Origin of the sequence: Rhodoferax sp. (genome assembly GCF_025354435.1) — a bacterium.
In the GTDB taxonomy this organism is placed as follows: Bacteria; Pseudomonadota; Gammaproteobacteria; order Burkholderiales; family Burkholderiaceae_C; genus Rhodoferax_B.
Window position 1 is genome coordinate 1 of record NZ_JANXMU010000042.1, and the last position, 43,713, is coordinate 43,713.

At 62.5% G+C, this 43,713-nt stretch carries 42 protein-coding genes; 24 read left to right on the top strand and 18 right to left on the bottom strand.

Annotation, left to right across the window (positions count from 1 at the left end; translation table 11 throughout):
* Positions 1–1,525, bottom strand: a 1,525-nt coding sequence (locus Q0T48_RS10965) for a tetratricopeptide repeat protein (RefSeq protein ID WP_295956212.1), incomplete at its 3' end; no start/stop codon positions are given.
* 192 nt (positions 1,526–1,717) lie between these two features.
* Between Q0T48_RS10965 and motA the strand changes: the two genes are divergently transcribed.
* From motA to Q0T48_RS11010, 9 genes are all read left to right on the top strand, one after another.
* Positions 1,718–2,578, top strand: coding sequence for a flagellar motor stator protein MotA (gene motA / locus Q0T48_RS10970; protein ID WP_295956214.1), 861 nt, complete (start codon positions 1,718–1,720; stop codon positions 2,576–2,578).
* Positions 2,579–2,595: 17 nt separating this feature from the next.
* Positions 2,596–3,558 carry a flagellar motor protein MotB gene (gene motB / locus Q0T48_RS10975; protein WP_295956217.1) on the top strand — a complete coding sequence of 321 codons (963 nt, stop codon included), beginning with the start codon at positions 2,596–2,598 and terminating at the stop codon, positions 3,556–3,558.
* A gap of 60 nt (positions 3,559–3,618) precedes the next feature.
* Positions 3,619–4,017, top strand: a complete 399-nt coding sequence (locus Q0T48_RS10980; RefSeq protein WP_295956220.1) for a response regulator — start codon at positions 3,619–3,621, stop codon at positions 4,015–4,017.
* Complete coding sequence (locus Q0T48_RS10985; protein ID WP_295956222.1) at positions 4,014–4,634, top strand: protein phosphatase CheZ; 621 nt, start codon at positions 4,014–4,016, stop codon at positions 4,632–4,634. Before Q0T48_RS10980 ends, Q0T48_RS10985 begins: the two co-directional genes overlap by 4 nt.
* Positions 4,635–4,715: 81 nt before the next feature.
* Complete coding sequence (locus Q0T48_RS10990) at positions 4,716–5,873, top strand: EscU/YscU/HrcU family type III secretion system export apparatus switch protein (protein WP_295956224.1); 1,158 nt, start codon at positions 4,716–4,718, stop codon at positions 5,871–5,873.
* Positions 5,870–7,951, top strand: coding sequence for a flagellar biosynthesis protein FlhA (flhA, locus tag Q0T48_RS10995; protein WP_295956226.1), 2,082 nt, complete (start codon positions 5,870–5,872; stop codon positions 7,949–7,951). Before Q0T48_RS10990 ends, flhA begins: the two co-directional genes overlap by 4 nt.
* Positions 7,948–9,378 carry a flagellar biosynthesis protein FlhF gene (flhF, locus tag Q0T48_RS11000; protein ID WP_295956228.1) on the top strand — a complete coding sequence of 477 codons (1,431 nt, stop codon included), beginning with the start codon at positions 7,948–7,950 and terminating at the stop codon, positions 9,376–9,378. The genes flhA and flhF overlap by 4 nt, the downstream gene beginning before the upstream one ends.
* Entirely contained in the window at positions 9,371–10,144 is a 774-nt protein-coding gene (locus Q0T48_RS11005) for a hypothetical protein (RefSeq protein ID WP_295956230.1), read from the top strand. Before flhF ends, Q0T48_RS11005 begins: the two co-directional genes overlap by 8 nt.
* Complete coding sequence (locus Q0T48_RS11010) at positions 10,144–10,860, top strand: RNA polymerase sigma factor FliA (protein WP_295956232.1); 717 nt, start codon at positions 10,144–10,146, stop codon at positions 10,858–10,860. The genes Q0T48_RS11005 and Q0T48_RS11010 overlap by 1 nt, the downstream gene beginning before the upstream one ends.
* Before the next feature lie 187 nt (positions 10,861–11,047).
* Here Q0T48_RS11010 and Q0T48_RS11015 read toward each other — a convergent pair whose 3' ends face one another.
* From Q0T48_RS11015 to flgA, 3 genes are all read right to left on the bottom strand, one after another.
* Positions 11,048–11,440 (bottom strand): hypothetical protein, encoded by a 393-nt coding sequence (locus tag Q0T48_RS11015; protein WP_295956233.1) that lies wholly within the window; start codon positions 11,438–11,440, stop codon positions 11,048–11,050.
* Positions 11,441–11,489: 49 nt separating this feature from the next.
* Entirely contained in the window at positions 11,490–11,813 is a 324-nt protein-coding gene (gene flgM, locus Q0T48_RS11020; protein ID WP_295956235.1) for a flagellar biosynthesis anti-sigma factor FlgM, read from the bottom strand.
* 106 nt (positions 11,814–11,919) lie between these two features.
* Positions 11,920–12,576 (bottom strand): flagellar basal body P-ring formation chaperone FlgA, encoded by a 657-nt coding sequence (gene flgA, locus Q0T48_RS11025; RefSeq protein ID WP_295956237.1) that lies wholly within the window; start codon positions 12,574–12,576, stop codon positions 11,920–11,922.
* Positions 12,577–12,845: 269 nt separating this feature from the next.
* On the opposite strand from flgA, the gene flgB reads away from it, so the two are divergent.
* The 12 genes from flgB to Q0T48_RS11085 all read left to right on the top strand — a co-directional run bounded on the left by flgB (position 12,846) and on the right by Q0T48_RS11085 (position 24,652).
* Positions 12,846–13,259: a flagellar basal body rod protein FlgB gene (gene flgB / locus Q0T48_RS11030; RefSeq protein WP_295956239.1), complete on the top strand. Its 414-nt coding sequence runs from the start codon at positions 12,846–12,848 to the stop codon at positions 13,257–13,259.
* 11 nt (positions 13,260–13,270) lie between these two features.
* Complete coding sequence (flgC, locus tag Q0T48_RS11035) at positions 13,271–13,675, top strand: flagellar basal body rod protein FlgC (RefSeq protein WP_295956241.1); 405 nt, start codon at positions 13,271–13,273, stop codon at positions 13,673–13,675.
* A gap of 18 nt (positions 13,676–13,693) precedes the next feature.
* The gene (locus Q0T48_RS11040; RefSeq protein WP_295956242.1) at positions 13,694–14,344 is read left to right on the top strand and encodes a flagellar hook capping FlgD N-terminal domain-containing protein; all 651 of its coding nucleotides are present in this window, start codon (positions 13,694–13,696) and stop codon (positions 14,342–14,344) included.
* A 49-nt stretch (positions 14,345–14,393) separates the two neighbouring features.
* Positions 14,394–15,617 (top strand): flagellar hook protein FlgE, encoded by a 1,224-nt coding sequence (gene flgE / locus Q0T48_RS11045; RefSeq protein WP_295956244.1) that lies wholly within the window; start codon positions 14,394–14,396, stop codon positions 15,615–15,617.
* A gap of 17 nt (positions 15,618–15,634) precedes the next feature.
* Positions 15,635–16,375: a flagellar basal-body rod protein FlgF gene (gene flgF / locus Q0T48_RS11050; protein ID WP_295956245.1), complete on the top strand. Its 741-nt coding sequence runs from the start codon at positions 15,635–15,637 to the stop codon at positions 16,373–16,375.
* Between the two features lie 14 nt (positions 16,376–16,389).
* Positions 16,390–17,172: a flagellar basal-body rod protein FlgG gene (gene flgG / locus Q0T48_RS11055; RefSeq protein WP_295956247.1), complete on the top strand. Its 783-nt coding sequence runs from the start codon at positions 16,390–16,392 to the stop codon at positions 17,170–17,172.
* Positions 17,173–17,182: 10 nt separating this feature from the next.
* On the top strand, positions 17,183–17,878 hold the full coding sequence (locus Q0T48_RS11060; protein WP_295956248.1) for a flagellar basal body L-ring protein FlgH: 696 nt from the start codon (positions 17,183–17,185) through the stop codon (positions 17,876–17,878).
* Between the two features lie 326 nt (positions 17,879–18,204).
* Positions 18,205–19,341, top strand: a complete 1,137-nt coding sequence (locus Q0T48_RS11065) for a flagellar basal body P-ring protein FlgI (protein WP_295956250.1) — start codon at positions 18,205–18,207, stop codon at positions 19,339–19,341.
* Positions 19,341–20,198, top strand: coding sequence for a glucosaminidase domain-containing protein (locus tag Q0T48_RS11070; RefSeq protein WP_295956252.1), 858 nt, complete (start codon positions 19,341–19,343; stop codon positions 20,196–20,198). Before Q0T48_RS11065 ends, Q0T48_RS11070 begins: the two co-directional genes overlap by 1 nt.
* Positions 20,199–20,207: 9 nt before the next feature.
* Positions 20,208–22,109: a flagellar hook-associated protein FlgK gene (flgK, locus tag Q0T48_RS11075; protein WP_295956254.1), complete on the top strand. Its 1,902-nt coding sequence runs from the start codon at positions 20,208–20,210 to the stop codon at positions 22,107–22,109.
* 14 nt (positions 22,110–22,123) lie between these two features.
* Positions 22,124–23,395 (top strand): flagellar hook-associated protein FlgL, encoded by a 1,272-nt coding sequence (flgL, locus tag Q0T48_RS11080; protein WP_295956256.1) that lies wholly within the window; start codon positions 22,124–22,126, stop codon positions 23,393–23,395.
* Between the two features lie 33 nt (positions 23,396–23,428).
* Positions 23,429–24,652, top strand: coding sequence for an HDOD domain-containing protein (locus Q0T48_RS11085; RefSeq protein ID WP_295956258.1), 1,224 nt, complete (start codon positions 23,429–23,431; stop codon positions 24,650–24,652).
* Between the two features lie 56 nt (positions 24,653–24,708).
* On the opposite strand, the gene Q0T48_RS11090 is transcribed toward Q0T48_RS11085, so the two are convergent.
* The 14 genes from Q0T48_RS11090 to Q0T48_RS11155 all read right to left on the bottom strand — a co-directional run bounded on the left by Q0T48_RS11090 (position 24,709) and on the right by Q0T48_RS11155 (position 41,375).
* Complete coding sequence (locus tag Q0T48_RS11090; RefSeq protein ID WP_295956260.1) at positions 24,709–25,563, bottom strand: TIM barrel protein; 855 nt, start codon at positions 25,561–25,563, stop codon at positions 24,709–24,711.
* A 23-nt stretch (positions 25,564–25,586) separates the two neighbouring features.
* Positions 25,587–26,735, bottom strand: coding sequence for a Gfo/Idh/MocA family oxidoreductase (locus Q0T48_RS11095; RefSeq protein WP_295956261.1), 1,149 nt, complete (start codon positions 26,733–26,735; stop codon positions 25,587–25,589).
* 11 nt (positions 26,736–26,746) lie between these two features.
* Complete coding sequence (locus tag Q0T48_RS11100) at positions 26,747–27,814, bottom strand: sugar phosphate isomerase/epimerase (protein ID WP_295956264.1); 1,068 nt, start codon at positions 27,812–27,814, stop codon at positions 26,747–26,749.
* Between the two features lie 23 nt (positions 27,815–27,837).
* Complete coding sequence (locus Q0T48_RS11105) at positions 27,838–28,824, bottom strand: LacI family DNA-binding transcriptional regulator (protein WP_295956266.1); 987 nt, start codon at positions 28,822–28,824, stop codon at positions 27,838–27,840.
* A gap of 61 nt (positions 28,825–28,885) precedes the next feature.
* Positions 28,886–29,209 carry a putative quinol monooxygenase gene (locus Q0T48_RS11110; RefSeq protein WP_295956269.1) on the bottom strand — a complete coding sequence of 108 codons (324 nt, stop codon included), beginning with the start codon at positions 29,207–29,209 and terminating at the stop codon, positions 28,886–28,888.
* A gap of 25 nt (positions 29,210–29,234) precedes the next feature.
* Positions 29,235–30,203 (bottom strand): ABC transporter permease, encoded by a 969-nt coding sequence (locus Q0T48_RS11115; protein WP_295956270.1) that lies wholly within the window; start codon positions 30,201–30,203, stop codon positions 29,235–29,237.
* Entirely contained in the window at positions 30,200–32,791 is a 2,592-nt protein-coding gene (locus tag Q0T48_RS11120; RefSeq protein ID WP_295956272.1) for an ATP-binding cassette domain-containing protein, read from the bottom strand. The genes Q0T48_RS11115 and Q0T48_RS11120 overlap by 4 nt, the downstream gene beginning before the upstream one ends.
* Entirely contained in the window at positions 32,788–33,957 is a 1,170-nt protein-coding gene (locus Q0T48_RS11125; RefSeq protein WP_295956274.1) for a Gfo/Idh/MocA family oxidoreductase, read from the bottom strand. Before Q0T48_RS11125 ends, Q0T48_RS11120 begins: the two co-directional genes overlap by 4 nt.
* A gap of 72 nt (positions 33,958–34,029) precedes the next feature.
* Positions 34,030–35,169, bottom strand: coding sequence for a substrate-binding domain-containing protein (locus Q0T48_RS11130; RefSeq protein WP_295956277.1), 1,140 nt, complete (start codon positions 35,167–35,169; stop codon positions 34,030–34,032).
* 75 nt (positions 35,170–35,244) lie between these two features.
* Entirely contained in the window at positions 35,245–36,267 is a 1,023-nt protein-coding gene (locus Q0T48_RS11135; protein WP_295956278.1) for an alcohol dehydrogenase catalytic domain-containing protein, read from the bottom strand.
* A gap of 37 nt (positions 36,268–36,304) precedes the next feature.
* Positions 36,305–37,426 (bottom strand): substrate-binding domain-containing protein, encoded by a 1,122-nt coding sequence (locus tag Q0T48_RS11140; RefSeq protein WP_295956280.1) that lies wholly within the window; start codon positions 37,424–37,426, stop codon positions 36,305–36,307.
* Between the two features lie 45 nt (positions 37,427–37,471).
* Positions 37,472–38,302: a sugar phosphate isomerase/epimerase family protein gene (locus Q0T48_RS11145; protein ID WP_295956282.1), complete on the bottom strand. Its 831-nt coding sequence runs from the start codon at positions 38,300–38,302 to the stop codon at positions 37,472–37,474.
* Between the two features lie 319 nt (positions 38,303–38,621).
* Complete coding sequence (locus tag Q0T48_RS11150; RefSeq protein WP_295956284.1) at positions 38,622–39,698, bottom strand: SGNH/GDSL hydrolase family protein; 1,077 nt, start codon at positions 39,696–39,698, stop codon at positions 38,622–38,624.
* Between the two features lie 267 nt (positions 39,699–39,965).
* On the bottom strand, positions 39,966–41,375 hold the full coding sequence (locus tag Q0T48_RS11155) for a PLP-dependent aminotransferase family protein (RefSeq protein ID WP_295956287.1): 1,410 nt from the start codon (positions 41,373–41,375) through the stop codon (positions 39,966–39,968).
* 123 nt (positions 41,376–41,498) lie between these two features.
* On the opposite strand from Q0T48_RS11155, the gene Q0T48_RS11160 reads away from it, so the two are divergent.
* The 3 genes from Q0T48_RS11160 to Q0T48_RS11170 form a co-directional block, all read left to right on the top strand.
* On the top strand, positions 41,499–42,428 hold the full coding sequence (locus Q0T48_RS11160) for a DMT family transporter (protein ID WP_295956289.1): 930 nt from the start codon (positions 41,499–41,501) through the stop codon (positions 42,426–42,428).
* A 15-nt stretch (positions 42,429–42,443) separates the two neighbouring features.
* Complete coding sequence (locus Q0T48_RS11165; RefSeq protein WP_295956291.1) at positions 42,444–43,034, top strand: LysE family translocator; 591 nt, start codon at positions 42,444–42,446, stop codon at positions 43,032–43,034.
* Positions 43,035–43,073: 39 nt separating this feature from the next.
* A partial coding sequence (locus Q0T48_RS11170) for a PLP-dependent aminotransferase family protein (protein ID WP_295956293.1) occupies positions 43,074–43,713 on the top strand: 640 nt, incomplete at its 3' end.

Below are 43,713 nucleotides of genomic sequence, written 5' to 3' on the forward strand. Positions count from 1 at the left end.
GTTCTGAAAACAGGTGCTCGCTGCCCGCAGGAACGCTGGCAGCGTCGGTCAGGTAGTAGTCGATGGCCTGCAGGCCGGTGGTGTAGCCATAGCCCATCCAGCTCATCGACACTGGGGCCGGTTTGAGTGCAAACACTCCCAGGCGGTTGCCTGCGGTGTGGCCTGCCAGCTCCACCAAAATGTCGATACCGTCGGCCCGGATGCGCTGGGCCAGGGCTGCATCGCTCATGCCCCGAGTCGGCACCCAGTGCTCTACATAGCGTTTGTAGCGCTGGGTGGTGCTGTCTTCCTGGGTGAACTCTGCATAGGCGTACACGTCCACCACGCTGACATCGTGGTGTGACAGCAGCGGCTCCATAAAGTAGCTGCAGGCATGCAGCCTGAAATCGGGCGATACATAGCCAATCTTCAGGCGGCGACCGGCACGCGCAGCATGGGTGTGCTGAGCCCAGCCGGCCCGGTGTGGCTGGCCGAAGCGGCGGTCGTATTCGCGGTAAATTTCAAAAATCTCTTCTGCCGTCTTGTCAGGGTGGTAGTTGGTGACAAACAGCAGGTTGCCAAAGGCCACGCGGTGGCCAGGCTCGACCGCAATCGCATGCTGCAAGGCATCAATGGCCTCGTCCAGTTGCCCACGGGCATTGAATATGCCGCTCAGGTTGTTATAGGCTTCTGCAAAATCGGGCTTCAAGGCAATCGCACGCTGAAAGCACTCATGGGCCTCCTGGATCTGGCCATGGGCATTTAACGACAGCCCAAGGTTGTTCTGGGCCTCGGCGTAGTCGGGCTTGACCACCAGCGTGGCACGGAAAACAGCGATGGACTCCGCAATTTGGCCCAGCTCGAAATGCGCTCGCCCCAGGTTACACAGACCCTCAATGTCGTCTGGCAGCAATTGCACGGCGTGCTTCTTGGCCTCCAGCGCCTCTTCTTTTTTGCCCTGCGGCTGCAGCATGGTACCCAGTGCCTTCCAGGCGAAGCCGCTGCTGGGGTAGCGCTGCACCATGGCCCGGGCATGCGCCTCGCCATGTTCGTAATTTTTTTGCTGAAAGAAGTCCACCAGAGCCTGCTTTTCCGCCTGGGAGGGCTCTGGCACAGGCGCGGTAATGGCGATGGGCGCGGGTTCGTCCGCCAGGCGGGGCATGCGCTCGGTCAGCGCATTCACCATCGCCATCGACAGCCCCTGGGCCAGGGGCAGCACCTGCCGGGCCAACTCGAAATGCTGGCACCGCACCAATCCATCGATGTAGCTAAACCAAAACTGGCTGCGTTCTGCGTCGGCATTCAGCGCCGCTTCAAAGTGGGGCAACGCCTCCAGAGGCCGCAGCAGTTGCACCGCCAGCAGCACGCCCAGGTTGTGGTGCGCATCGGCTTGTTCAGGCTCATCCTGCAATACGGCACGGTAAGCTGCTTCGGCCTCCCCAAAATCCAGCGCCCGGTGGGCCGCAATGGCCTGCACCAGCAGGCCATCCACCGTAGTGGCATCGGCAGATGGCGGGCGGGTGGTGTCGGGGGTCACGTCGATCATGGTGGTGCGGCGCTGGGCGCTGGGCGTATCTGGTTAACAAGGATAACCACCGCCCAGCAGCCGCAAAGCCCGATTTGGCGTTGTTTTGGGGCTCATCTTCTGCTGCAAGCGCTTGCAAATCCGATACATTTACATACAGGGTAAAACCGTAATTTACGTTCTTCCCGCCACAACGACTGCCACCATCCAGACATGATTGTTCTCATCGGCTATGCCGTTTCCATGGGTTGCATCTTCGGTGTTTACATCTTTCACGGTGGCAACATTTCGGTGATCCTGCACGCCCTGCCGTTTGAGCTGATCACCATCTTTGGCGGTGCGCTGGGCGCATTTGCGGTGAACAACCAGCCCAAAGTGCTCAAAGCCACCATGGCCCTGCTGCCGCAGGCGCTCAAGGGCTCCAAGTACACCAAGACGCGCTACATGGAGCTGCTGTCTTTGATGTACGACATTTTGCAAAAAGCCCGCAAAGAAGGGCTGATGGCGATTGAAGGCGACGTGGAATCACCCGAAAACTCCGAAATCTTCAAGAAATACCCCACCGTGGGCAGCGACCACCATGTAGTGGAGTTCATGACCGACTACCTGCGCATGATGGTGTCGGGCAATTTGAACGCCCACGAGATCGAATCGCTGATGGACAGCGAGATCGACACCCACCACGCCGAAGCCCACGCCCCGATTGCCGCCATCGCCCGCCTCGCGGGTGCCCTGCCTGCCTTCGGGATTGTGGCGGCGGTGCTGGGGGTGGTGAACACCATGGGCTCGGTGGGCCAACCACCGTCGGTGCTGGGCGGCATGATCGCCTCGGCGCTGGTGGGAACCTTTTTGGGAATTTTGTTGGCCTACGGCGTAGTGGAGCCCCTGGGCGGCCTGCTGGAGCAAAAAACCGAAGACAGTGCCAAGGAACTGCAGTGCATGAAAACCACGTTACTGGCCAGCATGCAAGGCTACAACCCGGCGACTGCCATCGAATTTGGCCGCAAAGTGCTGTTCTCGGGCGACCGGCCCAGTTTTGCCGAGCTGGAAGGCCATGTACGTGGCAAAAAGTAATTTTCTAGCTGACTGATATGGCGACGGAAGGCAAGAAGCTCCAACCGATCATCGTCAAGAAGATCAAAAAAGGCGGCCACGCCGTGCATGGCGGTGCCTGGAAGATCGCCTACGCCGACTTTGTGACGGCCATGATGGCTTTCTTTCTGCTGATGTGGCTGCTGGGTTCGACCTCGGAGGGCGACAAAAAAGGCCTGTCCGACTTCTTCAACACCCCGCTCAAGGTGGCCATGCAAGGCGGCAGCGGGGCCGGGGCCAGCAACAGCATCTTGTCGGGCGGCGGCTCGGACCTGACCAAGACCGCGGGCCAGGGCACGCGCGGCACCGGCGATGACCCGGTCAAAAAGAAAATGGACGAAGCCGCAGCCAAGGCCGAAATCGCCAAACAAGATGCCTCTCGCATCAAAAATCTACGCGACAAAATCGATGCATTGATTACCAACAACCCCAAGTTGGCCGAATATCGCTCACAAATCCGCATGGAAACCACGCCCGATGGCCTGCAAATCCAGATCGTGGACGAACAAAACCGCCCGATGTTCGACAGTGGCAGTGCACTGGTCAAACCCTATATGCGCGACATACTGCGAGAAATTGGCAGCGCCCTCAACGGTGTCGAAAACCGAATCAGTCTGGCCGGGCACACCGATAGAACACCCTACGGCAATGGCGAACGGGGCTATAGCAACTGGGAACTGTCAGCCGACCGGGCCAATGCCTCGCGCCGCGAACTGGTCGCCGCAGGCATGCCCGATGAAAAAATGGCCCGTGTCGTGGGTCTGGCTGCCAGCAGCCTGATCGACACCAAAAACCCACTGGCCCCGGTAAATCGGCGCATCAGCATTACGATCATGACGCGTGAAGCCGAGGCACGGCTGATGGGCAATGCCACAATAGAGCCTTCTGTAACAAATGAAACAGCGGCTGATACCGGGCAGTCCGCCGCCCAATCGCCCGCACGGGGCGTACCCAAACCCTGAGACCGCCGAGAACCTCCAAAATGCGCCTTATTCCAGCAACCTTCATCGAAAGGGTCACCCGTGGCAAATGACCTGCGTTTTCTAATCGTGGACGACTTCTCCACCATGCGCCGTATCATTCGTAATCTGCTCAAAGAGATTGGTTACCCCGACGCGGATGAAGCCGAAGACGGCCTCGCAGCGCTGCAAAAGCTCCGTAGCGGCCTGCATTTTGATTTCGTGGTGAGCGATATCAATATGCCCAACATGAACGGGTTCCAGTTACTGGCCGAAGTCAAGGGCGATGAAAAGCTGAAGCACCTGCCGGTGCTGATGGTGACCGCCGAAGCCCGCAAGGAAGACATCGTAGCCGCCGCCCAGGGCGGAGCGGCTGGGTACATCGTCAAGCCATTTACCAAAGCCACGCTCGAAGAAAAGCTGACGCACATCCTCAAGAAGAACGGGCTGATCCCAGCATGACCGCCGCAGCCCTTCCAGCCGATGGAGACCTCCAGCCAGCGGTGCACCAAAAGCTGGGCATGCTGACCCGTCAACTGCACGACTCGTTGAACGAGTTGGGCTACACCGACAAACTCAAAGACAGCGCGGAAGAGCTACCCGATGCGCAAAGCCGCCTGACCTACATCGCCCGCCTGACCGGCGAGGCGGCTGAAAAGGTGCTCAGCCGGGTTGATCTGGCCAAGATCCAGCACGATTTCATCGCCGCTGAAACCAGCAAACTGGCCGCATTCATCGTCAAAGACCCGGTGGCGGCCGTAGCCACGGGTGCGGTGTACAACTTTGTGGCCGATGTCGAGCGTGCCAGCAAAGAAATCGACATGCACCTGACCGAAATCATGATGGCGCAGGATTTCCACGACCTCACGGGCCAGGTGATTGCGCGGGTGGTCAACCTGACCTCGACCATCGAAAAGCAACTGATAGAACTGTTGATCCAGACCGCGCCAAGCGCCCCGCCCGCGCAACCCAAAGCACCGGAAGGCCTGGCTGGGCCGGTGGTCGATCCCACGTCGCGCACCGACATCGTGACGGACCAATCCCAAGTTGACGATTTACTCGCCAGCCTAGGCTTTTAATAAGCCACGCTAAAGCCTGTTTATCAGGCTTTAGCCCAGCGGCCCGGTGCCGACAATGGGGTCACCAAAAACCCCATTGCCATGGAATCATCCAGCCAAGACAAAGACCTCCCCGCCACCCAACGCAAGCTAGACCAAGCACGCAAGGATGGGCAGGCCTCACGCTCCAAGGACTTGTCCCATTTGGCGGTATTGGGCACGGGTTCTGCAGCGGTGCTGGTGCTGGCACCCTCTTTTTTAGAACACTTCAAGCTGGTTTTGGGCCAACAGCTGTCCTTCGATGCGGCCACCCTGGCGCAAAACGGCAGCATGTTGGACCGGCTACAGGACGTGGTGCTGGTCGGCATGGTAGCCAGTACCGTGTTCGCGGCGATTGTGCTGGCCGCAGCAATTGGCAGTGCCGTGGCATCGGGCGGCTGGGTCGCCAGCCTGAAACCCATCATGCCGGACTTCAGCCGCATCAACCCCATCTCGGGTTTTGGCCGCTTGTTATCCAAAGAACAGGCCACCGATATCCTCAAATTGCTGGTTATCACCACCGTGTTGATCTCGGTCGCCTGGACGTATTTATCCAACAGCCTGGGTTCGGTCGCGCAACTGGTGCTGCAGCCGTCCGCAGCCTCCATCCAGCACGTGGCGAACTGGATCACCTCGGGCATGAGCCTGCTGCTGCTGGTGGTGTTTGCCGTGGCGGCCATCGACGTGCCGCTTCAAACCTTTCTGATGAAGTCGCGCCTGAAAATGTCGCACCAGGAGGTGAAACAGGAGCACAAAGAGTCCGACGGTAACCCGCAGATGAAGGGCAAGATGCGCGCCCGTGCCCGCGAGATTGCCCAGCGCACCAGCGTCAGCGCCGTTCCCAAGGCCGACTTTGTGCTGATGAACCCAACCCACTTTGCCGTGGCGCTTAAATACGACGAAAAAACCATGCGCGCCCCGCAGGTCATCGCCAAAGGTGCCGACCTGGTAGCTATGAAAATCCGCGACGTGGCCAAGAGCCATGAAATCCCCGTGTTCCAGTCGCCCATGCTGGCCCGTGCCCTGTACGCGCACGCCGAGATCAATGGCGAAATCCCTTCCGCCCTGTACACCGCGGTGGCCCAGGTGCTGGCCTATGTGTACCGCGTGAAAGCCGCCATGCGCGGCGAGGGCCAGATGCCCGACAGCTTCCCGCAGCCCGATGTTCCGCCCGAGCTGGACCCACTGAGCAACACCATTCTGGCTGAGGCGACCCCATGAACCCCCAGCTCAAATCAGTACAGCAGTGGTTCAACACCAACCGCAAGCTGCTGCAAGGCGTATCGGCCCCGGTGATGGTGGTAATCATCCTGGCCATGATGGTCTTGCCCATACCCGCGTGGCTGCTGGACACGTTTTTTACCATCAATATCGCCGTGGCGCTGATGGTGATGATGGTGGCGGCCTACATGGTGCGGCCTTTGGACTTTGCCGCGTTTCCATCGGTTTTGCTGCTTACCACGCTGATGCGCCTGTCGCTCAACGTGGCCTCTACCCGCGTAGTGCTGCTAGAGGGCCACACCGGCGCAGGTGCTGCGGGTGCGGTGATCGAGGCCTTTGGCCATTTTCTGATCGGCGGCAACTTCGCGGTCGGGTTGATCGTTTTCGCGATTCTGGTGGTCATCAACTTCGTAGTGGTGACCAAGGGTTCCGAGCGGATTGCCGAGGTGTCGGCCCGCTTCACCCTGGATGCCATGCCTGGCAAGCAAATGGCGGTGGATGCCGACCTGAATGCCGGTTTGATCAACGAAAAAGAAGCCAAACGCCGCCGCGCCGAAGTGGGCGAAGAGGCGGACTTTTTTGGATCCATGGACGGTGCCTCCAAGTTTGTGCGCGGCGATGCGATTGCGGGCATTTTGATCTTGCTGATCAATATCGTGGGCGGCTTCACCATCGGCGTGCTGCAGCACGACCTGACCGCATCCAAAGCCGCAGACACCTACATTTTGCTGGCGGTGGGCGATGCGCTGGTGGCACAAATCCCCGGCCTGCTGATCTCCATCGCCGCTGCCATGGTGGTGTCGCGGGTGGGCAAGGACGACGACATCGGCAAGCAAATCATTGGCCAGCTGTTCGACTCTCCCAAGGTGCTGGGTATTACGGCGGGCATCATGGGCGTCATGGGCATCATCCCCAATATGCCGCACTTGGTGTTCTTGTCGATGGCCGCCGTGCTGGGCTACATGGCCTGGGCCATTGCCCACCGGCCCGTGCCGCAAGACTCGGCCCTGATCGTCGGCCCGCCACCCACCGACGGCGAAGCCACCTGGGACGACCTGCAACCAGTCGACCTGCTGGGGCTGGAACTGGGCTACCGCCTCATCACCCTGGTGGACAAAACCCGCCCTGGCGACCTGCTGACCCGTATCAAAGGTGTACGCCGCAAATTTGCCCAGGAAGTGGGCTTTTTGCCCCCACCGGTACACGTGCGCGACAACCTGGACCTCAAGCCCAGCGGCTACCGCATCACCCTGCGTGGCGTGGTAGTGGGCGAAGGCGAGGCTTTCCCCGGCATGTACCTGGCCATCAATCCCGGCGGCATCACCACCCCGCTGATTGGCACGGCCACCACCGACCCGGCTTTTGGCCTGCCCGCCCACTGGATCGACGAGCGGCAGAAGGAAGCGGCACAAATGGCAGGTTTTACCGTGGTTGATTCGGAAACCGTGATGGCCACACATTTGTCACACTTGATGCAAGTGCAGGCGGCCCGTTTATTGAGCCGCACCGAGACACAGCAACTGGTGGAGCATGTCAGCAAACTGGCCCCCAAACTAATCGAAGAAGTGGTTCCCAAAATGGTGTCTATCGCCACGTTCCAGAAAGTCTTGCAGCTCTTGCTGGAAGAGTCTGTGCACATCCGCGACATCCGCACCATCGTCGAATGCCTGGCCGAACACGCCGTGACCACCACCGACCCCGCCGACCTGGCCCGGCGCGTGCGCATTGCACTGGCCCCGGCCATCGTGCAGCAAATTTACGGCCCCACCCGCGAACTCAACGTGATTGCTATCGAGCCCAGCCTGGAGCGCATGCTGGTGCAAGCCCTGGGCAATGCGGCGGGCCCGGCGCTGGACCCCGGCGTGGCCGACCTGCTGACCCGCAATGTGGCCGACGTGGCCCTGCAGCAAGAAGAGCTGGGCGTGCCCGCCTGCCTGCTGGTGCCCGACCAGATCCGCAACGCCATTTCCCGGCTGGTGCGCCGCGTAGCCCCCCGGCTGCAGGTACTGGCGCACAGCGAAATACCTGAAACCCACACTATCCGCATTGGCCCCATCCTCAAAGGTGCACTGACATGAACATCCAACGCTTTCACGCCGCCACGTCCCGCGAAGCTTTGGCCAAGGCCCGTGCGGTCTTTGGTGAGGGGACGCTGATTTTGTCCAACCGCCCCACGCCCAATGGCGTGGAAGTGGTGGCTACCGCAGAAGACTCGCTGTCGTCGCTCGACCGGCCCAGCGTGGCACCGGCACCCGCATCGGCGGCCACTATCGCTATGGCGCAAATCCCGGTGGAAGAAGACACCGAACAACTGGCCATGAGCACGCTGTCGTTCCAGGACTACGTACGCGAACGCATGCTGCGCCGCCGCCACGAAAGCAGCCCCGACCTGCGCGACGAGATTTTTCCGCATAAAACATCGGTACCGGCCTCGGTGCAGGCCGCACCTGCGCCCATGGCTCCGCCCCCCCAGCGCGCCAAACCCGCAGTGCACGCCGTGCCGTTCGCACCATCCGTCGCCCGCGCCAAGCCCGCCCCGGCAGCCGCCACCATCAACTCCAAGGGCATCGTGGACGAGCTGCAGGCCATGAAGGACATGATTGAAGAGCGCTTCAACACCATGGCCTGGCTGGGCAAGACCAAGCAGGACCCGATCCAATCCAACCTGATGCTCAAGCTGATCCGCGCCGGGTATTCACCCGACCTGGCCCGTGCCGTGATGGAACGCATGCCCGAAGAGGCCTCGCCCGCCGAAGCCATCCGCTGGCTGATGGGCGTGCTGGAGCAAAACCTGCGCACCGATGCCGGTAGCAAGCCCATCTTCGAGCAAGGCGGCGTGTTCGCGCTGGTGGGAGCCACCGGCGTGGGCAAAACCACCACCGCCGCCAAGCTGGCCGCGCACTGCGCCCGGGTGCACGGCCCCAACAGCGTCGGCCTGATCACGCTGGACACCTACCGCGTAGCCGCCCACGAGCAACTGCGCGCCTTTGGCCGCATGCTGGGCGTGGTGGCCCACCTGGCCCATGACCGCGCCGCTTTGCAAGACCTGCTGGGCCTGCTGGGCAACAAGCGCATGGTGCTGATCGATACCACCGGCATCGCCCCGAAAGACCCGCGCAAGCGCGACATGATGGACGTACTGGACCTGCCCGGCGTGAACCGCCTGCTGGTGCTCAACGCTGGCAGCCACGGCGACACCATGGACGAAGTGCTGACCTCGTTCAAGACGCGGGGCGTGCAACAGGCCATCCTGTCCAAAATCGACGAAGCCGCCAAGCTCGGCCCGGCGCTGGATGCCATCATCCGCCACCAGCTGGTGCTGCGCGGCGTGTGCAACGGCCAGCGCGTGCCCGAAGACTGGGAACCCGCCGATGCCAAGAAGCTGGTGCGTGCCTCGATGCGCTCCACCACCAAGTCGGCATTCGACCCCAAGGCCGCCGATCTGAACTTCTTCTTTACCCCGGCACCGATGGATTCCAGTCGCCAGGAACGGGCGCATGCTTGACACCGGTACCGGCCACCACGTCCACCAGGGGGAAAGCCTGCGCCGCATCGCGCCGCAAGCCGCCTGGAGCGTGATCGCCATGGTGACCCGGGGCGACACCGCCACCGAGTTGCCGCTGCTCTGGCAGATCTGCGCGGCACTGCAAAGTTTTAGCCTGCGTATCACCGTGCTGGACGCAACGTCAGCAGAAACGGAAGACAATCCAGGTTTACAGAATCTGTTGGACCACGCACACTGGCTAGAAGATGCAGCACCCGACGCGCCCCCCTGGCACATCGTGCCCGCCCGTTTGGGGCTGAGCCGCCTGGCGCTGCAGACCCGCCAAGATTCCCCCATGTCACCCCCACCGCTTCAAGCCCTCAGCCACCTGTTCCGCAGCTGCGACCTGGTCGTGGTGTACGCCGATGCCCAATTGCTGGCCACCCTGATGCCAGGCAGCCAGGTGCGCCCCCTGCTGGCCGTCACGCCGCGCCGCGCCTCCATCATTGGGGCCTACCAAAATTTCAAGAAACTGCTGCTGCAAGCCCGGCTGGTGCCGCTGATTGCCTCGGTCGTCACCGCCCCCTTCAAGAACGCCGAGCTGCTGGCCAAATCCACCGGGCGGGCGCTGCAAAACTGCGCCCACCTGCACCTGGACTGCCAGACCGATTTCATGACCGTGCGCTCGTTCCCACAGCAGCACGCGCGCTGGGACGATGCGCACCAAATCGCCCTGCGCCTGATGGCCAGCGCCATTCCCATGGTCCATGGGGTCGGGGGCCACTGATGTACACCGCCAAAGGCCATATGGACCGCGAGCACATGCTGCGCCAGTATGTGCCGCTGGTGCGTCGGCTGGCGCACCACATGATTGCCAAGCTGCCGCCAAATATCGAATTGGACGACCTGATCCAGGTCGGCATGATTGGCCTGTCCGAGGCGTTGACCCGCTACGAAGTGGCCCAGGGCGTGCAGTTTGAGACCTTTGCCACCCAGCGCATCCGCGGGGCCATGATCGACGAGCTGCGCGAAGGCGACTGGATGTCGCGCGGCTCGCGCAAGAGCCAGAAAGAGATCGAACGCGCGGTGCAGAGGCTGGAGCAAAAGCTGGGCCGTAGCCCACTGGAGTCCGAAATCGCCATCGAACTGGAGATGACCCTGCCCGACTACCAGGAGCTGCTGGGCAAGGTGCGCGGCACGCAACTGGTGTACCTGGAAGACATGAACGGCGGCGCCGACGATGGTGCAGGCTTTCTGGACCGGCATGTGGCCGACGAGACCGCCGACCCGGTCAACCTGCTGCGCGACCACCGGCTGCGCGCATCGCTGGTGGAGGCCATCAAGACCCTGCCCGACCGCGAGCAGTACATCATGAGCATGTACTACGAAAACGACATGAATCTGAAAGAAATCGCGGCCGTGCTGGAGATTACCGAGTCCCGCGTCTGCCAGTTGCACAGCCAGTCGATTGCCCGGTTACGCGCAAAAATGCGGAGCCACTAGCTGGGAACACCCCCAGGCTGTAGTGCTTCGAATCTTTCGCCAACCCCCTTGCAGGAGGCGACTCCAGTGGCCCGGCAAAGCCGGTTCCTCGGAATCTCTGGAAGGGGTGCCTCCAACCAAAATTTATGTCTTTTAGGCCTCTAGCACATACTCTGCCTGCGCAGCAAGCTACTGATTAGATAGCAAATTAATTTGCAGCTGCGGCGTAGATGCGGGCTGCGCCGCCACGGTAGGTGGCGGCTTTGCCGCCGGAATAGGTGGTGGCGGGTTGGACTTGGGGCAGCACGGTGGCCAGGGCACGGTCAACCACTACGGCGCGGCGGGCCAGGTTGGCGCGTTGTTGGGACAGGGTGAGAGACACTTTTTCTAGCCTACGGCGCATGCTTGCGTCCAGCGACTGCAGGCCGGCCGGGGTGCGTCCCCACACCGCCATATCGGCCATGGCCTGGCGCAGCGCGGTGCTTGCGGCCTCCAAAACAAGGGGTTCCCCCGCAATCAGGGCGGCAGAAACTTCTTCAAGCAATTGCTCTACGCGCAGCAAGCTGGATTCCAGGCCGTGGGGGGTTGGGCGGGCCGTCATGCTTGCTTGTCCTGTACGGGGATGGACGGAAGGATCGAAAAAACGTTGGTTAGCGGGTGACGCTGAGCATCTCTTGTGCGTTGTCGAGCATTTTGTCGGCAATCGCTTCGGGGTTGATCTTGAACGTGCCGTTCTTGATGGCCGCCTTGATGTCGGCAACTTTCTTGCTGTCGAAGTCGGAGCCCACGGCCCGGTCGTTTTGCTCCAGCGTGCGGGCCAGCGTGGATACAGACACCTGCGCACCCGCCGTAGGAATGGCGCGCGCGCCCTTCTCGGCCATGCTTGCAGGCGCGGCTTCCTTGTCCTGATCGGCTTTCTTCAGGAGGGCCGCATTCAGTGCGGCCGGTACATCTATTCCTTGTCCAATTTTCATCACGCTCTCCAGCAGCCTTGACGTTAAGGCATCGTAGCAATGGTTTCGGCCGATTTCTCATTTTCTTAAATCTAATTAGGCTAGATGGGATTAGAAAAACCAGTTGTTACATCTCGACCACAATGGTTCGGGCATCCAGGACCACGCCAGACATCACCCGGCCACTGTCCAGCCGCACTTTGGCGGGCTGGCCCACCACCCCGGAGGTGATGGCCTGCCCATCGGACAGCACCTGGAAACCTACGCCCTGGGCCAGCACCCGGATCTGGGTACCTGCCTGGAAGACCTGGGCCGGTTTGACCATCGCCTGGCGCACGGTTTGCCCGGCCACCCAGGAGCGGGCCGCTACCTGGCCGATCCACTGCTCGGCGTTGGCCACCACAGGCGACGCGTCTTCGGCCCAATCGACTTCGGCCTCCATGGCATCGTCGGCCGTCAGCACGGCACCGGTCATCACATTGGTTTTGGCCACCCAGGCCCGCCCCATGGCCTTGACGGTCACCGGCATGAACACATTCCAGCGGGTGGTACCGGCTAAACAGCGCAGGCCCAACCGGCTTTTGCCCCACAAACGGGTACCCGCCGGCATGTACGGCTCCACCTTGCTACAGGGAGCCAATTGCAAGCGCGGGTCTAGCGCCCCCACCGACACCTCCATGCGCAGCGCCTGGCCCTGCACGGGTGGAGCCTGCACCACGGCAGACTCCAGCCAGCGTTGGCTGCTGGCCTGCATGTCGGCCTCAGCCTGGGCACGCGCTGGCACCGCGCACAGCACGGTAGCCGCGCAGACGAGCCCAGACCAAGTATTTCGTAAAAGTATCTGCATAAAACCTCCGAATCTGAAACGTACCAAGGGCAATGCTTCAGGACACCAGAGACTAAAGCCAGAGCCTGCCGCGCAAAGCCGCGAACTGCGCCGCAATCACCCGCTTCTTCCGGGGCTCAAAAGACTCAAGTTTTTCCATAATTTGCCAAAGCGAGATCCGGGATGGCACCGGAGGTTTCGCCATTGATTACCAAGCGGGGTGTCGCATGTTGGACAAAATGGTCGGTTCGGTGGACTTTCAAAGCAGGGCTCTGGTGCTGCGCGCCGAACGCCAGCGCACCATCGCCAGCAATATTGCCAACGTGGATACCCCCGGCTATGTGGCGCGCGACTTCAACTTCAAGGAAGCCATGAGCGCCGCCACCGCCAGTCAGGGCCTGATTGCCGGCAACAAAACCGACAACCGGCACATGAATTTGCCCGATCTGGACGGCAGCAGCCTAGGCGATGCCCAAAAGCGCGGCTACAGCGTGCAAAGCCAGCCCAACATGGACAACAACACGGTGGATCTAGACCGCGAGCGGGCCAACTTTGTGGACAACGCGGTGCGCTACGAAGCCACCCTGCGCTTCATCAACGGCACAGCCAAAACCATGCTCAGCGCCATCACCGGCCAATAAGAAAGCACACCATGTCCATGTTTTCAATTTTTGGGGTCTCCGGCAGCGCCATCAGTGCCCAGTCGCAGCGCCTGAACGTGGTGGCCAGCAACTTGGCCAACGTGGATGCCGTCGCCGGGCCCGATGGCAATGCCTACAAAGCCCGCCAAGTAGTTTTCCAAACCACGCTGCTGGGGGCCGAGAGCGCCGCCGGGGTGCGGGTGAAAGAAATCACCGAAAGCCAGCAACCGGGCCGCAAAGTGCTCGACCCCAGCAGCCCGTCGGCCGATGCCGATGGCTACGTCACCCATTCCAACGTCAACGCGGTGGACGAAATGGTGAACATGATTTCCGCCTCCCGCTCCTACCAAAACAACGTAGAAGTGATGAACACCGCCAAATCCTTGCTGCTGAAAACGCTGCAAATGGGCCAATAAATTCCCTGAAAGCACGCCATGGACATCAACGCCCTCAACGCCTCCAGCAGCTCGCTGGTGTCATCGACCACCGGTACCAACAGCACGACAGCGGAAGCCTCGCAAGACCGCTTCCTCAAGCTGCTGGTGGCCCAGCTGAACAACCAGGACCCGATGAACCCGATGGACAACGCGCAGATGACCAGCCAGCTCGCGCAGATCAACACCGTGTCGGGCATTCAGACGCTGAACGACACCATGAAAAGCATGGCCACGCAAATTGCCGCCCTACAGTCCCTGCAAGGCAGCTCCACCATCGGCCACGAAGTGTTGACCGAGGGCTCCACCCTCAGCATCACCGACGGCGTGGGCAAGGGCTCATTTGACCTGAGCGGCACCGCCGATGCGGTGAAAGTCGAAGTGCGCACCGCCGGTGGCACCCTGCTGGGCACGGTAGACATGGGCGCACTGAGCACCGGCCGCCAGGCTTTTACCTGGGATGCATCCAAGTACACCAACTCGGGCGACCTGACCTTCAAAGTCACCGCCACCAACAACGGCACCGCCGTGACCACCACCGCGCTGGAGCGCAACAAGGTGGTGTCGGTCAGCAACGAAAACAACGTCCTCAATCTGCAACTGCAAAACGGCGACTCGGTGGCTTACAGCGCCGTCAAGGCCATTCTGTAGTCCCCGCCGCCCACCGCCGTATTTGCCACCGAATTTTTAGGAGCCATCCATGAGCTTTCAACAAGGTCTCTCCGGTCTGAACGCCTCTAGCCAAAACCTGGACGTCATCGGCCACAACATCGCCAACGCCAACACCACCGGCATGAAGGCCTCGCGCGCCGAGTTTGCCGAGCTGTACGCCTCGTCGCTGGGCAGCTCGGGCGGCATCAGCGCGGGTATCGGTGTCGAGGTGCAGACCGTGTCGCAGCAGTTCACCCAGGGCAACATCAGCATCACCGGCAACTCGCTGGACGTGGCCATCAACGGCAACGGCTTCTTCCAGGTCCAACAGCCCAATGGCACCACCGCGTACAGCCGCGACGGTGCCTTCAAGCTGAACAAGGACGGCGAAATCATCACCAACACCGGTGCCCACCTGATGGGCATCACCGCGGCTGCCGATGGCTCTATCCCCACCGGCGGTGCGGTCGGCCCGCTGACCCTGCCTACGGGCGGCGAAATCCCTGCGGTGCAAACCACCAAGCTGGACCTGAGCTTCAACCTGGATGCCCAGGCCGCCGTAGCCACTGGCACCGCCCCATCGGCACTGGTCCCGGTGCTGGCCACCTACGGCACCTCGGTCACGGCCTACGATGCGCAAGGCGTCGGCGTACCCGTCAGCATCTACTTCACCAAAACGGCGGTCAACACCTGGGATGTGTACTCCAGCGTGGACGGTGCCACCCCATCCCTGACCAAAACAGGCCTGACCTTCACCGGCACCGGCAGCACGCCCGCGGCCACCATCGGCAGCCTGACTTTGCCCTCGCCGACCAACCCGTCCAGCACCTTCAGCGTCAACCTCAACGTGGTGGATGCCACCCAGTACGGCTCCAAGTTCTCGATTTCCAAAGCCACCCAAGACGGCCAGGCACCGGGCACCCTGACCGCCATCAGCATTGATGAGTCCGGCATCATCCAGGGCACCTATTCCAACGGTAAATCGCTGGCGGCCGGGCAGATCCAGCTGGCCACCTTCACCAATGTGCAGGGCCTGGCCCCGATTGGCGGCAACGTCTGGCTGTCCACCCCGTCCAGCGGTGACCCGTCGGCCAAAGGCGTGCCGGGCACCGGCAACCTGGGCGGGCTGCGCGCGGGTGCACTGGAAGACTCCAATGTCGACCTGACCAAAGAGCTGGTCAACATGATGACTGCCCAGCGCGCCTACCAAGCCAATGCCCAGACCATCAAAACCCAAGACCAGGTGATGTCCACCCTGGTCAACCTGCGCTAATAAACTAAGCCGCCGCCATGGACCACATCATTTACACCGCGATGACGGGGGCCAACACGGCGGCCAATCGGCAGGCCGTGCTGGCCAACAACCTGGCCAACGTGTCGACCAGTGGCTTTCGGGCCGAGCTGGCCACCTACCGCTCGGTGCCGCTGAACGGCCCGGGCTCCAGCACCCGCGTATTTGCGCTGGAAACCACCTCCGGCCACTCCGAAACCCCCGGTCCGGTGCAGCGTACCGGCCGCAACCTGGATGCCATGGCCCAGGGCAATGCCTGGTTCGCCGTGCAGGGCCTGGACGGTACCGAGGCCTATACCCGCAGCGGCATTTTTGAAATCTCCAGCACCAACACCCTGGTCACGCCCACCGGTCTGCCGGTGCTGTCTGACGGCGGCGCGCCCATCGACGTGCCCCAGGGCTCGGACATCACCCTCGGCACCGACGGCACCATCAGCGCCAAGGTGCCCGGCCAGGCTTCCACCAGCCTGGGGCGGCTGAAGATGGTCACCCCCGATGCCGACAACCCCATCAAGCGCGGCGACGACGGCCTGTTCCGCGGTGCCACCGGCGACCCGCTGCCCAACGATGCCAACGCCAAGCTGCTGGCGGGTGCGGTCGAGGGATCCAACGTCAATGCCGTGGAAACCATGGTCGGCATGATCCAGACTGCCCGCCAGTTCGAGACGCAAATGCGCTTGCTGCAAACCGCCGAAACCAATGACAAAAGCGCCAGCCAGTTGCTCAATGTCCAGGGCTAAATAGAAAGACCGCCATGATTAATTCGCTATGGATCGCCAAGACCGGCATGGAAGCCCAGCAAACCCAGCTGGACGTGATCTCGCACAACCTGGCCAACGTCTCCACCACCGGCTACAAACGCGCCAACGCGGTGTTTGAGGATCTGATTTACCAAAACCTGCGCCAGGTCGGGGCCAATAGCACCGAGCAAAACCAGCTACCCACCGGCCTGCACCTGGGTCTGGGCGTGCGCACCGTGTCCACCACCCGCTCGTTTGCCCAGGGCAGCCTGCAGCAGACCGGCAATACGCTGGACGTAGCCATCAACGGCAATGGCTTCTTCCAGATCAACCAGACCGACGGCTCCATCGGCTACACCCGCGACGGCTCGTTCCAGGTGGATTCACAGGGCCGCCTGGTCACGGCCGAGGGCCTGACCGTGGCCAGCGGCGTGACCATTCCGGTCAACGCCCAAAGCGTCACCATCAGCACCGACGGCACCGTCACAGTGATGCTGCCCGGCAACGCCACGCCGCAACCGGCGGGCAATATCGCCATGGCCAACTTCATCAACCCGGCCGGTCTGGAGCCCAAGGGCGGCAACCTGTACGCCGAAACGGCGGCCTCGGGCCAGCCCACCACCGGCACGCCGGGCGTGAGCGGTATGGGCGTGGTGAAGCAAGGTTTTGTGGAAACCAGCAATGTCAACGTGGTGCAGGAACTGGTGACCATGATCCAGACCCAGCGCGCCTACGAGATGAATTCCAAGGCCGTGCAGACCTCGGACCAAATGCTGCAAAAGCTGGCCCAGCTGTAGGAGAGCCAAGATGCGCATCGCCACCACTGCTGCTGCCGTCGCAGGGCTTTGCCTTCTGGGCCTGCTCAGCGGCTGCGAAACCCTGGCACCCGCGCCCAAGGTGGATTTCGCCGAATCCACCGGGCCCCGCCAATTGCCACCCACCGTGGTGGCCACCAACGCCCGACCCACCGGCAGCCTGTTTGCCTCGGCCGCCTACCGCCCGGTGTTTGAAGACCGCCGCCCGCGTCTGGTGGGCGACAACCTGACCATCCAGATCGTGGAGAACGTCAGCGCCAGCCAAAAATCGACCAGCACCGTGAACCGCACCGCCGCCGAAGCCGCGGGCATCACCGGCATTCCCTTCCTGAAGACCCCGCTGCTCGACAAGTTCGGCATCGGCGCCACCTCCAGCAACGACTTTTCGGGCAAGGGCGGCACCGAAAGCGCCAACACTTTCTCGGGGGCCATCACCGTCACCGTGGTCGAAGTGCTGCCCAACGGCCACCTGGTGGTCACCGGCGAAAAGCAGATCGGCGTGAACCAGAACGTGGATGTGCTGCGCTTCTCTGGCACGGTGGACCCGCGGGCGGTGCAGCCGGGCAGCATCGTCGCCTCCACCCAGGTGGCCAATGCGCGCATCGAGTCCAAGGGCCGCGGCCAACAGGGCGAAGCGCAGGCTATGGGCTGGCTGGGCCGCTTTTTCATGAACGTGATGCCGTTTTAGGTACACCCCCAGGCTACACACTGCGTGTTTTCGCCAACCCCCTTGCAGGGGGCAACAGCAGCGGCCTGGCGGAGCCAGTTCCGCGCTGTTCTGGAAGGGGCTTGGCTGCGCTTGCCTTGGGATAACAGTGGCGGTGATTTCGGCCATTTTTTAAGCCAAATTGGCCTTTAGCATAGGTAGCGTCTACGCTAGTAGCTATTTAAATAATAGCAAATCCAATTGACCGGAAACCACCGCCTTTTCCGCCGTTCTCGCGCACTGACGCACCGCAAAATAATGCTAAAGGTTCCGCCATTTCGGCCGAACCAGACAACGGGTTATTCGCCATGCATGTTCTCCGCCTCCTGTCGACACGCCGTGCCGTGGCATGGGGATGCGGGCTGTGCATGGCTTTGCTGGCGGCTTTGCCCGCGCAGGCGCTGCGCATCAAGGAAGTCGCGTCCATCCAGGGCGTGCGAAGCAACCAGTTGACCGGCTACGGGCTGGTGGTGGGGCTGGACGGCACCGGGGACCAGACCACCCAGATGCCCTACACCTCGCAAAGCCTGTCTAGCTACCTGCAGCAGATGGGCATCACCCTGCCCGCCAGCCTGGCATCGTCGCTGCAGCTGAAGAACGTGGCGGCGGTGATCGTCACCGCACAACTGCCCGCCTTTGCCCAGCCGGGCCAGACGATTGACATCAACGTCGCCAGCATGGGCAACTCCAAGTCGCTCAAGGGCGGCTTGCTGATCGCCACGCCGCTGCGCGGAGCCGACGGCGAAATCTACGCCATGGCCCAGGGCAATATGGTGGTGGCCGGAGCCGGTGCCGCCGCCGGGGGCAGCAAAGTACAGATCAACCACCTCAGCGCCGGCCGCATCCCCAGCGGTGCGCAGGTGGAACGCAGCGTGCCCACACCGCTGCAGGATGGCGACTTCATCACCCTGGACCTGAACGCCAGCGACTTCCAGACCGCCCGCCGCGTGGCCGCCGCCGTCAACAACCGCCTGGGCAGCGGCCTGGCCAACGCCATGGACGGCCGCACCGTGCGGGTCCGCGCACCCAATGACCCGAATGCCCGCGTCAACTTTCTGGCCGACCTGGAAGAGCTGACCATGGAATCCTCGGCCCCCGCGGCCAAGGTGGTGATCAACTCCCGCACCGGCTCCATCGTGTTGAACCAATCGGTCACGCTCGGCCCCTGCGCCATTGCGCACGGCAATTTGTCCATCAGCATCAGCACCACGCCCTCGGTGAGCCAGCCCAACGCCTTGTCGCAAGGGCAGACGGTGGTGACGGAAAAGAGCAACATCCAGATCAAGCAAGAGCCCGGCATCCTGATCCAGGTGCCGCCCGCGCCGCAACTGGCCGACGTGGTGCGCGCCCTGAACGCCCTGGGCGCCACGCCGCAGGATCTGTTGGCCATCCTGCAGGCCATCAAGGCTGCGGGCGCACTGAATGCTGAACTGGAGGTGATCTGATGGCACTGACCCAAACTTCGCAAGTCTCCAGCAATGCGCTGGCCGCCGATGCCCAGTCGCTGAACGCGCTAAAGATGCAGGCGGGCAAAGACGGCGCAGGTGCCATCAAGGAAACCGCCAAACAGCTGGAATCGCTGTTCATGCGCGAGCTGATCAAAAGCATGCGCGAGGCCACCACCAAATCCGGCTTGTTCGACAGCCCCCAGGGCGACCTGGGCAGCGACCTGCTGGACCAGCAGCTGTCGGTCACCATGTCGGGCCAGCCCGGCGGTCTGTCGGCCGCCATTGAGCGCCAGTTGACCCGCCAAACCGTCCCTGCCGACACCAGCGGCACCCTCAAAATGGCCACCCCGCTGGGTGCCCCGACGGCCAAACCGGCCAGCGTCAGCCAGACCGGCTTTGTCGAGCAGCACAACGCCGCCGCCACCGCCGTGGAGCGGGCCACCGGTATCCCTGCCAGCTACATGCTGGGCCAGGCCGGGCACGAAACCGGCTGGGGCCGCAAAGAAATCAAGAACCCCGACGGCAGCACTTCGTTCAACCTGTTCGGCATCAAGGCCGGGAGTGGCTGGACCGGCAAGACCACCACCGTCACCACACACGAAGTAGTCAATGGCGAAACCCGCAAGGTCAGCGCCAAGTTCCGCGCCTACGACTCCTACCAGGACTCGTTCAACGACTACGCCAACATGATCAACAACAGCCCGCGCTACGCCCAGGCGCGCCAGCAGACCGGCTCGTCCCAGGCCTATGCCACCGAGCTCAAACGTGCGGGCTACGCCACCGACCCCGACTACGCCGCCAAGCTGAACCGGGCCATCACCGTGACGCAGCAACTGCGCCGGGCCTACGCCTAAAAGACCGCCATGAGCAACCTCCTCAACGTCGGCTCACGGGCCCTGGTGGCCAATGAAGTAGCCCTGCAAACCATTGGCAACAACATTGCCAACTCCAGCACGGTCGGCTATTCGCGCCAAAACGTGGTGCTGCAAACGGTGGAAGGCCAGTTCACCGGCGGCGGCTACATCGGCAAGGGTGTGGACATCCAGACCATCCAGCGCAACCACGACGAGTACCTAACCCGCCAGGCCGCGCTGTCCAAGTCGGTCGCGGCCTCGGACGTGACCCGGGCCACCAAGCTGCTGCAGCTGGAAGACATTTTCAAAGGCGGCACCAACGGCCTGGGCGCAGCGGTCACGGACATGATGAATGCGTTCTCCGACGTGGCTAGCGCCCCGACCGACCTGACCGCCCGCACCGTGGTACTGACGCGTGCCGACGAGGCCGCCGCCCGCTTCAACGATGCCGCCACCCAGCTGACCAATCTGCAAACCGGCCTGACCACCGAGCTGCAAAACGCCGCAGCCGCGGTCAACACCATCACCACCAACCTGGCGGCGGTGAACGGACAGATCCAGCTGGCCAAGGGCAACGGCCAGTCGCCCAACGACCTGCTGGACAAGCGCGACAACCTGATCAGCCAGCTCAACCAGTACATCCAGACCACCCAGATCGATGCCGACGACGGTACGGTCACGGTGTTTGCCGCCAGCAGCCAGCCGCTGGTGCTGGGTACCAAGGCAACGGCCTTGCAGGTGCAGTCCAACCCGCAGGATGCCTCGCAAAGCCAGATCGCCATGGTGTTTGGCAGCCAGACCGTGGTGCTGTCCGAAGACATGATGGGCGGCGGATCGATCACCGGCATGCTGAAGTTCCAAAACAAGGACCTGGCCGAAGGTGCCAACCTGCTGGGCCGCATCGCCACCAGCATCACCACCGTGGTCAACGCCCAGCACAAGCTCGGGCTGGACCTGGACGGCAATGCCGGGGGCAATCTGTTCAGCCCGGTCAGCATGCCCACCGGCGCAGCCGCCAGTTTCAACACCGGCAGCGGCACGGTGAACATCAGCGTGGATGCGCCCACCGTGGCCAAACTCGCTGCCTCGGACTACAAGGTCACCTTTACCTCGGCCACGGCGTTTACCGTGCAGCGCCTGTCGGACAACACCACCGTTTTGCCCGACCCCACCACCGGCAGCTACGATGGCTTGGCGATTGCGGTGGGTGGCACCCCGGCCACGGGCGACAGCTTTTTGCTCCAGCCCTACCGCACGGCGGCCAGCAAAATCACCACGGCCTTTGGTTCGCCACGCCAACTGGCTGTATCCAGCCCGGTGCAGGCCGCCATGGGCACAGCCAATACCGGCAGCCTGGCCGTGGCCAATCTGGCCGCCAAGTCGGTGCCGATTCCAGCCAACATCACGCTGAATTTCACCGGCAGCAACACCTACACCCGCAGCGACACCGGGGCCACGGTCTACACCTACAGCCCTGGCACGCCGATTGCATTTGACTCTGCCAACCCGTCCTCTGGCTGGTCGCTGACCCTGTCGGGCGCTGCCCAGAATGGCGACAGCATCACGCTAGGCCCGGCCAACCCCAGCTACGCCAAGCTCAATGCCGGCAATGCCGATGCGCTACTGGGCCTGCGCGATGTGGCCCTGTTCGACGGCTCCAGCCTGTCCGATGGCTATGCCGCGCTGATGTCGCAGGTGGGCGTGAAAGTGCAAAGCGTGCAGTACACCGCCGAGGTGTCCAAGTCGATTGCCGACAACCTGGAAACCTCGCGTACCAGCGTCTCGGGCGTGAACCTGGACGAAGAGGCCGCCAAGTTGCTGCAGTACCAGCAGGCCTACCAGGCATCGGCCAAGATGGTCCAGATTGCCCAAACCATTTTTGACAGCCTGATGGCCAGCGTCGGCCGGTAGGCCAGGAGAAGACCATGAGCAATTCATTCACCCGCCTGGCCAGTGCCACCGGCTACGACAACGCGCTTCGCAATCTGACAACCCGGTACGCCACCATGTCTGCGCTGCAAGAAAACATGACCTCGGGCAAAAAAATCCTACGCTCCAGCGACGACCCGACTGGCGCCGCCCAGGCCGAACGCGCCAACACCCGCATCGACCGTATCAAGACCGAGCAGCGCGCGCTGGACACCCAGGTCAGCGCCATCACCCAGGCCGAATCCACGCTGGGCAACGCCAATGACCTGTTGACCGAATTCCGCACCCTGGTAGTGCAGGCAGGCGACGGTGCCAACAGCCCGGTGGAGCGCGACACCATTGCCAAGCAACTGGTCGGTATCCGCGACGAACTGCTGACCCTGGCGAACAAAAAAGACAGCAACGGCATGCCGCTGTTCAACGGCCTGGGCAGCACCTCGGCCCCGTTTGAAACCAGTGCCAACGGCATCGCCCCCGACCCCGACTACAACTACAACGGCCTGCCTGGCCAGACCGCCGCCAGCACCGTGGCGATACCGTTCACGCTGGACGGCCGCGCTGCCTGGATGGACGTACCGCAGGGCAACGGCGTATTCAGCGTCAGCCTGGGCGCGGCCAACACCGGCAAGGCGTTTACCGATATCGGGGTGGTCACCGATGCCTCGCTGATGGGCGCCCAGGGCACCAACTTCACCGTCAATTTCACCGCTCCCGTGGCCCCCGCCACCGGTGCCACCACCTACACGGTGACCAACAACACCACCAACACCACCTCGGCCGCACAGACCTACACCGCAGGCCAGTCCATCGTGATGGGTGGCATCTCGATGGTGGTGCGCGGCGTGCCCGGCAATGGCGATACGCTCAACGTCAACCCCAATGCCACCACTAACCGGCCCAGCATTTTTGACGTGCTCGACCGTAGCATCCGCAGCATGTACGCAGTGGGCTCCACCACCGTGGGGGCCAACAGCAACGACGCCAACTTCAACCAGGAGCAGGCAATTTCGCTGGCCCAGATCGACACCAGCCTGGAAAAAATCAGCGCCAGCCGGGGCAAAGCGGGCGACCTGCTGACCCGTGCCGACCGCATCACCGACACCCAGTCCAGCAACACCATCCAGGCCAAGACCGACAAGTCCAACGCCGAAGACATCGACATGATTGCCGCCGCCGCCGACCAGAGCAACCAGCAAACCGCCTACCAGGCCGCGCTGAAGTCCTACGCCTCGATCCAGAAGCTATCATTGTTTAACTACATCAGTTAACCGCGGACTCCCCGCGCCTACTCCGCGCCCGCAATGGCCACATCTGTCCTTGGCAGCATCACGCTGGGCTACCGCCCGCTGTGGAACGCTGCGCGCAGCCTGGCGGCGGTGCAGTTGTTCATCGAGGGCCGGGCCGATGCCAGCATCGATGCCGAACGCCTGCTGGGCGCTCTACACGACCAGGGCAAACCCAGCGCGCCGCCGCTGCTGCTGTCCCTCAAGTCGCCCGCGCTGCTGCGTGACTTGCTGGACCATGCCCCGGCCCCCACCGCTTTCCCCAACCTGGCCCCGTACTGGATCGAAGTCCGCAGCGAATGGATGGGCAGCCACGCCATGCCACAGCGGGTACAACGCGCCCAACAGCGCGGTTTGCGCCTGGTCTGGCGGGCCGAATCCGACCAGCCCCCCAGCCCCGAGCTGGCCGCCTGCTTTTTCACCCGCCTGCTGCGCCTGTCGCCGCAGGCTGCGTTGGCCGCCCTGCAGGCCGCAGCCCGCAGCCGTGCCGGCACGCCGGGCGGAACCAGTCCGGTACAACCCGGCATGCTGTACGAGGGCATTGCCAGCCGCCTGCTGGTGGAGCACTGCCTGGACCAGCAACACGCCACCGCCCTGCTGGGCTGGCCCGATGAAGACATCCTGCACGCCCTGCAGCGCCAGGCCACCGCCCCCGACCACCGGGCCATGGTGCAGCTGGTGCAGGCGGTGGACGACGATGTGCCGGTGGAAAAAATCGAAGCCCTACTGGGCATGGAGCCCATCCTGACCTTCCGCTTCCTGGCCTACGCCAACTCGGCGGCGGTGGGCTTGCGCAACGAGGTCGAATCGCTGCGCCACGGCCTGATGCTGCTGGGCACCAGCCAGCTCAAGCGTTGGCTGGTCGAGCAACTGCCCCAGGCATCGCGCGACCCCAACCTGCGCCCGGTCAAGGCCGCCATGGTGCTGCGCGCCCGGCTGATGGAAAACCTGATGGACTCCGGGGCCGAGCACCAACTGGCCCGCGAAATCTACCTCTGCGGCCTGTTCTCGCAGATCGACGTGCTGATGGGTGAAGCCCTGGGCAGCGCCCTGCACCGCGTACCTTTGAGCAGCCGCATCTACAACGCCACCGTGCGTAACACCGGCCCCTACGCCCCCCTGCTGCATATCGCCAGCGCTTTGGAAAGCGACAACGGTGCCGCGATCCGCACGCTGTCCTACGAACATGGGATAGGGCTGGAGGAGATTAACCGTGCTTTGCTGCGCACTTTGGCAGATTGAAATTTTTAGGCGTACCAGCTGCTACAGCATCGCCAGCCGAAGCGCCCGACAGCGCCTTAGCCGATGCGCCGCATGCAATCGCGGATGTAGGCGTCGGAGGCGTTCAGCTGCGCACTGATGTAGTCGAGCGACCAGCCATGCGTGCCATGGCACTTGACGCTGGCCGCGCCCGTATAACCCACGCGCTTAAGCGCCGCCAGCGGCACAGCGTGGTCGAGAGTGCCGTCTGCGCGGGGCAATTGTTTTTCGCCGGGGCCAAAGTTTAGACCGTCGACGCCTCGGCGATAAGCGCGGTCAATGTCCCATATGTAGTAATAGTAGAGACGCTTACGCTCGGCCAAAAAGGTAATGGCCTCGGTGATAGTTTCGCCCATCACCCACAAGTGCGGCGGCGCCAGGCAAACGCCGAGATTTGGGTGGTCGATGTCGGTCACCAAACGCTTTATTTGGGCCAAACTGTCCACGCCTTCGTCCCAGCGCTTTTCCTCGTTGCCGCCCGCTTCGAAGTCGGCCGAGAATGGCACTGTCAGGTGGTTTTCCACAGCGATGCGCACACCGCGCTGCTCGGCCCGGTCAACCAGCGGCGGCAGGAACGTAGCGACAAAGTCGCTGTAGTTGGCCTCGCAATCGAATATCACGGTGTCAATGCCCAGCTCGGCGGCAAAGTCGATGCGTTCCAGCATTTCAGCCTGGTTCTTGCCGTACATGGTCAGACCACAAGGCTTCAGGTTGTACTTATCCAGCAGTGCCTTGATGGCCCCAACATCGTCGCCTGGGTTCACATGGTGGGCCAGCGGGGCGGCGCTGGACCAGAGGTTGACTTCGCTGTAGCTGAGTTTGGCGAGTTCCGCCAGTGCAGCTTCAAGCGGATGGTCATGGTAGGGCAGGATTTCGGCGGTATAACGAAACATGGTTTTCTCCAATGGGGGTGCGTTCAGGACAAAGTGACCCAGCTGCTGCCACCCTGGTGGCTACGCAGCACGGCGTCGATAAAAGCCATGCCCTGGCGCCCGTCGCGCACGGTGGGCATGGGGTGGTGCGCGGTGTCGAACGGCAGGCCTGCGACACGGGCCTGCCAGGCGAGCGAAAAGTCGCGGTAGAGCTGCGCAAAGGCTTCGAAATAACCTTCCGGGTGGCCGGCCGGAAGCCGCGTAGCCAGGGCCGCATCGCCTCCTGCGGGTGTGGCGCCGCGGCGCACGATCTGCGTAGCTTCGCCCAGGCCCGTGAATAGCAACTGGTCAGGGCTCTCCTGGTCGAAATGGATAGCGGCGCGGCTGCCGAAGACCCGTAGTTGAAGCCGGTTGGCACTGCCGGTGGCCACTTGGCTGGCCCACAGCATGCCGCGCGCGCCGCCCTGGTAACGCAGCATGACCTGCACATGGTCGTCCAACGCGCGGCCAGGAACGAACGTGGTCAATTCGGCCGCAAGCTGGTCAACCTGTAGCCCGGTAACGAAACCGGCCAGGTGAAAGGCATGCGTGCCGATGTCGCCCAACGCACCGGCCGGACCTGCACGCTTGGGGTCCGCACGCCACTCGGCCTGTTTTTGGCCGGTCAGTTCCAGCGGTTCCGCTAGCCAGTCTTGGGCGTATTCAACCTGCACCACACGGATGTCGCCTAACGCGCCGTTGCGTACCAGTTCCCGGGCATGGCGCGCCATCGGATAGCCCGAATAGGTATGCGTCACCATAAACAGCAGGCCCTGGCGCTCAGCCAGTTCCAGCAATACATCCGCATGGTCGAGCCGCGTCGTCATCGGCTTGTCGCAGATCACATGGATGCCCTGCTCCAGGAAGGCCTGCGCCACCGGGAAGTGCAGGTGGTTCGGGGTAACGATGACCACCGCGTCGATACCGTCGGGACGCTGCGCCTCACGCCGGGCCATGTCAGCGTAGTCGGCATAGCAACGTTCGGGGTCCAGACGCAGTTCAAGCCCACTGGCCAATGCCCGCTGCGGGTCGGACGACAACGCTCCGGCGACCAGTTCATAGCCATCGTCCAGGCGGGCAGCAGCACGGTGTGCCGCGGCGATGAAACTGCCCTGGCCACCGCCAACGAGGCCGATACGTATGCGTCTTTGCATGTCTGCTTCCATCAAGGGTTTACAGCAGGACCTAGGCCCAGCACATGGGCCAGCATCTGCGGGTCGGTGCCGCTGGCGGCAAAGTCATCGAATGCGCGCTCAGCCACCCGGATGGTGTGGCGGCGGATAAATTCGGCGCCTTCACGCGCACCGTCCTCCGGGTGCTTGAGGCAGCACTCCCATTCCAGCACAGCCCAGCCAGCGTAGTTGTATTGCGCCAACTTGGAAAAAATTGCGCCGAAGTCCACCTGTCCGTCGCCCAGGGAACGGAAGCGCCCGGCGCGCTCCAGCCAGTTCTGGTAGCCGCCATACACCCCCTGCCGGCCGTCCGGCCGGAACTCGGCGTCCTTCACGTGGAACGCTTTGATGCGGGCGTGGTAGATGTCAATAAACGCTAAGTAGTCGAGTTGTTGCAGTAGGAAATGGCTTGGGTCGTAAAGAATGTTTGCGCGCGGGTGGTTGTCGACCGCCGCAAGGAAACGCTCAAAGCTGACGCCGTCGTGCAGATCCTCGCCGGGGTGCAGCTCATAGCAGACATCCACCCCAGCCTCGTCAAAGGCATCCAGCACGGGTAGCCAGCGCCGCGCCAGTTCGGCGAATGCCTGTTCAACCAACCCGGTGGGACGCTGTGGCCAAGGATAGAGATAAGGCCAGGCCAACGCGCCAGAGAAGGTCGCATGGGCGCGCAGGCCCAATCGCTTCGACGCCTGCGCAGCCAACAGCAGCTGCTCGCCAGCCCAGGCGCTGCGCGCTGCCGGGTTGCCGCGCAGCGCGGCGGGTGCGAAGCCGTCGAACAATTGGTCGTAGGCCGGGTGCACCGCCAGCAGCTGCCCTTGCAAGTGGGTCGACAGCTCGGTGATCTGCAAGCCGAACTCTGCTACTTGGCCCAGCAATTCATCGCAGTAAGTCTGGCTTTGGGCAGCCTGCTTGAGATCTATAAGGCCAGAGTTGGTAGGCAGCTGAATGCCTTTGTAACCCATGCCCGCCGCCCAGCGCACCAAATTTGGCAGGGTGTCGAAGGGCGCCGTTTCACCTTGAAACTGGGCGAGAAAGATGGCAGGACCTTGGAGTGTTTTCATGGTTTCTAAATGCAGTATGGGAATCAGGCTGAGCCACGGATGTGCAATTTGTGGTCGAGGACGATGCCTTCGATGGCAGCGTCAGGATTGCGGATGCGCTGCAGCAACAGCTTGGCAGCGGTTTCACCCAGCTGGTGCATCGGCTGCGCCACGGTTGTTAGTTCTGGCTGCACCATCGTGCAGAGCTGGATGTTGTCGAAGCCCATCACCGACACATCGCTAGGCACCGAAAGTCCGGCGTTGCGCAAGCCTTGCATGGCACCAATGGCGAGCGTGTCGGAGACGGCAAAAACCGCATCCGGGCGCAGGCCAGTAGCCAAAATATCGGCAATGGCCTCACGGCCGTGGTCGTAGGTCAAACCCGGGGTGGTGACCATCCCCCCGGCGGGTGGCGTCAGTCCGGCAACGTGCAACGCATTCAGGTAGCCCTCGTGGCGCTGCTGCGAATACAGGAAACGCGGGTCGCTGTTGAGAAAGGCGATGCTGCGGCGGCCACGCTGAACCAAATAACTTACTGCATCGAAGGCGGCGCGGGTGTTGTCGATACCGACGAATGGCACGGCCCCCGCGGGGTCAAACTCGCAACACGCTATCCAGCACAGTTCGCCGGTTTCTTGGCTGAGTTCTTGCTGGATAGTGGCGGGGTCGAGACAGATCGCGCCATCGGCCATGCGGTTGCGCAGCAGATCGAAATAGGTGCGGTCAGCCCCCACGCCCGAACTGGTGTCGCACAGCAGCAGGTGGTAGCCCTCTGCACGCGCTACACCGTCTATGCCGCGCACAATCTCGGCATAGAAGGGATTGCCGAAGTCGGGCACCATGGTCAGCAACAGCCGGCTTTGCGCCGTACGCAGATTGCGGCCCAAAAAATTGGCCCGGTAACCCATTTCGGCAATCACGCCCTCTACCTTTTTGCGGGTTTCCGGACGCACGCTGTAGTTGTTATTTACGACCCGTGATACGGTCGCAGTGGACACCCCGGCCCGTCTGGCAATCTCAATGATGGACATTTCAGACTGTCCTCAATCTTGCCGGAGCCGGGTACTGATTCATGCGCAGCAGCATCTTCATTCACTCTGGCACGCGCACCGCTTGCAAAGGCGCGAGCATTTCATAGTGAACAATCTCCACCGGGCGCGACAGCAGCTCGTCCTGGCGCGCGATGAGCGGCTGGATGTAGGGCATAGCAATGTGCTGCTCCAGGATCGCGCGGCTCGCCCAGTTCTCGTAGAACATGAAGGCGTTGGGGTCCTCGGCGCTAACGTGCAATTGGTACTCGATGCAGCCTTCCTCGGCCCGCGTGGGGCCGATGAAGGACTGCAGCAGCGCCAGCAATTCATCGCGCTTTTCCGGCCGTCCGTGGACGTTACCGATGATGGTGCAACCAGGTTTCATGGTGGGTTTGACCTTATGTTTGGGTTTAACGTTTTTGCTGGCTCAAGGCGACCGCAAGAATGATGATGATGCCCCTGGCGATCAACTGCTGGCTGAACTCCAACCCCATCAGGATCAGGCCGTTATTTATCATGCCTATCATGAGCGCGCCCATGATAGTTCCCACCACGGTGCCGGCACCGCCAAACAAACTGGTGCCGCCGAGCACCGCAGCGGCGATCACCGACAGTTCATCGCCTTCGCCGAGCTGGAAGCGCCCCGACTGCAGGCGGCCCGCGTACAACATGCCGGCGACGGCTGCCGACATGCTGGACAGCATCAGCACCCGCATCTTGATCGAGCGAGTGTCGACGCCGCTATAGCGGGCCGCTGTTTCGTTGCCGCCGGTGGCCAGCACGCGGCGGCCAAAACCGGTGCGCCGCAGCGCCAGGTGGCCGAACACGCCGAACAGCAGCATCCACACCAACAGCGTTGGCACCGGGCCAATGTTGCCACCGCCGAAGAGGAAGGAATAGGTGGGCGCCAGGATAGGGATAGCCGCGGTGCCGCTGACCCACATGGCAATGCCCTTGGCAACACCCAGCATGGCCAGCGTGGTCAGGAAAGACGGAATGCCGATCCGAGTCGTCAGCAGGCCGTTGCACACGCCGACCACCAGCCCAGTAGCCAGACCAGCGCAAACGCCCACGAAGGGCCCGGCAACGTCAATCGCCATCGCGGTAGTTACCGTGGCCAGGCCGGCCACCGCGCCAATCGACAAATCGATCTCGCCAGCGCACAGCACAAAGGTCATAGCCACCGCCATCACCGCAATCATCGCGGTCTGCCGAATGATGTTGAGTAGATTGTTCGGGTCCAAAAATCCCTTGTCGAACAGGGTGATTGAGAAAATTATGAAGATCGCGATAAAGCCAAGATAGATGACGTATTTGCGCCAAGAGGTGGTGAACAGCGCGAGCGGGGAAGGACGCGCAGCCAGCGTGGAAGTGGTCATGAAAAATCTCCTTGCGGTGTAATGTGTTCAAAATTTGGGGCGTTATGGCGGTACACGATCTGCCAGGCGTCGCGCACGTTGTCTTTGTCCACCGGCAGCGCCGGCAGTGCAACGAAGGCGGGCGCCGCCTTTCCAAGCAGGCCGTATCCCGCCAGCAGAGCCTCGATTACGCCCTGGTCGTAAACACGCTGGGCCGCTACGCCTCGCACGTTGCCGCCGCGGGCCATGTCGGCGGCCACCTCTTGGCCCAGGTCGATGGTGGTGACCACCAGATCCGGGCGGGCTGCGGCTCGGGCCGCCGCGATGACGCCTTCGGCCGGTACATCCCAGACCGCCCAGATGCCCTTGAGCTGCGGATGCGCGGCCAGCATGGCCTGCGCCGCCAGCCGCGCCTGCGCCGCAAAGTCGGGACCAGAAATACCCTGCTCGGCGACGATACGGATGCCGGGGTACTGTTCGGCCATAGTCTGTTTGAAGGCCTCGTAGCGCTGGCGCGTCACGAAGAAATCGGCCGCATGGAATACCAACCCGATCTCACCCTGGCCACCCAGCGCCTTGGCCATTAGCTGGGCCGAGGCGACGCCGTTGCCGTGGTTGTCAGACGAGACAGCACTCACGTAATCGCGCCCGGCCACATGGCCCTTGGGCACGTTATCCATATAGATTAGTTGCACGCCGCGCTCGGCAGCATGGCGGTAGGCCGCCGCCGTCGCCACCGGGTCGGTCGGTATCGAGACGATGATCTGCGGGTTAAGCGCCAGCGCAGCCTCGATGTCCTTGACCTGCTGCTCGGCCCGGAAGCCCGCGTCGCTGACTGCGACCACCTCAATCCCCATGACAGCGAACTGCGCCTTCAGCCCTTCGACCTGGGCACGCGACCAGTCGTTTCCGACGTAGTGCATCACAATCGCCGCCTTCGCCTGCATGGCCCGTATCCGGGCTAGCTCCTCGTCGCTGAGTTTGACATTCACCGACAGTTCCGGGGTCTCGCCGTTCGGACCGGTGCTGAAAGTCTTGGCATATTGCTGAGCCCGATTTTGCAGCGCCATCTGCAAATAGCGTTCGGCCAGCAACTGGCGCTCGGCCGGTTCACTGGCGGGCGCCATCACTTCCTCTAGCTCGCTGCCGGGAATGTCGCGCACCAGCTGGCCGTTAGACATGACTACGATACGGTCGCTTGCGGCTAGCAGTTCGGCCAGCTCGGACGAAAGAATTAGCACGGCCTTGCCTTGCTTTGCAAGTTCGCGGATCAGCGCCACGATCTCACCCTTGCTGCCAATATCAATGCCCGCCGTCGGTTCGTCGAGCACCAATACGTCCGGGTTGTTGCCCAGCCATTTGGCGATTACCACCTTCTGCGCATTGCCGCCCGACAGCGTGCTGATGGCACTGTCGGCCGAAGCGGTTTTCACGCGCAACCTCTTGATCAGGCCATCGGCATGTTGTTTGGCTTTGTCGTTCAGCATCCAGGAGAACTTGCTGAGCTTGTCGAGTACCGGCAGATGGATATTCTCGGCCACGCTGTGCGCCGCCACGAAGCCCTGGCGCCGGCGGTCTTCAGGAATTAGCGCGATGCCATGGCGGATGGCGTCGCGGGGGCTCTTGATCGACACCAACTGACCCTTGATGCGGATCTCGCCTGCGGCCAGCGGGTCGATGCCGCATAGCACCCGGACCATGGAGCTGCGGCCGCTGCCCAATAGGCCGGCAACGCCAACCACCTCCCCGCGGTGAACTACCAGGTCAACGGTGTTCTGCGGCCGCCGGGTACCGGACACGCCGCGCAACTCGACCAACGGTTCGCCCAGCGCCGTCTGCCGTTCAAAGTCATGGAAACCAGCTGCGCTTCTGCCGACGATATGCTCAATCATTGTCTGCAGTGTGAACTCGCTGATCGGTGCCGTCATCACGTGCCGACCGTCGCGCAGGATGGTGGCCACGTCGGCGATCTTGAAAATTTCATCCATGCGGTGCGAAACGTAGACGATCGCCACGCCCTTGGCCTTGAGCCGCACCACGAAACTGAACAGCCGGTCGGTCTCAATCGACGACAGCGCCGTGGTCGGCTCGTCGAGTATCAAGATACTCGGCTGCTGCGACATGGCCTTGATGATCTCGGTGAGCTGCTGCTGGCCGGCGCTGAGTTCGGACACCAGCAGGCGGGGGTCGATGTCGATCTCCAGCTCGCTAAACAGTTCGCGCGCCTGGCGCTCGGCCTTGGCGTCGTCGATGAGTCCCAGGCCGTCTCGCCGCTCGCGGGTCAAAAATATATTCTGCGCCACGCTCAGCGTGGGCACGAGGCTCATCTCCTGGAAGATCATTGCAATGCCGGCCTTGCGCGCAGCCTCGGGCGTGTTTTCAGTCAGCGACACGCCGCCGACCTCAATCTTGCTGCCCGCATCGGGCGTGTAAACGCCATTGAGTATCTTCAGGAGGGTCGACTTGCCAGCCCCATTGCCGCCGAGCAGCGCATGAATTTGGCCATTGTGGAAACTCAGGTCGACGTTGTCCAGCGCCCGAATACCTCCGAACGACTTGGACACGCCGGTCATACGCACGGCAACGGCATTCGGGGCGCTGGCGTTCATGCAGGAATCTCAGTCCACAGGCCGGTTTGACCCGAATGCAGGATGGCTTCGGCGATCAGCTCAATGCGGTAACCATCGGCAAAGTTGGGCGATGGTTGCTGGCCGCTGACGATGGCCTTGCACAGGTCGTAGCACTCGACAATCTTAGTTTCGGTGTAGCCAATGCCAAGGCCCGGGATCGGCCACAGGCCATCGCCGTAGGGATGCGCTGGGCCGGTGTAGATGGTACGAAAGCCGCGCACTTCGGCTGGGTCGTCGGCAAATACCACTTGCAATTCGTCGCGGCGTTCGTAGTTGAAGACGATGGAACCGCGCTCGCCATGGATTTCAAATGTCAGGAAGTTGTTGCGGCCGTAGGCATTGCGGGTGGCTTCAATCGAGCCCACCGCGCCGTTGGCGAAGCGCAGCATCGTCAGCATTTCGTCGTCGACGTCGACCGCGCCGCGCGGACCGCTGGCGTTTTTATCGGCCGCGCCAAGCTTGTCCACACCACCACTTTGCAGAGGCCGGGTCTTGACGTAGGTGTGGGTCATGGCGTTAACCGCGCTGATGTCGCCCACCAGGTAGCGCGCCAGGTCAACCACGTGGGTGCCGATGTCACCCACCGACCCGGAGCCAGCGATCTTCTTGTTGAAGCGCCAGGACAACGGCGAATCAGGGTCAGCGCTCCAGTCCTGCAGGTAAGTGCCGCGGAAGTTCAGGATCTTGCCGATACGGCCCTCGGTGATAAATTTATGCGCCAGCGCCACGGCCGGGGTACGGCGGTAGTTAAAGGCGACCATATGGATCACGCCGGCAGCATTTACGGCGTCGAGCATGCCTTTGCTTTCAAGCGCGGTACGCGCCAGCGGCTTCTCGCAAATGATGTGCTTGCCGGCCTGGGCTGCGGCGATGGCGATCTCGGCGTGGCTGTCGTTAGGGGTGACGATGTCAACAATGTCGATATCGGGACGAGCAATCACCGCGCGCCAGTCGCTGGATGCTTCTTCAAAGCCAAAGCGCTGGCGGGCGGTTTCGGCCGCAGCCGGGTTGATGTCAACTACCACCTTGCGTACGGGGATGGCGGGCGCGGGCCAAAAGAACATCGGCATCGCGGCATACGCCAGAGCGTGGGCCTTGCCCATAAAGCCGCCGCCAATCATGGCGACATTGAGAGTTTTGGTCATGGTTATTTCCTTATTTAAAGTGTGGGCCGGGGGCGGCAACTGGCGCCCCCCCGTACAAAACGTTGGCTAAAGTTACTTCATGCTTTTGCGGATGTTGTCTGGCGCATCCACGTGGTAGACCTGCTTCCACGAATCCAGCACATTCGCCTTGGTGGTAGGGATGATTGGCCAGGCGACGAAGGTCGGGGCCTTCTTGCCCAGCAGCGCATATCCACCCAGCAAGGCCTCAGTCACCCCCTGGTCGTATGGACGCTGTGCCGAAACGCCCTTGACATAGCCGCCGCGCGCCATGTCGATGGCGACGTTCTGGCCCAAGTCAACGGTAGTGATGATCAAATCATCGCGACCAGCCGCACGGGCGGCCGCGATCACGCCTTCGGCTGGCACATCCCATACGGCCCAAATACCTTTGAGCTTGCGATTCGAGGTCAACATGGCTCCGGCAGCTTTCTCAGCGTCACCCACAAAGTCAGGACCGCCGATACCTTGCTCGGCGACGATCTTGATGTTCGGGTAGAAGTCGGCCATCACCTTTTTAAAGCCGATGTAACGCTGGCGGGTCTGGAAGAAGTCGGTCGCGGCGTGGAACACCATACCAATCTCGCCGCCGTTTGGACCCAAGGCCTGTGCCATCAGATGCGCCGACGCCACGCCATTACCGTAGTCGTTGGGCGACACATTGCTGAAATAATCAACGCCAGCCTCCAGGCCCTTGGGGTCATTGCCCATAAAGATGATCTTTACACCCTGCTTGGCAGCCTTTTGATAGGCAGCCCGGGTAGCCACCGGATCGGTTGGCACCGAGACAATGATGTCGGGTTTTTGCACCAACACCGTTTCGATGTCGGCAACCTGCTTCTCGGACTTAAAGCCCGCATCGGTGACCGCAATGACTTCGATGCCCATCACTTTGAACTGGGCTTTCAGCCCCTCGACCTGGGCACGCGACCAATCGTTGCCACCGTAGTGCATAACGATGGCGGCCTTGGCCTTCTTGGCTTTGACCTGGTCGATCTCGGCCGCAGTCAACTTGATTTCGGACGCTGGGACCGGCTTTTCGCCGCCTGGTCCAGCGGGTGGCAGCATCGTGGCCACGTCTTTCAACGCGCTGGCAGGGTCATAAGCCAAGGCTGGCACAGTAATACCGAGTGCCATGACAAAACCAGCGGTACATAGCGCTGCGCCGAGGCGGGAAACAGAGAAAGTTTTCATGGAAAAATCCAAAAGTGAGGGCATGGTGGTTGCTAGGAACGCTGCACTGGGTAGTACCCGGTGCGTGGGGGGGGATCACATAACGAAGACGGCCTTTTCGGTCTTTCGTTGGTCGAACAAGCTGAAGGCCAGTGGTGCCTCATCTAAGCTGAAGGTATGCGTGGCTAGTTGCTCCAGGTCGATCTTTTTGGAGATCAACAATTCGGCGATCTCGGCGTATTCGGCAATGCCAAAGTACCAAGAACCCATCAAGGTAATCTGCTTGCGGATCAATTGTTCGCTGGGGCGAATGGTGGTCTCCTTGGACTCGCCGATGAAGGCCACCTTGCCAAAGGGCCGCACGGCATCGAGCGCCATGTTCTGCGCCCCCGGATTGCCCGAACAGTCGATGGCCGCACTCAGCCCGTCGCCGTGGCTGAACTCTTTGATCGAGTCCAGCACGTCAACGGCGGTCGGGTCCAGGGCTAAATCGGCACCGAGCTTGAGTGCAAACTCGCGGCGCTCGGCGATAGGGTCGAAGGCGACGACCCGCGCGCCCAGCGCCTTTGCCGCCAGAATGCCGCTCGAACCCATCGGTCCCATGCCCCAGATACCCAGGGTGCTAGCGCCCGACAGTTCGAGCTTCTTGCAAGCGCTGTACAGGGTGCCGAAAGCATCGGTCGAAATCGCCGCAGCGACGAAGCTCATCGCGTCCGGAATGCGCAGGCAATTGCGCTCGGGTACCACCATATAGTTGGCATTGCCGCCGTGGGCCGTAAAACCAATGCATTTCCAGGTTGGGCACAGGTGAAAGATGCCGCGCCGGCAAGCCGGACAGGTGCCACAGCCCAGCGCTAGGTGCACCGCCACGCGGTCGCCGACCTTCAGTGTCGAGACCCCAGGACCGAGTTCTTCAACGAAACCGGCTGGCTCATGGCCGCAGACAAAGCGGCCGGGCTCGGCATCCCCCAATAACGCATTGCCGTAGTACAGGCTCATATCGCTGCGGCAGATGCAGGAAGCCTTGACGGCGATCTGTACCTCTCCGTAGCCGGGCCGAGGGGGATCGAGCTCGCGCACCACCACCTCTTTATTGCCAGGCAAATAGACTGCTTTCATACTGTGGTCGCTCCAAAGGGTCGATTTAAGAACAAGTTCAGCGCAGGCTGCTCTTGATTTTTTCTGTGGCCGGCACGTGGTAGACGGTCTGCCAAGCCTCCAGCACGTTCTGTTTGGTCACTGGTAAGGCCGGCAGGGCCACATAGGCCGGTGCGGTCTTGCCCAGCAGGCCGTAGCCAGCCAGCAAGGCTTCGGTGACGCCCTGGTCGTAGGGGCGCTGTGCACCCAGGCCCTTGATGAAACCGCCGCGCGCCATTTCAATCGCGACTGTTTCACCCAGGTCGACCGTGGTGACGACCAGGTCGTCTCGGCCAGCGGTGCGCGCTGCGGCAATCACGCCTTCGGCAGGGTCGGACCAGACCGCCCAGATACCCTTGATTTTGCGGTTCGAGGTCATCATGGCGCTGGCGGCCTTGTCGCCATCGCCTGTGAAGTCGGGCCCGCCAATGCCCTGCTCGGCAACGATTTTGATCTTCGGGTAGTCGCTGGTGATGGTCTTTTTAAAAGCGTCGAAGCGCTGGCGTGTGACGAAGAAATCGGCCGCGTGGAAGACGATACCAATCTCGCCCTCGCCTTTCAGTGCCTGTGCCATCAAATGGGCTGAGGCCACGCCGTTGCCGTAGTTGTCAGCTGAAACAACGCTGACATAGTCCTTACCCGCCTGCATTCCCTTGGGCACGTTGTCCATAAATACTAGCTTTACGCCCTGGGCCGCTGCCGCCTTGTATGCCGAGGCCGTGGCCGACGGATCCGCCGGAATCGAGACAATGATCGACGGCTTCTGGGTCAGTACGGTTTCGATGTCGGCGACCTGCTTTTCAGGCTTAAAACCAGCATCGGTGACGGCAATCACCTTGATGTTCATCTTGGCGAACTGGTCCTTCAGCCCGGCAATCTGGGCGCGCGACCAGTCGTTGCCGCTGTAATGCAAGACGATGGCCGCGGTGGCGTTCATCGTCTTGATCTTGGCCAACTCGACGTCGCTGAGCTGCACCGCCGAGGCTGGAGCGGGCTTCTCGCCATTGGGGCCCAGACTCTGCACATTGTCTTTCAACGCCGCCAGCGCAGCTGCGGGATCCACCGCAGCTGCAGGAGTGGAAAGGCCGATGAGCACGGCCGACAGGGCCGCAGCCAAAACGGTGGGAATAGAACGTAGCATAAATGTCTCCTTTTGTTGTTGTGATAAACGCCTGGAGGTCCAGGCCTAATTTTTTTGTGTCACCTCGAAGTCCTGAAAAAACTTGCGCGTGCGCTGCGCCGCGGCCGCTGGTTCGGACCATTCGTCAAGCTCGGTAGTGATCCAACCTTCGAACTTCAGTTCCTCCAGCTTGGCCAGGATGGCGTGCGTGTCGAGGTCGCCCTGGTCCAGTGGCGTGAAACGGAAGGGCGTGCGCTGCCATCCCTTCATATGCACATAGGTAATGCGGTCGAAAAACTCTTCGATCAGCGCTGGCACGTCGGCGCCACCGGCGGCCAAGTGGGCGGTATCCGGGCAGAAACCGATATCGGTCTGCGCGAAGATCTTGCGCACCTGCTCGGGGGTTTCGACGATGGTGCTCAGGTGGGGGTGGTAGTGTGCGCTGATGCCATGCTTGCGGGCAACGGCGGCGGCCTGGTTTAGCGCCGCACCCAACAGTGCGTAGTCGCCCTCGCGGATACCCGCGGCGCGCTGGGCTCCACCGCCCAACACAATGTACTTTCCGCCGACTTCGGCGGTGGCCGCAGACACCCGGTCGATGCGCGCCAGCTCTTCCTCTAGCAGGTCGGGAAAGATAAAGTTGCAGCCGCTGTATGACGCTACCAGTTGCACCCCGGACGCATCCAGCAGGCGGCGCAATTCGACCGGTTGGTAGTCGAGCAGGTTACCGTCGAACATCTCGACACCGTCGAAGCCGGCCTCGGCGATTTCGGCAATGGCGCGCCCCATGTCGGCATAGGTGCGATAGGTCAGACGGGTGGCTGATGTGACGCCAACAGCATCACCGCCCATAGGGCCCCAGCAGTTAGTTTGATAACCCAGTTTCCAGCGCTTCATCAGAGATCCTTTTCATTGCACAATCGGTTTTAGTAAACGTTTACTTTTTTGCAACCATCCTTTGCCGTTTAAATGCGGTTTGACAGAATCCGACCCGTTCAGTTTTGATTGCACGTCGCAATCAAAACTGTTCCGAGCCAAAGTAATCGTTTACTTTTTTTACGAAACGGCCGGTCCTGTTTTGCTGCCCTACCTGATTCCTGCAGCCAACCCTTTTCACGACACGCTATTTTCAGTGGCAAAGTTGTTTGGTGAACGGATGGTAATCGTTTACTTTTTTTACTTATATGGGGGTTTTCCCGCCTCCGTGAAGTTAAATTCAGACGCCCCGCAGCAGGGCCAAATCGACATGCGCGGCCATGGCGGCGTAGCCCCGGTCTTGCAGGTGCAAGTGATCCCCCGAATCGAACTCCGGGCGCAGCCGGGTCGGCGACTGCGGGTCGCGCACTGCCGCGTCGAAGTCAATGACCGCATCAAATTGGCCGGACTCACGTATCCATGCGTTGACCTGGCTGCGCAATATCTCCTTTGCTGGGTCGTAAAAATAGGCAAACGGCCCGTCGCATAACGCTCCGGCAAACGGCGTCAACGTTGCGCCGATGGCGCGCAAACCATGGGCATGGGCACGGGCTATCAACTGGCGGTAGGCACCCGTCAGGGCGGCCACCGTTGGCAGGGGTGCGGCCGGGGCAAGCACCCCCCCTGGCCAGCCGATATCGTTGAGGCCCAGCATCAGAATCATGGTGTCAACACCCGGCTGCGCGAGCACATCCCGGTCGAACCGCGCCAACGCATTAACCCCCATGCCGTCAGCCAGCACGCGCCCGCCCGAGATACCTTGGTTCAGCACCGCCACGGGCGCTCCACCGGCTGCCAGCAAGCGTTCGGCCAGCACATCGGGCCAGCGCCGATTGGCATCGGGCGTCGAGCCGTCGCCATCGGCGATCGAATCGCTCAGCACCACCACCGCGCGCGCCGCAGCCTGGGCCTCGACCCACACGGCACTCAGGAAAAGCCGCGAAGTGAAGCTGGTCTCAGTCGTCAGCTCGGCCTGTGAAACCACATCGCCAGCGGCAATGCAGGCGGTCTGGCGGGCATCGAAATGCAGGGTTGCAGTCGGCGTAATCTCAGGCAAGTAGAGGCTGATCGCCAGGCTGGCCAACGGCGCTACGGGCCACGCCAACGGGTCACTGATGGCGATGGCTCCAGGCGGTATTACCGTTCCACGCTGGCCGTCAAAGCGCAGCGTCTGGCTGGATCCAGCGACGATAGCCGCAGGGCTACGGGCCAAGGCAAGTTCAACTGCGCCAACCACCAGCGGCTGGTCACCATAGGCATTGGACACCACGATGCGCACCCGCTCGCCGCCAATGCTGATGCGCGCAGTCTGGCGCACGGTTTGGTTCCAAAGTTGGCGTGGCAAGCCGATGGCAACCGGGAAGTTTGCAGGCCAGACGGGCTGGGGACTTGCGGCCCAAGTGGCCACCCAGGAGCGTCGCGAATGGGAAGTGGAATCAGGCGCCATCAGATCAATACTTTTTTAAATTGAGTAGCCGGGGTTGCATGACGTTGTGACCGCTTCGGCAGAGCTCGAGCCCCGAATACTACGCGCGATGGATGCAGTAATAGCGGCGGCACACAATCCACGCGCAGTTCGCCCACTTCAGCCCCGCACCCGCGCAAACACCTTCCAAAACGCCGCGTCCTGCGTGTTCGCAAAGTTGATGCGCATCAGGCTGCTGGGCTGGCGGCTGGCGTGGAACAAGGCACCGGGGGCCAGCATGTAACCCTCGTCGAGCATGCGCTGGGCCAGGGCATCGGTGTCTACGCCCGTCTCGACCCAGCCGAACAGGCCGGCGGGCTCGGACGCGAACGTGCAGCCTGCGGCCAGGGCCAGCTTGGTGCTGCGGGTGCGGGCCTGGTCGAGGCGGGCGCGCACGCCCTCGGAGTGGCGGCGCAGCTGGCCCTGGTCGATGCACCAGGCCAGGGCTTTTTCCAGCAGGGACGGAGTGGTCAGCGTGGCCAGCAGCTTGGTGTTGGTGAGCCGGTCCACCAGGGCGGTGGGGGCGGCCAGAAAGCCCACCCGCCAGCCGGGGGCCAGGATTTTGGAGAAGCCACTGGCGTACAGGGTGCGCTGCAGGCCGTCCAGCACGCACAGGCGGGTGGCGTGCGCGGGGGCCAGGTGGCTGTAGGTGTCGTCTTCCACGATGTAGAAATCGTGGGCGTTGGCCAGGGTCAGCACCCGGTGCGCGCTGCCGGGGGTGAGGCAAAAGCCGGTAGGGTTGTGCAGCACGCTCACGCTAACAAACAGCTTGGGCGCGTGTTGCTCGCAGTAGCGGGCCATGACCTCCAGGTTCGGCCCGTCGGCATTGCGCGGCACCGGCAGGATGCGCATGCCCATGGCCTCCAGCCGGGCGAATTCCACCGCCCAGCCGGGTTCTTCGACCATCACGCAGTCACCGGCGCGCAACAGGGTGCGGCTGGCGATGTCCAGCGCGTGGGTAGCCCCCACGGTGGTAATGATCTGCTCGGGCGCAGCAGGAACGTGCAGGCCGAGCAGCTTTTTGGACAGGCTTTGGCGCAGGCCCAGGTCGCCCGCCGGATCGCCGTAGCGGCGCGAAAAGTCGGCTGTGCCCGCGGCCACCCGGCGCACCGCGGCGGGCATGAAGCTGTTGGCCAGCCAGTCGGGCGGCAGCACGCCCATGCCGGGCTGGGGGGTGTCGCTGTCACCCTGGAACATGCCGCGCATCAAGGCGGTGGCGTCGATGGGACGGCGCGCCGGATTTGCTATGGATTGTGTAGCTTTTAGCGCATACAGATCCTGCGCTGGAGCCCCATTTTGCATAAGGTCTCGCACATAAAACCCCCGATTCTTGCGGGCCTCTACCAAGCCCAGCGCCAGCAGCCGGTCGTAGGCCGCCACCACGGTGGAGGCACTCACCTGCTGCTGCTGGGCGCACTGGCGCACCGAGGGCAGGCGCGCACCCGCGGCCAGCAGGCGGCTGCGGATGCGTTCGGCGAAATGGCTGGCGAGCTGCTCGGTGAGGGTCTGGTCGGCGGTCTTCATCAACATGGCGGTGGCTCCTGTGTGCTGGCCTTACGGACAGTACAGTTCAAAAACTGATTTGACAAAGTGTACTGCTAGTGTACTGGCATTGGAACTACATTGAATGCCCACTTTGTTCTACACACCGCCATGACCACCCTCCACGCGACCCTCCCCCTGCCGCCGTCCTCGCAAGGCGGTGCCGAACGCCGTGGCCTGTGGCTGGGCTTGCTGGGGGTGGGCATTTTCGCCCTCACCCTGCCGATGACGCGCATGGCCGTGGGCACGCCCGAGCTGCCGCAGATGTCCGGGGTGTTTGTAGCCATGGGCCGGGCCACCGTGGCCGCGGTGCTGTCGGCGCTGTTCTTACTCGCCACCCGCGCGCCCTGGCCACAGCGGCAGGACTGGGTGCCGTTGCTGCTGACCATGGCCGGTGTGGTGTTTGGCTTCCCCCTGCTCACCTCCATCGCCATGCGCCATGTGGAGGCCGTGCATGCCAGTGTGATCATCGGTGTACTGCCGCTGGCCACGGCGGTAGTGGGTGCGCTGATGCACCGCCAGCGCCCATCCACCGGCTTCTGGCTGTGCGCGCTGCTGGGCAGTGCGATGGTGGTGGCGTTTGCCATGCTGCATTCAGGGCAAACCGGTCTGCACCTGCAGCCCGCCGACAGCCTGCTGCTGCTGGCCATGCTGCTGGGCGCGGTGGGCTACGGTTTTGGTGGGCGCCTGGCGCAGCGCATGCGCGGCGAGCACGTGATCTGCTGGGTACTGGTGTTGGCCCTGCCGATCACCTTGCCCGTGGCACTGTGGACGCAGCCCGCGCAGGCGGTGTCCGTCCACGCCTGGGCCGGTTTTGCCTATCTGGCGGTGTTTTCGCAATGGCTGGGCTTTTTTGCCTGGTACCGGGGGCTGGCGCTGGGCGGCACGGTGCGCGTCAGCCAGGTGCAGCTGGTGCAGCCCTTTTTGAGCATGCTGTTTGCCGTGCCCCTGCTGGGCGAAACGCTGGACGCGGTGACTGTGGGCTTTGGCCTGGCCGTCATTGCGACGGTGTTTGCCAGCAAGCGCATGCCGGTCCGTTGATTGTCAGGAGCTTGTATGGATACCCAACTCTTCGCCGCGCTGACCTTGTTTGCCTTCGTCAGCTCCATCACCCCCGGCCCGAACAACCTGATGCTGCTGGCCTCGGGCTTAAACCACGGCTTTCGCGCCACACTGCCGCACATGGCGGGCATTTCCACCGGGTTCTTCATTTTGCTGGCCGCGGTGGGCCTGGGGCTGGGCCTGCTGTTTGCGCAGGTGCCGCAGCTCTACCTGGTGCTGAAATGGCTGGGCGCGGCCTACCTGCTGTATCTGGCCTGGGGCGTGGCCACCGCCGGGGCTCCAAAAGATGCGGATGCCAGCCAGCCGCTAGGCTTTTGGGGCGCGGCGGGCTTCCAGTGGGTGAATCCCAAAGCCTGGGTGATGGCCGTAGGCGCGTTCAGCAGCTATGTGCCCGCCCACAGCGGCGACGCGCTGGTGCTGGGCGCTGTCGCGTGGTTTGCCGTGGTGGGGATTCCGGCCATCAGCCTGTGGGCCCTGTGCGGTAGCCGCCTGCGCCACTGGCTGCGCATCCCGCGCTACCGCCGGTTTTTTAACGGCACCATGGCGGTTTTACTGGTCGCCTCGCTCGCACCCATACTGGCTTAGCTGACAATCTACTTCTACCCCTTTTGCACAAAGATCACTATGAGCAACCCCTGGACCCTCGCCGCCCGCACCGAAAAAATGAACTCCTCGGTCATCCGCGAAATCCTCAAGGTCACCGAGCGCCCCGGCATCATCAGTTTTGCCGGCGGCCTGCCCTCGCCCAAGACCTTCCCGGTGGTCGAATTTGCAGCGGCCTGCGAAAAAGTGCTGCGCGAAGACGGCAAGGGCGCGCTGCAGTACGCCGCCAGCGAAGGCTACGGCCCGCTGCGCGAAATCGTGGCCGCCCAACTGCCCTGGAAGGTAGAGCCCGCCCAGGTGCTGATCACCACCGGCTCGCAGCAGGCGCTGGACCTGATCGGCAAGGTACTGATCGACAAGGACAGCAAAGTGCTGGTGGAAACGCCCACCTACCTGGGCGCGCTGCAGGCCTTTGCACCCATGGAGCCCCAAGTGATGGGCGTAGCCTGCGACGACGAAGGCGTGGACCTGGACGACCTGACCGCCAAAGCCCCCGGCGGTCGTTTTCTGTACGTGCTGCCCAACTTCCAGAACCCCACGGGCCGCACCATGCCCGAAGCCCGCCGCGCTGCGCTGATCGAGCGTGCCGAGCGCCTGGGCCTGCCGCTGGTAGAAGACAACCCCTACGGCGACCTGTGGTTTGACACGCCGCCGCCCGCGC

Coding starts and splice junctions, on each gene's coding strand:
- Q0T48_RS11040 (WP_295956242.1), top strand. CDS start 13,694: ATGGACATCAACGCCCTCAACGCCTCCAGCAGCTCGCTGGTGTCATCG.
- flgL (WP_295956256.1), top strand. CDS start 22,124: ATGAGCAATTCATTCACCCGCCTGGCCAGTGCCACCGGCTACGACAAC.
- Q0T48_RS11015 (WP_295956233.1), bottom strand. CDS start 11,440: ATGACGGCCCGCCCAACCCCCCACGGCCTGGAATCCAGCTTGCTGCGC.
- Q0T48_RS11100 (WP_295956264.1), bottom strand. CDS start 27,814: ATGAAAACACTCCAAGGTCCTGCCATCTTTCTCGCCCAGTTTCAAGGT.
- Q0T48_RS11010 (WP_295956232.1), top strand. CDS start 10,144: ATGTACACCGCCAAAGGCCATATGGACCGCGAGCACATGCTGCGCCAG.
- flgK (WP_295956254.1), top strand. CDS start 20,208: ATGAGCAACCTCCTCAACGTCGGCTCACGGGCCCTGGTGGCCAATGAA.
- Q0T48_RS11155 (WP_295956287.1), bottom strand. CDS start 41,375: ATGTTGATGAAGACCGCCGACCAGACCCTCACCGAGCAGCTCGCCAGC.
- Q0T48_RS11110 (WP_295956269.1), bottom strand. CDS start 29,209: ATGAAACCTGGTTGCACCATCATCGGTAACGTCCACGGACGGCCGGAA.
- flgC (WP_295956241.1), top strand. CDS start 13,271: ATGTCCATGTTTTCAATTTTTGGGGTCTCCGGCAGCGCCATCAGTGCC.
- Q0T48_RS10990 (WP_295956224.1), top strand. CDS start 4,716: ATGGAATCATCCAGCCAAGACAAAGACCTCCCCGCCACCCAACGCAAG.
- flgF (WP_295956245.1), top strand. CDS start 15,635: ATGGACCACATCATTTACACCGCGATGACGGGGGCCAACACGGCGGCC.
- Q0T48_RS11145 (WP_295956282.1), bottom strand. CDS start 38,302: ATGAAGCGCTGGAAACTGGGTTATCAAACTAACTGCTGGGGCCCTATG.
- Q0T48_RS11005 (WP_295956230.1), top strand. CDS start 9,371: ATGCTTGACACCGGTACCGGCCACCACGTCCACCAGGGGGAAAGCCTG.
- Q0T48_RS10985 (WP_295956222.1), top strand. CDS start 4,014: ATGACCGCCGCAGCCCTTCCAGCCGATGGAGACCTCCAGCCAGCGGTG.
- Q0T48_RS11070 (WP_295956252.1), top strand. CDS start 19,341: ATGGCACTGACCCAAACTTCGCAAGTCTCCAGCAATGCGCTGGCCGCC.
- Q0T48_RS11130 (WP_295956277.1), bottom strand. CDS start 35,169: ATGAAAACTTTCTCTGTTTCCCGCCTCGGCGCAGCGCTATGTACCGCT.
- Q0T48_RS11085 (WP_295956258.1), top strand. CDS start 23,429: ATGGCCACATCTGTCCTTGGCAGCATCACGCTGGGCTACCGCCCGCTG.
- Q0T48_RS11120 (WP_295956272.1), bottom strand. CDS start 32,791: ATGAACGCCAGCGCCCCGAATGCCGTTGCCGTGCGTATGACCGGCGTG.
- motA (WP_295956214.1), top strand. CDS start 1,718: ATGATTGTTCTCATCGGCTATGCCGTTTCCATGGGTTGCATCTTCGGT.
- flgB (WP_295956239.1), top strand. CDS start 12,846: ATGTTGGACAAAATGGTCGGTTCGGTGGACTTTCAAAGCAGGGCTCTG.
- Q0T48_RS11095 (WP_295956261.1), bottom strand. CDS start 26,735: ATGCAAAGACGCATACGTATCGGCCTCGTTGGCGGTGGCCAGGGCAGT.
- Q0T48_RS11105 (WP_295956266.1), bottom strand. CDS start 28,824: ATGTCCATCATTGAGATTGCCAGACGGGCCGGGGTGTCCACTGCGACC.
- Q0T48_RS11165 (WP_295956291.1), top strand. CDS start 42,444: ATGGATACCCAACTCTTCGCCGCGCTGACCTTGTTTGCCTTCGTCAGC.
- Q0T48_RS11115 (WP_295956270.1), bottom strand. CDS start 30,203: ATGACCACTTCCACGCTGGCTGCGCGTCCTTCCCCGCTCGCGCTGTTC.
- flhF (WP_295956228.1), top strand. CDS start 7,948: ATGAACATCCAACGCTTTCACGCCGCCACGTCCCGCGAAGCTTTGGCC.
- Q0T48_RS11060 (WP_295956248.1), top strand. CDS start 17,183: ATGCGCATCGCCACCACTGCTGCTGCCGTCGCAGGGCTTTGCCTTCTG.
- Q0T48_RS11090 (WP_295956260.1), bottom strand. CDS start 25,563: ATGTTTCGTTATACCGCCGAAATCCTGCCCTACCATGACCATCCGCTT.
- motB (WP_295956217.1), top strand. CDS start 2,596: ATGGCGACGGAAGGCAAGAAGCTCCAACCGATCATCGTCAAGAAGATC.
- flgM (WP_295956235.1), bottom strand. CDS start 11,813: ATGAAAATTGGACAAGGAATAGATGTACCGGCCGCACTGAATGCGGCC.
- flgG (WP_295956247.1), top strand. CDS start 16,390: ATGATTAATTCGCTATGGATCGCCAAGACCGGCATGGAAGCCCAGCAA.
- flgE (WP_295956244.1), top strand. CDS start 14,394: ATGAGCTTTCAACAAGGTCTCTCCGGTCTGAACGCCTCTAGCCAAAAC.
- flhA (WP_295956226.1), top strand. CDS start 5,870: ATGAACCCCCAGCTCAAATCAGTACAGCAGTGGTTCAACACCAACCGC.
- Q0T48_RS11140 (WP_295956280.1), bottom strand. CDS start 37,426: ATGCTACGTTCTATTCCCACCGTTTTGGCTGCGGCCCTGTCGGCCGTG.
- Q0T48_RS11135 (WP_295956278.1), bottom strand. CDS start 36,267: ATGAAAGCAGTCTATTTGCCTGGCAATAAAGAGGTGGTGGTGCGCGAG.
- Q0T48_RS11065 (WP_295956250.1), top strand. CDS start 18,205: ATGCATGTTCTCCGCCTCCTGTCGACACGCCGTGCCGTGGCATGGGGA.
- Q0T48_RS11125 (WP_295956274.1), bottom strand. CDS start 33,957: ATGACCAAAACTCTCAATGTCGCCATGATTGGCGGCGGCTTTATGGGC.
- Q0T48_RS11160 (WP_295956289.1), top strand. CDS start 41,499: ATGACCACCCTCCACGCGACCCTCCCCCTGCCGCCGTCCTCGCAAGGC.